48 protein-coding genes (2 of these 48 running past the window's edge) are annotated in these 56,567 nt (G+C 70.3%); 17 read left to right on the top strand and 31 right to left on the bottom strand.

Annotation, left to right across the window (positions count from 1 at the left end):
* The 10 genes from ACQY9S_RS11735 to ACQY9S_RS11690 all read right to left on the bottom strand — a co-directional run.
* Positions 1 to 624: the beginning of a lipopolysaccharide biosynthesis protein gene (locus tag ACQY9S_RS11735; protein WP_428419885.1), read on the bottom strand. Its footprint begins 732 nt before the window's first position; the window shows 624 of its 1,356 coding nt (coding positions 1-624); the start codon lies at positions 622 to 624; its stop codon lies off the left edge, out of view.
* On the bottom strand, positions 621 to 1,724 hold the full coding sequence (locus ACQY9S_RS11730) for a glycosyltransferase family 4 protein (RefSeq protein ID WP_428419884.1): 1,104 nt from the start codon (positions 1,722 to 1,724) through the stop codon (positions 621 to 623). Before ACQY9S_RS11730 ends, ACQY9S_RS11735 begins: the two co-directional genes overlap by 4 nt.
* A complete protein-coding gene (locus ACQY9S_RS11725) occupies positions 1,717 to 3,051 on the bottom strand; it encodes a hypothetical protein (RefSeq protein ID WP_428419883.1) in 1,335 nt (444 codons plus the stop codon). The genes ACQY9S_RS11730 and ACQY9S_RS11725 overlap by 8 nt, the downstream gene beginning before the upstream one ends.
* Before the next feature lie 73 nt (positions 3,052 to 3,124).
* Entirely contained in the window at positions 3,125 to 4,138 is a 1,014-nt protein-coding gene (locus ACQY9S_RS11720) for an acyltransferase family protein (protein ID WP_428419882.1), read from the bottom strand.
* A 10-nt stretch (positions 4,139 to 4,148) separates the two neighbouring features.
* Positions 4,149 to 5,540, bottom strand: a complete 1,392-nt coding sequence (locus ACQY9S_RS11715) for a hypothetical protein (RefSeq protein ID WP_428419881.1) — start codon at positions 5,538 to 5,540, stop codon at positions 4,149 to 4,151.
* A gap of 4 nt (positions 5,541 to 5,544) precedes the next feature.
* Positions 5,545 to 7,230 carry an exosortase B gene (xrtB, locus tag ACQY9S_RS11710; RefSeq protein ID WP_428419880.1) on the bottom strand — a complete coding sequence of 562 codons (1,686 nt, stop codon included), beginning with the start codon at positions 7,228 to 7,230 and terminating at the stop codon, positions 5,545 to 5,547.
* A gap of 275 nt (positions 7,231 to 7,505) precedes the next feature.
* The gene (locus ACQY9S_RS11705) at positions 7,506 to 8,378 is read right to left on the bottom strand and encodes an urease accessory protein UreD (RefSeq protein WP_428419879.1); all 873 of its coding nucleotides are present in this window, start codon (positions 8,376 to 8,378) and stop codon (positions 7,506 to 7,508) included.
* A gap of 78 nt (positions 8,379 to 8,456) precedes the next feature.
* Positions 8,457 to 10,253: a sensor histidine kinase gene (locus ACQY9S_RS11700; protein WP_428419878.1), complete on the bottom strand. Its 1,797-nt coding sequence runs from the start codon at positions 10,251 to 10,253 to the stop codon at positions 8,457 to 8,459.
* Between the two features lie 90 nt (positions 10,254 to 10,343).
* Entirely contained in the window at positions 10,344 to 12,092 is a 1,749-nt protein-coding gene (locus tag ACQY9S_RS11695) for a methyl-accepting chemotaxis protein (protein ID WP_428419877.1), read from the bottom strand.
* Between the two features lie 153 nt (positions 12,093 to 12,245).
* Positions 12,246 to 13,673 (bottom strand): PLP-dependent aminotransferase family protein, encoded by a 1,428-nt coding sequence (locus ACQY9S_RS11690; RefSeq protein WP_428419876.1) that lies wholly within the window; start codon positions 13,671 to 13,673, stop codon positions 12,246 to 12,248.
* Between the two features lie 157 nt (positions 13,674 to 13,830).
* Here ACQY9S_RS11690 and ACQY9S_RS11685 point away from each other — a divergent pair, with 157 nt between their 5' ends.
* Genes ACQY9S_RS11685 through ACQY9S_RS11675 form a run of 3 tightly spaced genes read left to right on the top strand, consistent with a single transcriptional unit; the run spans position 13,831 to position 16,166 of the window.
* Positions 13,831 to 14,019 carry a DUF2970 domain-containing protein gene (locus tag ACQY9S_RS11685; RefSeq protein WP_428419875.1) on the top strand — a complete coding sequence of 63 codons (189 nt, stop codon included), beginning with the start codon at positions 13,831 to 13,833 and terminating at the stop codon, positions 14,017 to 14,019.
* A 1-nt stretch (position 14,020) separates the two neighbouring features.
* A complete protein-coding gene (locus tag ACQY9S_RS11680) occupies positions 14,021 to 14,857 on the top strand; it encodes a c-type cytochrome (RefSeq protein ID WP_428419874.1) in 837 nt (278 codons plus the stop codon).
* A 10-nt stretch (positions 14,858 to 14,867) separates the two neighbouring features.
* On the top strand, positions 14,868 to 16,166 hold the full coding sequence (locus ACQY9S_RS11675; protein WP_428419873.1) for a c-type cytochrome: 1,299 nt from the start codon (positions 14,868 to 14,870) through the stop codon (positions 16,164 to 16,166).
* 185 nt (positions 16,167 to 16,351) lie between these two features.
* Here the strand turns inward: ACQY9S_RS11675 and ACQY9S_RS11670 are convergent, their stop codons facing one another.
* On the bottom strand, positions 16,352 to 17,236 hold the full coding sequence (locus ACQY9S_RS11670; protein ID WP_428419872.1) for a dioxygenase family protein: 885 nt from the start codon (positions 17,234 to 17,236) through the stop codon (positions 16,352 to 16,354).
* Positions 17,237 to 17,502: 266 nt separating this feature from the next.
* Here ACQY9S_RS11670 and ACQY9S_RS11665 point away from each other — a divergent pair, with 266 nt between their 5' ends.
* The 3 genes from ACQY9S_RS11665 (at position 17,503) to ACQY9S_RS11655 (ending at position 19,397) form a co-directional block, all read left to right on the top strand.
* Positions 17,503 to 17,874 (top strand): YciI family protein, encoded by a 372-nt coding sequence (locus ACQY9S_RS11665; protein ID WP_428419871.1) that lies wholly within the window; start codon positions 17,503 to 17,505, stop codon positions 17,872 to 17,874.
* 131 nt (positions 17,875 to 18,005) lie between these two features.
* Positions 18,006 to 18,839 carry a hypothetical protein gene (locus ACQY9S_RS11660; RefSeq protein WP_428419870.1) on the top strand — a complete coding sequence of 278 codons (834 nt, stop codon included), beginning with the start codon at positions 18,006 to 18,008 and terminating at the stop codon, positions 18,837 to 18,839.
* Between the two features lie 189 nt (positions 18,840 to 19,028).
* Positions 19,029 to 19,397, top strand: coding sequence for a DUF1428 domain-containing protein (locus tag ACQY9S_RS11655; protein ID WP_056325778.1), 369 nt, complete (start codon positions 19,029 to 19,031; stop codon positions 19,395 to 19,397).
* Between the two features lie 49 nt (positions 19,398 to 19,446).
* On the opposite strand, the gene ACQY9S_RS11650 is transcribed toward ACQY9S_RS11655, so the two are convergent.
* From ACQY9S_RS11650 to ACQY9S_RS11570, 17 genes are all read right to left on the bottom strand, one after another.
* A complete protein-coding gene (locus ACQY9S_RS11650) occupies positions 19,447 to 19,815 on the bottom strand; it encodes a hypothetical protein (RefSeq protein WP_428419869.1) in 369 nt (122 codons plus the stop codon).
* Positions 19,816 to 19,944: 129 nt separating this feature from the next.
* The gene (locus tag ACQY9S_RS11645; protein WP_428419868.1) at positions 19,945 to 20,637 is read right to left on the bottom strand and encodes a cysteine hydrolase family protein; all 693 of its coding nucleotides are present in this window, start codon (positions 20,635 to 20,637) and stop codon (positions 19,945 to 19,947) included.
* On the bottom strand, positions 20,634 to 22,235 hold the full coding sequence (locus ACQY9S_RS11640) for an ABC transporter ATP-binding protein (protein WP_428419867.1): 1,602 nt from the start codon (positions 22,233 to 22,235) through the stop codon (positions 20,634 to 20,636). The genes ACQY9S_RS11645 and ACQY9S_RS11640 overlap by 4 nt, the downstream gene beginning before the upstream one ends.
* Positions 22,232 to 22,927, bottom strand: coding sequence for a biuret amidohydrolase (biuH, locus tag ACQY9S_RS11635; protein WP_428419866.1), 696 nt, complete (start codon positions 22,925 to 22,927; stop codon positions 22,232 to 22,234). Before biuH ends, ACQY9S_RS11640 begins: the two co-directional genes overlap by 4 nt.
* A gap of 12 nt (positions 22,928 to 22,939) precedes the next feature.
* Positions 22,940 to 23,857, bottom strand: coding sequence for an ABC transporter permease (locus tag ACQY9S_RS11630; RefSeq protein ID WP_428419865.1), 918 nt, complete (start codon positions 23,855 to 23,857; stop codon positions 22,940 to 22,942).
* A 49-nt stretch (positions 23,858 to 23,906) separates the two neighbouring features.
* Entirely contained in the window at positions 23,907 to 25,004 is a 1,098-nt protein-coding gene (locus tag ACQY9S_RS11625; protein ID WP_428419864.1) for an ABC transporter permease, read from the bottom strand.
* A gap of 608 nt (positions 25,005 to 25,612) precedes the next feature.
* The gene (locus tag ACQY9S_RS11620) at positions 25,613 to 26,737 is read right to left on the bottom strand and encodes a BMP family ABC transporter substrate-binding protein (RefSeq protein WP_428419863.1); all 1,125 of its coding nucleotides are present in this window, start codon (positions 26,735 to 26,737) and stop codon (positions 25,613 to 25,615) included.
* Between the two features lie 220 nt (positions 26,738 to 26,957).
* A complete protein-coding gene (locus ACQY9S_RS11615) occupies positions 26,958 to 27,722 on the bottom strand; it encodes a GntR family transcriptional regulator (RefSeq protein WP_428419862.1) in 765 nt (254 codons plus the stop codon).
* Between the two features lie 395 nt (positions 27,723 to 28,117).
* On the bottom strand, positions 28,118 to 28,507 hold the full coding sequence (hpxZ, locus tag ACQY9S_RS11610) for an oxalurate catabolism protein HpxZ (protein ID WP_428419861.1): 390 nt from the start codon (positions 28,505 to 28,507) through the stop codon (positions 28,118 to 28,120).
* Positions 28,508 to 28,526: 19 nt separating this feature from the next.
* Positions 28,527 to 29,945, bottom strand: coding sequence for an AtzE family amidohydrolase (locus tag ACQY9S_RS11605; protein ID WP_428419860.1), 1,419 nt, complete (start codon positions 29,943 to 29,945; stop codon positions 28,527 to 28,529).
* Entirely contained in the window at positions 29,942 to 30,151 is a 210-nt protein-coding gene (locus tag ACQY9S_RS11600; RefSeq protein ID WP_428419859.1) for a DUF4089 domain-containing protein, read from the bottom strand. Before ACQY9S_RS11600 ends, ACQY9S_RS11605 begins: the two co-directional genes overlap by 4 nt.
* Before the next feature lie 46 nt (positions 30,152 to 30,197).
* Positions 30,198 to 32,069, bottom strand: a complete 1,872-nt coding sequence (gene atzF, locus ACQY9S_RS11595) for an allophanate hydrolase (protein WP_428419858.1) — start codon at positions 32,067 to 32,069, stop codon at positions 30,198 to 30,200.
* A 376-nt stretch (positions 32,070 to 32,445) separates the two neighbouring features.
* Positions 32,446 to 32,946, bottom strand: coding sequence for a nucleoside deaminase (locus tag ACQY9S_RS11590; RefSeq protein WP_428419857.1), 501 nt, complete (start codon positions 32,944 to 32,946; stop codon positions 32,446 to 32,448).
* A gap of 35 nt (positions 32,947 to 32,981) precedes the next feature.
* The gene (locus ACQY9S_RS11585; RefSeq protein WP_428419856.1) at positions 32,982 to 34,211 is read right to left on the bottom strand and encodes a M20 family metallopeptidase; all 1,230 of its coding nucleotides are present in this window, start codon (positions 34,209 to 34,211) and stop codon (positions 32,982 to 32,984) included.
* A complete protein-coding gene (gene uraD, locus ACQY9S_RS11580; protein ID WP_428419855.1) occupies positions 34,208 to 36,211 on the bottom strand; it encodes a 2-oxo-4-hydroxy-4-carboxy-5-ureidoimidazoline decarboxylase in 2,004 nt (667 codons plus the stop codon). The genes ACQY9S_RS11585 and uraD overlap by 4 nt, the downstream gene beginning before the upstream one ends.
* On the bottom strand, positions 36,208 to 37,143 hold the full coding sequence (gene puuE / locus ACQY9S_RS11575) for an allantoinase PuuE (RefSeq protein ID WP_428419854.1): 936 nt from the start codon (positions 37,141 to 37,143) through the stop codon (positions 36,208 to 36,210). Before puuE ends, uraD begins: the two co-directional genes overlap by 4 nt.
* Positions 37,144 to 37,178: 35 nt before the next feature.
* Entirely contained in the window at positions 37,179 to 37,931 is a 753-nt protein-coding gene (locus tag ACQY9S_RS11570) for a GntR family transcriptional regulator (RefSeq protein WP_428419853.1), read from the bottom strand.
* Positions 37,932 to 38,083: 152 nt separating this feature from the next.
* Here ACQY9S_RS11570 and uraH point away from each other — a divergent pair, with 152 nt between their 5' ends.
* The 5 genes from uraH to ACQY9S_RS11545 all read left to right on the top strand — a co-directional run bounded on the left by uraH (position 38,084) and on the right by ACQY9S_RS11545 (position 44,520).
* Complete coding sequence (gene uraH / locus ACQY9S_RS11565; protein ID WP_428419852.1) at positions 38,084 to 38,437, top strand: hydroxyisourate hydrolase; 354 nt, start codon at positions 38,084 to 38,086, stop codon at positions 38,435 to 38,437.
* Between the two features lie 63 nt (positions 38,438 to 38,500).
* A complete protein-coding gene (locus ACQY9S_RS11560; protein ID WP_428419851.1) occupies positions 38,501 to 39,706 on the top strand; it encodes a urate hydroxylase PuuD in 1,206 nt (401 codons plus the stop codon).
* Positions 39,707 to 39,763: 57 nt separating this feature from the next.
* Positions 39,764 to 41,362: a nucleobase:cation symporter-2 family protein gene (locus ACQY9S_RS11555; RefSeq protein WP_428419850.1), complete on the top strand. Its 1,599-nt coding sequence runs from the start codon at positions 39,764 to 39,766 to the stop codon at positions 41,360 to 41,362.
* Positions 41,363 to 41,732: 370 nt separating this feature from the next.
* Positions 41,733 to 43,109, top strand: coding sequence for an 8-oxoguanine deaminase (locus ACQY9S_RS11550; RefSeq protein WP_428419849.1), 1,377 nt, complete (start codon positions 41,733 to 41,735; stop codon positions 43,107 to 43,109).
* A 97-nt stretch (positions 43,110 to 43,206) separates the two neighbouring features.
* A complete protein-coding gene (locus tag ACQY9S_RS11545) occupies positions 43,207 to 44,520 on the top strand; it encodes a C4-dicarboxylate transporter DctA (protein ID WP_428419848.1) in 1,314 nt (437 codons plus the stop codon).
* Positions 44,521 to 44,873: 353 nt separating this feature from the next.
* On the opposite strand, the gene xdhC is transcribed toward ACQY9S_RS11545, so the two are convergent.
* The 3 genes from xdhC to xdhA form a co-directional block, all read right to left on the bottom strand.
* Positions 44,874 to 45,692 (bottom strand): xanthine dehydrogenase accessory protein XdhC, encoded by an 819-nt coding sequence (gene xdhC, locus ACQY9S_RS11540; RefSeq protein ID WP_428425698.1) that lies wholly within the window; start codon positions 45,690 to 45,692, stop codon positions 44,874 to 44,876.
* Positions 45,693 to 45,717: 25 nt separating this feature from the next.
* On the bottom strand, positions 45,718 to 48,096 hold the full coding sequence (gene xdhB, locus ACQY9S_RS11535) for a xanthine dehydrogenase molybdopterin binding subunit (protein WP_428425696.1): 2,379 nt from the start codon (positions 48,094 to 48,096) through the stop codon (positions 45,718 to 45,720).
* Positions 48,097 to 48,487: 391 nt separating this feature from the next.
* The gene (xdhA, locus tag ACQY9S_RS11530) at positions 48,488 to 50,029 is read right to left on the bottom strand and encodes a xanthine dehydrogenase small subunit (RefSeq protein WP_428419847.1); all 1,542 of its coding nucleotides are present in this window, start codon (positions 50,027 to 50,029) and stop codon (positions 48,488 to 48,490) included.
* Between the two features lie 117 nt (positions 50,030 to 50,146).
* Between xdhA and ACQY9S_RS11525 the strand changes: the two genes are divergently transcribed.
* The 6 genes from ACQY9S_RS11525 to ACQY9S_RS11500 form a co-directional block, all read left to right on the top strand.
* Complete coding sequence (locus ACQY9S_RS11525; RefSeq protein WP_428419846.1) at positions 50,147 to 51,136, top strand: LysR family transcriptional regulator; 990 nt, start codon at positions 50,147 to 50,149, stop codon at positions 51,134 to 51,136.
* Positions 51,137 to 51,160: 24 nt separating this feature from the next.
* Entirely contained in the window at positions 51,161 to 52,495 is a 1,335-nt protein-coding gene (gene guaD / locus ACQY9S_RS11520) for a guanine deaminase (RefSeq protein ID WP_428419845.1), read from the top strand.
* Positions 52,496 to 52,766: 271 nt separating this feature from the next.
* Complete coding sequence (locus tag ACQY9S_RS11515; RefSeq protein ID WP_428419844.1) at positions 52,767 to 53,627, top strand: outer envelope protein; 861 nt, start codon at positions 52,767 to 52,769, stop codon at positions 53,625 to 53,627.
* Positions 53,628 to 53,679: 52 nt separating this feature from the next.
* Positions 53,680 to 55,203, top strand: a complete 1,524-nt coding sequence (locus ACQY9S_RS11510) for an ABC transporter ATP-binding protein (RefSeq protein ID WP_428419843.1) — start codon at positions 53,680 to 53,682, stop codon at positions 55,201 to 55,203.
* Positions 55,196 to 56,317 (top strand): ABC transporter permease, encoded by a 1,122-nt coding sequence (locus ACQY9S_RS11505; RefSeq protein ID WP_428419842.1) that lies wholly within the window; start codon positions 55,196 to 55,198, stop codon positions 56,315 to 56,317. The genes ACQY9S_RS11510 and ACQY9S_RS11505 overlap by 8 nt, the downstream gene beginning before the upstream one ends.
* On the top strand, positions 56,314 to 56,567 hold the beginning of the coding sequence (locus ACQY9S_RS11500) for an ABC transporter permease (protein ID WP_428419841.1). It continues 667 nt past the right edge of the window; only the first 254 of its 921 coding nucleotides appear in the window; it begins with the start codon at positions 56,314 to 56,316; the stop codon falls past the right edge of the window. The genes ACQY9S_RS11505 and ACQY9S_RS11500 overlap by 4 nt, the downstream gene beginning before the upstream one ends.

The raw sequence follows: 56,567 nt of genomic DNA, 5'->3' as shown, positions 1-56,567 counted from the left end.
CAGAATGATCCAGGCATCGCCTGGCCCTGAAACAAACCACAGGATCACGGGCAAGTTGATGGCGAAGCCCACCACTTCCAGTGCGACCGAAGTGCGAAATCGCTGGATCCCCTGAAAGTACCAACCAAGGTTCAATGCGGCAGCCAGACCGTTCAGGGTTGCGAGTATGCCGAGCAGCGGTTCGTCATTGAACAATGGCGAGAGCAGCGTCCCGCCCAGTCCGATGGCGATGCCGGGTACGGCCATCCACAGCCGCCCGGCGATGTGCTGGCCATACAGCGAAGCCAGTCGGGAGCGGTCCGTGGTGGCAGCCACGTCCCGCGCACCGGCAATCGGGAAGCCGTACTCGCAGAGCAGCCAGACCACTTGGTAGAGCGACATCGCGGCCAGCAAGCGTCCATACTCTCCGGCGCCCAGAACGCGCCCGTAAAACGGGATCAGGACCAGCAGGTACAGGTAGCGCAGCAGGTAGCCGGCATAGACGAAGACCAGCGCCTTGCGCGTCGATACCGCTTCGCTTGGCAGGCTGCCGGGTGTGCTGTCCAGCTCCGATGGCAGCGTGGTGATCGGCAGTTCGCCTGGGGCTGATGGGCGAGCCAGGTCATCGGGGCGTTGGCCACTCATGTGTCGAGCACCTCTCGTACGGCCGACAGGTTGAGCTGGGCCCCCTGGCGCCATGAATAGGCCTTCGCGCGCTCCAGCCCGGCGGCGCGCAGCCGGGCTTGCAGCGGGGGCTGGTCGAACAGCTGGCGCAGCCTGTCGGCCAGCGCGGGCGCAGAGCTTGGGTCGAAGGACAGTGCCGCCTCGCCACACACTTCGCGCAGTGCCGGCGCGGTGGAGGCGATCACCGGACAGCCGCAGGCCATGGCCTCCAGCGCGGGGATGCCGAAGCCCTCGTAGAACGAAGGGAACACGAAGCAGGTGGCGTGCTGGTACAAGGCCTTGAGTTGACCGTCGGTCACATAGCCCACGCGCAGCAGCGCGTCGCCGCTGCCTGCAGATTGGAAGATGGCGGCGTCGGCGGCACCCACCACCACGCAGCGCGGCGCATCGGCTCCCAGTAAGTCCAGCGCCTTACTGATGGCGGCAAAGTTCTTGTTGGGTGTGGGGCTGCTGACGGCCAGGGCGAAAGGCTTGCCGCGCAGCCCGTGGCGGTCGAGGAGGCTGTCGTCGGGCACCACGCTGTCGAGGTGCTGCCAGCCTTCTGTCGTCACCCTCAACTGCTCGGGTGCGATGCCGAAGCAGGCGGCCGCCTCGTCGGCGCTGAACTTCGACACCGTGAGCACGCGCGGTGCGCGCGCGGCCACCCATCCCACCACCAGTCGGTACCAGGCACGGAAGCGCCAGCCGTAGACCTGGGGCATGCGCACCACCGCGGCGTCATGCACCGTGATGATCTGTCGCGCTTTGACCAGCGGGCCGGTGAAGCCGAAGCTGAACAGCAAGCCCTTGCGCGCAAACCACGGCAGTTCGATCTGCTCCCACAGGTGCCCCCGCAGGCGGCCCACTGTCCTCACCTCGATGTTCCGCTGTGGGGGGACATCGACGCCCGGAGGCACCAGCAGGGTCCAGCGGGCGAAGCGCTGCTCGGTCTGGCCCAGCAGATCGTCGAGGCAGCGGAGGGTTTCATGGGCGTAGCGCTGTACGCCCGTGACGCGCTGGCTGAGGAAACGGCCGTTGATGAACACCTGGGGCAGTGATGCACGGTCCAGTACGTCAGACATGAGCGCTTCTCGCTTCTTGCGGGCGTTGCGAAGCGAAGGCCGATGCGTTTCCCGCGGCGGCGGCGGCGGCAAAAGCGTAGAAGGCGATCCCAATGTCAAACACCGTGCCCGATACGGAAGCAGCAATCAGCGTGACCAACATTGCATGACCTGCTGCAAGCGCAATAGGTGCTGTTGGTTCGGGTGAAAAGCGGGATGCCCTGCGAAACGCTTGGACCACGAAGACGGTGAAGAACGTTGTCCCGATAACACCAAGATTCGACAACAAGACGATTAGAAAGCTTGACGCACGTGCGCTACCCAAGCCCACGCCGATACCGTAGGTGTCGATAAAGTTGCTCCACGATTGTGCGTTCCATGAGCTGCGCTCGACTCCTGAACTGCTCTCGAGCTTGCGCACGACGGTGATATCGAAGAAGTCTGTGATCCGCGTCACTAACTCCGGTTTGAGCAGCAGGACGCAACACACAGCGACAGCAACGCACCATATCAAGACGGCGGTCATGCCAACTGCCGGAGTAACGCGCAGCACCAACACACGCCACATTGCAGCGACGCCCAGCAATGAAAAGTAGATCAGCAGCGTTCCGTATGCCGTGGTCGACGTGGAGAACGCTAGCAGTGCCAAAGAAATCAACGCCAGCCAACCAGAATAGGGGCGACTCTGCTTACTGCGCCAAAGGCTGGCAAGGAACGCAAACAAGGGTGCGGTGAACGCCGAGAACGCCGAAGTCTCCGGAAATGTGCCGGAAATCCGAATGAGTCCCCCCACCTCACCACCATCCATCATGACGTAGCCGCCGTTGCGAACATATTCCATGACACTGGGCATGCCAAGGTGGTGTTCAGCCAAGTTAATGAGGGCAGCCAGGATGTTGAGCGCAGCCAAGAGGAGCAGAGCATTTCGAAGCCGTGACAACCCGTCGCCGAGCGTGAGCAAGGCACGCATCGACACGAACGCGCAGAAACCGCCAATGGCGTAGCAGGCTTGTGTCAAGTTGGTCGTGCTGGGCTTGAGAGGCGCGGCGGCTACCGCAGTCAACACGGCGGTTCGATCGGTCGACATGACCAGTAAATCCCCCGCGAAAAATCGCGGCATGAAATAGGCGCTCAGTACGCCCCAAATAATCGTTAGCAATAGCCAAAGACCGGCGCCTGGATCGGCTGCGTGCTCAACCAAAGCGTGTGGTCCGCAAGTTTGCACCGCGCGAAACATCAGGAAGGGTAGAGCAAAAACGGCTGGTGTGATGGGGGCTCCACCGAGTGCTGGTAAAGAGATGGCCGCAGATCCACCGAACAGGCAAGCAATGACGAACACTGAGATCATGCGTGTTCCAGGCGCACATAAGCTTGCAATCAGAATCAACAGCGAGAAATACGTTGGGATCACGCTTTGTGCCTCAACCCAGACCCAATTTCCTGACTATTCTTAGGCGGCTCGCAGCGGAGTAAATGACAAGCGGGCCGATCAGCCCAGCCAGAACTACTGCTGCGAGGATTGCCGCGGGTTCCGTGAGGCCCACCAGTTTGTCCAACACGATCCGTGTGCTGGCAACGAAGAGGACATGGAGTAGATAGATCACCATAGACCGTTGCCCTAGCATGCGCACCAGAGCGCTATTCGTTACGAGCGGAGTCGCAGACAGCCAGAGCCAAGCGACGCTCCCCGAAATCGCTGCTGGTAAAGCGGCGATGGTCCAGTAGCGCTCACCGCGATCAAGCAGAACTGAAACGATGGCAAGCCACGCGGTCGCTGAAGCAGCTATTCCGACCACGCTGCGCGTGCCTCTCGTTGCTAGTTGACCGGGCTCTTGGAACTGTCCACTCGCCACACCCAACGCGTACATCAGCCCAAAGTGACAGGCCAACTTGAGCGTTGCCGGCAACGTAGCGATCTCAGGAACCGCGAAGAGAGTCACGGCAAACACCACCAACGCCCTGACGCCAAAGTGCGGAACTATCAGGTAGCTGAAAATGCTCAGAAGCACGAGAACATGGAGAAACCAGAACTGCGAAGCGGGCTGCCAAACAATAGACAGATAGTTGAAGCTCCCCCACTCAACCGGTCGGTTCACCAACTGCCCCGATGCTTGTATCAGTGTGGTTTGTATGACACTCCATAGCAGGTAAGGCCAAAGAATTCTGAAAAATGTTGCCTTGAGAAATCCACTCCGATCTGCCGAAATTCGTCTTGCTACGAACAGCCCCGAAAGAAAGAAAAACATCGGCATGTGAAAGGTGTAGATGGCGAAGAAGACCTCATTTGCGAGGCCAGTGCGCGAAAGCAATCCTGCATCGATCATGCCGCCGATGGCGTGACCAACGACGACCAAGATTATTCCTACTCCTTTGGCGCTATCGACCCAGCCTTCACGCATAACTTGAGTCTGCGTGGTGATCAGGTCTGCGGCCATGTCGGACGCGTCACTTGATGTCGGTGATAGCGTTGTTGATCGATTCATCTGTCCAGCTTCCTGTGATGTACACCGGCATGGGGCCGATCGACATCTGCGATGTCTCTCCGGATTTGGCAGGGATTTCGTGGCCGAGTGCGTCTACTGCGGCGTCGGCACGGAGCGTGATGTGCCGCGGTTGACCGTCAGTGCTCCATAGCGCCAGTTTCTGATTCCTTTCGCCTTTGAAAAGATAGGCTTGAATGCCTGTTTGCGCGTTCGGCGTGCCGGGTACTTGGCGTACAAGGTGGTAGCTTCCAAGTTGCTCGCTCATGACCTTGAAGGCCTGATAGCTCTTGCGCCGATGGCCTTGGTTGTTGGTCAAGCCCATCGGACCATCTACCGTGTCCTGAGACGAGAACCAGCACACAACTTCAACACCTGCTGCGACGCCGACGATGAAAGAGCGGGGGAGGTAGCCGGCCAGAACCTCCTCGGATACGAACTTCGGGAATACGTCGGCAGCGACGGGCCAACCCCACTCAGTGACCCAGATTTCCGGCGATTTCCCCAGCTTCGCGTACCCGGCCTCCCGCAAACGCCGCACTGCGGAGGCGAACGAGCGATCCCGATCAACGACCACAAACGGCCGTGTCCAGTCGGTATCGTGAGCTACTGCGGCGCGTTCGGGTGTCTCTGCATAAGGATGTACAGCAAATCCGTCGAGTGTCGCTGGCAGTCCGGCCTGCAAGAACCAGTAATGAACGACCCACATGTCATCGTCGCTCAGCACCTTGACCGAAGGGTCTAGCGCCTTCACTTGTTGAACCGCTTCATTGACCATGCGGACGTAGTGATCGACCCATGGTGAAGGGGCCTTTCCGTTCCACGCACCACCCAGCAGCTTGGGCAGGGATGAGTTGTGGGGTTCGTTGCCTACCTCCAGCACGAACTTGACGCCTGCTTCCCTGAGCATGCTGGCCACCCTGGCGGCAAATCGACCAAAGCTCACCGGGTCGTAGCTGCGCGCTGGCTCCGCCGCGGTGGGTGGGTACGCTTTTTCGTTGGCGAACCAAAGGAGCGCAACCAGCCCGATGTCGTTTTTCCGATAGAACTCTAGGCGCTTCTTCAGGGCAGGCGAGAAGTCTGCAAACTTGCCAGGTTGCGGTTCGATCTCGGCCCAGCGCACGAGGTCCCGTACCCACCTGACCTTCAATTCCGTCAGTGAAGGTAAGTCGGACATCGGTTGCCCCTGTGCGAACTTGACCACCAGACCAATCGAGTCCCCGAACGGACGCGAACCGGGCTTAGGCGGGGAGGCATCCTGGGCAGTCGATGCTGTGGCTAAAGAGGCGAGCAGCACAAATGGAGCGAGCCAGCGGTACAGCAGGCGGCCTGGCGAGCGGTGGGTCATCGTCTTCATCGGTTCATCGCACCAGCAGGGCGCGCGCGGGCTCGGGGGTTGCGTCGACCAGCTCGCGCAGGAAGCCGCTGAGCTGGGCCTGGGCCGACTCGGCTTCCTCGCCGCTGCGAACGAGCATCGACGCCCGCACCAGCACGCCGTCGGTCACGCGCCCTTTCAGGCCTTCGGCGACGATGTGCCAGCGCGTCGCCCAGGCGCTGTCGCTGTACAGGTTGCCGATGCGGATCCAGTAGGCCACCGCCTCGTGCGCCCGGGCGCTTTCGGCATACAGCTGCCGGCCGGTGACCGGGGTCGAGCTGCCGCCGATGGCACTGAAGGACGCCGGCCGTTGCGCGGTGACCGCATAGCCCTGCGCCGCGTAGCAGAGCTCGGGCCGGTGGATCTTGACCTCCTGCCGCTGGTTGCGCCCGTAGGCCACCGCCAGCATCACCTGCTGGCCGGCGGCATTGGCGTAGGTGCGCATCACTGTCTGGTCGTAGGGTCGGTCGGTGCTGTTGTCGCCCGGCGTGGCCACCGCCAGGTTCACCTGCGGGTAGGGCGTGGGCACCAGCGTCCAGTCGCCGAACCGGGTGGGGATGGCGGCCGCGAGGTCCGGCAACGCGGCGGCGGCGGGCAGCCGCGGCGCGAGCTGCCATGCGCCGGTGGCCGCCAGCAGGCTCAGCACCAGCAGGGCGGCCGCGTGGCGCGTGGCACCGGCGGCGAGTGGTGCGGCCGGCGGTGCGGCCGGGCTTGGCCGCGCGCCCGCCGTGGCCGGCAGGTCGCGGCGTCCCGGGCCCCTGCGGGCCAGGGCCCGCGCGAGCGAATCGCCGGCCACGATGAGCAGCAGCGCTGCGACGAACAGCACCATGCCCGAGAACGAATGCAGGAACCCCTGGCCGGCCTCGTCGCCGAGGTGGAAGCTCACGAGCGCGAGCAGCACCACGCGCAGGGTGTTGGCGGTGAAGGAGATCGGCACGATCAGCGCGGCCAGCACCGCATTGCGCAGCACCGATTCATGGCGGACCACGTTCAGGTACAGCAGGCCGAAGGCCTCCAGCATGAACAGCGAGTTGAGGCCGGCGCAGGCGTCGGCCACCAGCAGCTGGTAAGGGCCGATGGTGATGACCACGCCATTGCGCGCGACCGGGTAGCCGGCCCAGTAGAGCAACTGCTCGGCCGCGTGCGAGACGGCGATCTTGAGCGGTTGCGTCACGGCATCGACCACCGAGCCCGGCAGGGGCACCAGGAAGAGCAGGAAGAAGAAGGCGAACCACAGCCGCCGTGCCGTCGCGCCGCCGCGCAGCAGCAGCACGCCGCCCAGCGTCAGCGGCACGGCCGAACCCACCTCCAGCGCCAGCAGCCCCTGCGAGCGGCCCAGCACGTAGGCGAGCACCGCGATGGCGAGGAGCAGGCCGCCGGTCCGGGGGCGGGGGCGGGGGGCGGCGGGTGCCGCGGCGTCTTGGCGAAGACCGCGCACGAACAGCCAGGCGGCGACCGCCAGCACGACCGGGCCGTGGCCCTGGGCATCGCTGCGCCACAGGCCGCCGGCCAGGTCGTGGACGGTCGGGCCGTAGAGCGCCAGCAAAGCCGCGCACACGAGCACCGCCACGACGCGCCGGGCACGGCGATCGGCATCGACCACCGTGGCAGCGCCACGCTGCGGCGGCAAGGCGGACGGGGCGCTCCGGCGGAGCGCCTCAGCTGAACTCATTCTTGGATTTCCCCATGGTCGTTGAGGCGCGAACCAGCGTGCAAGCCGATGGGTGCCGGGAACCGCTGAAGAAGCTTGTGCCGGGTTGACAGCCCGGACTTGCAGCACGAGCAGCAAGGTTAATGCCGATTGTGCGCTGCAAAAAAATCAGCTTGTTACGACACGATGCAGGCTTGCGAACCCTGTGTCTGCTTGCTACCGGGCACCGCAATGGTGCCTTTTTGGGGCTGCAGCGCCCGCCCGTCGGCCGCGATCCGGTCAGGCCGGGCGGCCGCTCACGTCCGCCACACCCGGGGCTCCGCTCCTTCGCAGCCCCAGGCCTGCCGCCGCCAGCCGCCGCGCACGGACCTGAGCAGCTGCATCAGCGGCTCCACGCGGGCGCCGAGCATGCGCAGCACGATCACGTGGTCGTGCGGCGCCGTGACGCCCAGTGGCTGCAGCGGGTCGGCGGTCATGTGGCTGCGGGCGGCGTCGAGCAGGGTGTCGCGGCGCGCGGCGGCCAGCGGGCTGCCGCTCGCGAACCACAGTGTGGCCAGCACCGTGTGGCCGGCCCAGCCCAGCGGGCTGGCGAGCAGGCGCCGGGTGCAGGGCGCGTGGCGCGGGTCGTCGAAGTCGAGCACGCCGCGTTCCAGCCACGACACCGGGGCGGCGCTGCTCACCTCGATGCCTTGCTCGAAGCGCCCGCGCGCATAGGTCTCGCCGGCCGCCGGCAGGCCCAGCGCCAGCAGGTCCCAGCCGATCATCTCGGCGCCGGGTGCGAGCTCGAAGCGCAGCGTGTTGCGGGCGCGCGCGCCGTCGTGCACCAGGGTCTCGAGCGGCAGCCATTCGAGGCGCGCGCCGCCGGCCACGCGGGCGTTCAGCGTCTGCACGGCGGTCTCGCCGCCGCTGCGGTAGAAGCGCGTGGCGCCGGGCGTGGTGAGCAAGGCGTGGGCGCCGGCGTCGACCTGCGCCTTCAGCGCGAGCTCGTCGCCGCCGACGATGCCGCCCGGCGGATGCACCAGCACGTGGTGGCAGATGCCCGGGCCTTCGGGGTAGAGGCTGCGCAGCACGCGCAGCGGGCCGCTGTGCACGCCGCGGCCGGTGGTGCGGGGCGCAGGGGAGTCGGTGTCGCAGCGGTAGTGCAGGTCGAGGCTGCCGTGCCAGGCCATGAGGGGCGGGTGCTTGAAAGCTCGGGTGGCGGCAACTCTAGTCGCTCGGGGCGCTGCGCGGCGGCGCCGGCTGCGGCATCAGCCGAGCGTCGCGAAGTACGAGTCCCTCGGCATTTCTTCGGGGGTCGGTGCGGTGGTTCGGCTCGACAGCGCGAAGTGGACGGTGGTACCGCGGCCGGGGGCCGAGGTCAGCCAGATGTGCCCGCCGTGGCGCCGCACGATGCGCTGGCAGGTGGCGAGCCCGACACCGGTGCCGGCGAAATCCGGCGACGCGTGGAGGCGCTGGAAGGGCTTGAAGAGCTTGTCGGCGTGCTGGATGTCGAAGCCGACGCCGTTGTCGCGGACGAAGAACTCGGGTCCGTCCGGCGAGTCGGTGCCGCCGAGCTCGATCACGGCCACGTTCTGCTTGCTGGAATACTTCCAGGCGTTGCCGATCAGGTTGGTCAGCAGCGAGCGCACGAGTCCCGGGTCGGCCTCGGCGCGCAGTCCGTCGGGCACGAGGGTCTCGACCCGGCGCGCGGGCTCGGCCGCGCGCAGCTCGGCGATGACCTGGCGGGCCAGCCCGCTCAGGTCGACCTGCATCAGCTGCAGTTCGTGCGTCGTCACGCGCGACAGGGCGAGCAGGTCGTTGATCAGCTCGCCCATGCCGCGCGCCGACTTCTCGACGTAGCCGGCCATCTGGTCGCCGTCGGGCCCGAGCGCCGCAGCGTGGCGCACGCGCAGCAGGCCGATGAAGCCGGTGATGGCGTTCAGCGGCGTCTTGAGGTCGTGCGCCGCCGTGCGGGTGAACGCGTCGAGTTCCTCGTTGACGAACTGCAGTTCCGCGGTGCGCACCCGGACCCGCTGCTCGAGCTGATCGTTCGACTGCTGCAGCGCCTGGGCGGCGGCCGTGAGCTCGGTGATGTCCTCGACGATGCCGCCGATCAGCCGCGCCTTGCCGTCGGCGTCGACGATGCGCCGCTTGCGATCGGACACCCGCCGCACGCTGCCGTCGGGCCGGCGGATCCGGTACTCGCACTGCGCGCTGCCGTGCGCCGCGAGCTCCCGCTGCGACGCTTCGGCGACATGGCGGTCCTGCGGGTGCACGACCGACATCCACAGCGACGGGTCGCGCATCATCGAGGCTGCGTCGTGGCCGTAGATCTTCTCGAAGGCCGGGCTCGCGTAGAGCATCTCGCGGCCGTCCGCCCTGGCAATCCACAAGGCCTCCTGCAGGCTGTCGTGCAGCTGGCGGAACTGGGCTTCCTGGCGCTCCAGCGCCTCGCGCGAGCGGACCTCCTCGGTCACGTCGTCGGCGATCACGAGCACGCTGTCGCGGTGCTTGATCCTGATCCGGTGCAGACTGACGTGCACCTGGCAGAGTTCACCGTTCTTCTTGCGATGGCGCACGACGCCCGCGTCGTGGTGCGGGGCGAGCGGCCGGCGGCGCAGCATCGTCATCATCTGCGCCACGTCCTGCGACGGGCGAATGTCGGTGGCGGGCATGCCCAGGAACTCGGCTTCGGTGTAGCCGTAGTGCGCGACCGCAGCCTGGTTCACCGCGACGATGCGCAGCGTTTCCTCATCGAAGGCCCACATCGGCTTCGGGTGGTGCTGGAACAGGTCCTGCACGCGCACTTCACCGGCTTGCAGGCGCTGCTGTGCCTTGAGCAGGGCGATGTTGCCGGTGCGCACCAGCGCGGCCACGAGCAGCCCGCTCAGCAGGACGAAGGCGATGCCTTTGTAGCGTTGCGCATGCATCAGCCAGGTGACGTCGCTGGAGATCTTCAGCACCAGCATGTCGGAGAGCAGGATCCAGGCGATGCCGGCCACGGCATACATCGCGGCGACACCCAGCGCGATCTGCGTTGCCCGACGTCGGATGATCGAGTCCATGCGGAGTGGGGTCCTCGGGAGTCGGGCCTCGCTGCAACGCCCGGGGGCGTGCCGGTTCAGCGATCCGGAGCGACCGTTATACCCCTGCGATCAGAAAGTTTCCCAGTCGTCGGTGCCGTTCTTGTCGGCGGCGGCCGGTGCCGGTGTCGCGGCGGGTTGGGCCTGGAACGCCGGGCGCACCACGTTCGTCGCGCGGTTCGGGCCGCGCCGCTCGAGCGGCGCGGCGGGCGCTGCGGCCGGGGCCGACAGCGCGAGCCGGGCCGGGCTCGGCAGGCTCTGCCCGCCGGTGTCGCCCTTCGCGAGCTTGAACACCGCCACCGCCCGGACCAACTGCTGGGCCTGGGCCTTGAGGCTTTCGGCCGCGACGGCACTTTCTTCCACCAGCGAGGCGTTCTGCTGCGTGGCCTGGTCCATCTGCGTCACCGCCTCGCCGACCTGTGCCACGCCGGCGCTCTGCTCCTTGCTGGCGGAGCTGATCTCGCCCATGAGGTCGGTCACGCGGCGGATCGAGGCGACGACCTCGCTCATCGAGGTGCCGGCCTGGTCGACCAGTGCGCTGCCTTGTTCGACGCGCTCGACGCTGGCGGTGATCAGTCCCTTGATCTCCTTGGCCGCGTCGGCGCTGCGCTGCGCGAGGCTGCGCACTTCGGAGGCCACGACCGCGAAGCCGCGGCCCTGCTCGCCGGCCCGCGCCGCTTCCACGGCGGCATTGAGCGCGAGGATGTTGGTCTGGAAGGCGATGCTGTCGATCACGCTGATGATGTCGACGATCTTCTTCGAGCTGTCGTTGATGCCCTTCATGGTGTCGACCACCTGGCCGACGACCTGACCGCCCTTGATGGCGACGGTCGATGCCCCCATCGCCAGCTGGTTGCCCTGCTGGGCGTTGTCGGCGTTCTGCTTCACGGTGCTCGACAGTTCTTCCATCGAGGCCGCGGTCTGCTCGAGCGCACTGGCCTGCTCTTCGGTGCGTGCGCTCAGTTCGTTGTTGCCCTGGGCGATCTGTGCCGAGGCGGTCGCCACGCTCTCGGCGTTGCGGCGCACGTCGGCCACGATCGCGGCGAGCCGGGTCTTCATGTCGTGCAGCGCGCCCAGCAGCACGCCGGTTTCGTTCTTGCCCTTGGCCTCGAACTCCATCGCCAGGTCGCCCGCCGCCACGGCGCGGGCGATGGCCGTGGCCTCGGCCAGCGGCCGGGTCGTCGAGCGGATGAGCCACAGCGCCAGCAGGCCCGCGATCACGAAGGCGCCGACGAGCAGCGCGGTGACGCTGTACACCGTGCTGGAGACGGCCTGGTTCACCTCGTCGGCCGCGGCCGTCATCTGGTTTTCCTGGGTCTGGATCAGTTCGTCGAGGTGGCTCATGTAGGCCATCTGCCTGGGCGTGACCTCGCGCACCAGGGCGAGCTTGGCTTCGTTGATCTTGCCGCTGCGCAGCAGGTCGATCACCCGGTCGCGCGGCTCGCGGTAGTCGGCACGCGCGGCCGTCAGCGTGGCCAGGGCGGCCTTGCCTTTGTCGCTGATGATGGTGCGCTGGAGGGTGTCCAAGTCCGCGTCGGTGCGCTTGCTGCTGTTGGCGATCGTGTCGTACTGGGCCTTCACGTCGGCCGGGTCGCTCACCACGAACAGGTTGCGGATCGCCAGCGAGACTTCGTTGTCCGCCAGGCGGATGTCGGTGGCCACCTGGATCTTCGGATAGTGGTCGTCCATCACGAAGACGAACAGATTCTGGATGCCGGTCACCTTGAAGAGGCTCAGTGCGCCGAGCAGGGCGATCAGCGCGGCCATCGCCGCAAAGCCCAGCGTGAGCCGGGTCGAGATCTTCATGTCGTTCAGGTTCATGGCGTTGGACCGGGAGGGGGCGATGGACAGGCGGCGGAGCAGGCAGGTGCGAGCCGAGCGGCCGTGTCGACCCGCTTTCGCTTCGCTACCCTTGTTCCGATGATGCCGGCGGTCCGCTCCCGGGATTCGGGCGAAAACGCGGGTGAAGACCGTTCAATTCGGCGTCGTGGCGGCCAGCGCGCGGGCCAGTTCCCCCACCGTCTGCACCGCGGACTCGAAGCGCGCATCGTCCGGGTGGCCATGGTTCAGGCGCACGAAGTGCCGAAAGCGCCGGTCGGTCGAGAACAGCTGTCCCGGTGCGAGGCTGATGCGCTGCGCGAGCGCCAGCCGGTGCAGCGCCAGCGCGTCCACGTTGGCTGGCAGTTCGATCCACAGGAAGTAGCCGCCCTCGGGCCGTGCGACCCGCGTGCCGGGCGGGAAGTGGCGCGCGATGCTGCGCAGCGCGAGCGCCTGCTGGCGCGCGAGCGCCTGGCGCAGCCGGCGCAGGTGGCGGTCGTAGCCGCCGCGCGCCAGGTACTCCGACAGTGCGAGCTGCGAGGGCACCGCGGCCGACAGCGTGGTCATCAGCTTGCGCCGCTCGATGGCCTGCGCATGGCGGCCGGCCGCGACCCAGCCGACGCGGTAGCCGGGCGCCAGGCACTTCGAGAACGAGGCGCAGTGCAGCACGCCGCCGGCCCGGTCCCAGGCCTTGGCCGGCGGCGGGCGGCGCGTGCCGTGGTGCAGCTCGCCGTAGACGTCGTCCTCGATCAGCGGCACGCTGCGCGCGGCGAGCAGCTCGACCAGCGCGCGCTTGTGCTCGTCGGGCATCAGGCTGCCGAGCGGGTTCTGGAAGTTGGGCATCAGCCAGCAGGCCTTGACCGTGTGGCGGTCCAGCGCCTGCGCCAGCGCCGCGAGGTCGATGCCGGTGCGCGGGTGGGTCGCGACCTCCAGCGCCTTCAGGTGCTGCTGCTCCAGCGCCTGCAGCGCGGCATAGAAGGTCGGCGACTCGACGACCACCGTGTCGCCCGGGCGGGTGAGCGCCTGCAGGCTGAGGTTGAGCGCTTCGAGCGCGCCGTTGGTGATGACGATTTCATCCGCGTCGATCTCCAGCCCGTCGAGCCGGTAGCGCAGTGCGATCTGCTGGCGCAGCCGCGCGCTGCCGGGTGTCAGGTCTTCCACCGTGCGCCACGGGTCCAGGCGCTTGAGGCCCGCGGCGAGCCCGCGGGCCAGCTGCCCCATCGGAAAGAGCTGCGGGCTCGGAAAGGCCGAGCCCAGCGGCACCACGTCGCGCTCCTTCACCGAGCCCAGCACCTCGAACACCAGCTCGCTGACCTCGACGCCGCTGGAGCGCTGGCGCGGCCGCGACAGCCGCGGCTCGGCCGGCGCCGGCACGGCGCGCGCCGCGACGTAGTAGCCCGAGCGCGGCCGTGCCTCGACCAGCCCGCGCGACTCCAGCAGGTAGTAGGCCTGGAACACCGTCGACGGGCTGATGCCTCGGTGCGCGCTGGCCTGGCGCACCGAGGGCAGGCGGTCGCCGGGCTGCAGCGCGCGGTCGGCGATCAGCCGGGCGATCTCGTCGGCGTAGCGTTCGTAGCGTTTCATGGGTCTGGGTGGCGGGCGTTGCCCAGGAACTGTACTGAGTCTGACTCCGGAAATTCGACCGGCTCCTTCAACTGATATGGTTTTTTGGCGTCGATCTGAGTCTTCTAATGCGCCCCGCCGCGGCGCACAGTGCGGCCATGTCCCGAGGAGTCCGACCGTGAACGTCCTGCACTGTGTCCAGATCGTGCTGTGGAGCTTCTTCGGCGTGCGCAAGGGCGCCGACCACGCGATCGACGTGCAGCGGGCCCGGCCGCTGCCGCTGCTGCTGGTGGCCATCGGGCTGGCGGCGCTGTTCGTGGCCGGCCTCGTCACGCTGGCCGGCCTGGCGGTGAGCGGCCTGAGCTGAGATGAACCCGCTGCAGTCCCTGGCCGGCGTGCTGCTCGCCAGCCTGTGCCTCGCGGCGGTGTCCGCGCAGGACGCCCCGGGCTCGCGTGCGGCGCCGCGGGACACGCCGGCGCAGCGCAGTCCTCCGCAAGACACGCTGGCTCAGCGTGGTCCCCCGCAAGACACGCTGGCTCAGCGTGGTCCCCCACAAGACACGCTGGCTCAGCGTGGTCCCCCACAAGACACGCTGGCTCAGCGTGTCGTGGCCTGCACCACCTGCCATGGCAAGGAAGGCCAGGCCACGAACCTCGGCTACTTCCCGCGCATCGCCGGCAAGCCGGCCGGCTACCTCTACCACCAGCTCGTCAACTTTCGCGACGGGCGCCGCCACTACCCGCTGATGAGCGCGCTGATCGAGCCGCTGTCCGACGACTACCTGCGCGAGATCGCCGAGTACTTCGCGAACCTCGACCTGCCCTACCCGCCGCCGCAGACGCGCGACGCGCCGCTGGCCATGCTGGAGCGCGGCCGCGTGCTGGTGCGGCAGGGCGATGCGGCGCGCAAGCTGCCGGCCTGCGTGCAGTGCCATGGCGAGGCGATGCTGGGCGTGAAGCCGGCGATCCCCGGCCTGCTGGGTCTGCCGCGCGACTACCTCAACAGCCAGCTCGGCCAGTGGCGCCAGGGCCAGCGCCACGCCGAGGCGCCCGACTGCATGGCCGAGGTGGCGCGGCGGCTCGCGCCGCAGGACATCGCGGCGCTGTCGACCTGGCTGTCGTCGCAGCCGGTCCCGGCCGGCGCGAAGCCCGCGGCCACGCTGCCCGCGAAGCTGCCGCTGACCTGCGGCGGCGTGCCGCAGTGAGGGCGCGCGCATGAAGCCGCCTCTCTTGAAGATCGGCACGTGGACGCTCGGCGTCGCGGTGGCGATCGCCGGCCTGTGCGCCGTCGTGTGGGCGCTCAATGTGCGCGGCGAGGCGCCGATCCCGGCCGAGGCGCCACCGTTCGCACCGACCGCGCAGCAGGTCGAGCATGGCGCCTACCTCGCGCGTGCCGGCAACTGCGTGGCCTGCCACACCGCGCGCGGCGGGGTGGCGTATGCGGGCGGCCGCGGCATCGAGACGCCGTTCGGCACCGTGTTCTCGTCCAACCTCACGCCTGACGACGCCACTGGCCTGGGCCGCTGGAGCGCCGCGCACTTTTGGCGGGCCATGCACCATGGCCGCTCGATGGACGGCCGTCTGCTCTACCCGGCCTTTCCGTACACCGACTACACGCTCGTCACGCGCGAGGACAGCGACGCCTTGTTCGCCTACCTGCGCAGCCTGCCGCCGGTGGTGCAGGCCCGGCCGCCGCACGTGCTGCGCTTCCCCTACGACACCCAGGCCGCACTGGCGGTGTGGCGCGCGCTGTACTTTGAGCCCGCCCGCTTCGAGGCCGACGCGGCGCAACCGGCCGAGTGGAACCGCGGCGCCTACCTGGTGCGCGGCCTCGGCCACTGCAGCGCCTGCCACACCAGCCGCAATGCATGGGGCGCCGGCGAGCTGAGCCTGGAGCTCGGCGGCGGCCTGATCCCGGTGCAGAACTGGTACGCGCCCTCGCTGCTGTCGGCCGACGAAGCCGGCGTGGCCGAGTGGGCCACGCAGGAGGTGGTGGACCTGCTGAAGACCGGCCGCTCGGCGCGCGGCTCCGTGATGGGGCCGATGGCCGAGGTGGTGCTGCGCAGCACCCAGCACCTGAGCGATGCCGATCTGCGGGCGATGGCGGTGTTCCTGCAGTCGCTGCCGCAGCGCCCGGCGCGGCCACGCGAGGCGAGTACGGCCTACGTGGCGGCCTCGCCCACGTCGCGCGGCGGCAAGCTCTACGAGCAGCACTGCGCGCAGTGCCATGGCGCCGCCGGCGAGGGAGCGCCGGGCCTCTACCCGCCGCTGGCCGGCAACCGCGCGGTGACCATGGACTCGGCCGCGAACCTGGTCCGCATCGTCCACGGCGGCGGCTACCTGCCGGCCACGGCCGGCAATCCGCGGCCCTTCGGCATGCCGCCGTTCGCGCATGTGCTGGACGAGGCCGACACGGCCGCGGTGGTCAGCTACGTGCGCGGCGCGTGGGGCAACGACGCGCCGCCGGTGACGCCGCTGGAGGTGCTGAGGCTGCGGCCGGGGGCGTTGCGCTGAGCTGAGTGGAGTTGAGGGTGGGCGCGGCCCTCACCCCAACCCTCTCCCGCCAGCGGGAGAGGGAGAAGGAGAGAAGAAAAACTCCCTCTCCCCCGGCCACGGGGGAGAGGGCCGGGGTGAGGGGGTTTTGTGAACTGCGCTCACCCCAACCCGCTCCCGCACAGCGGGAGCTGAACCACCTCACCTCAGCGCGTCGCCGCAGCTTCCTCGGCCAGCGCCTGCGTCAGCGGCTGCGCGCCAGCGCCGAAGGCGTAGGCGTCCATCGCCAGGCTGCCGTAGGTCACGGCCTCGTGCAGCCGCAGCCCCGGCGCGTCCAGCCCGCCGGCACCGGCGGCGATGTAGAAGGGCAACCAGTGTTCGTCGGTCGGGTGCATCAGCGCGGCGTGCGGCGCCTGCGCACGGTAGTCGAGCAGCGCGTCGCGGTCGCGCGCGGCGCTGCGGCCCAGCACCCAGTCGCGGAAGGCGCGGCTCTCGGCCATTTCGGGCAGGTCGCCGCCGCCGGGCGCATCAAGGCGGTGGCCCGAGAACACCAGCCGCAGGTTGTGCGTGAGGCTGCCGCTGCCGAGCACCAGCACGCCGTCGGCCAGCAGCGGCGCGAGCGCTGCACCGAGCGCCCATTGCGCCGCCGGCGTCTGCTGCGGCGCCAGCGCGATGGGCAGCACCGGCACGTCGGCCTCGGGCCAGGCGAAGCGCAGCACCGACCAGATGCCGTGGTCGAGGCCCGCCTCGTCGCTGGGCTGCGTGGCGATGCCTCGCGCGGCCAGCAGACCGCTCACGCGCTGGCCCAGTGCGGGCGCGCCGGGCGGGCTGTACTGCAGTTCGTAGAGCGCGGGCGGGAAGCCGCCGAAGTCGTGCACCGCGTGGTGCGCGGCGCTGCCCAGCACCAGCGGCATGCGCGCGGCGGTGTGCGGCGAGACCACGACGATGGCTTTGGGCCGGCCGAAGTGCGTGTCGATCGCTCGGCCCAGGCGCTGGAAGAACGGGCCGGTGGTGCCGGGCTCGAGGGCCAGCATCGGCGAGCCGTGGGAGACGTACAGGGCGGGCAGGGGGGTGGAGGTCGCGTTGCTCATGCCCACCATTGCATCACCGCCGCCGCGGCGTGGCGTTCAGCGGCTTTGCATGCAGCGTTCGGCGGCGGTGAGTGGGGCGTGCCGTGGGCGGGCTTGAGCCATATCAAGCCCCTCACGGCGACGGGCCCCATGCTGGGCCCTGCAGATCTTGGTGGTTCGCCTGAGCGGTCAGGCTGTCCGAGACTCGCTGAAAATTTTTCCTGGACAGTGTCGATTTCCGATCGTCAACTTCGTCGTGAGTGCATCACCCACCCTAAGGACGTCCCGTGAAATACCTCGGCCTTGCCTACTTCACTCCCGAAAAGTTCGCCGCGATGGCGCCAGACGACGTCAAGGAGCTGGTTCGCCAATGCCCGGCATTGGACGAGAAGATGCGCGCCACGGGGAAGGTTCTGGTCTCCGCGTCGCTTGGCGATCTGGACACTTGGCGGACGCTTCGCCCGCGCAGCGGCAAAACGCAGGTCAGTGATGGGCCCTACACCGAATCGAAGGAAGTGGTCGGCGGCCTGTTCATCATCGACGCGGACAGCCGTGACGAGGCGCTGCGCATCGCCGCCATGCACCCGGCCGCCACGCTGGGCGAAGAAGGCGGATGGGCCGTGGAGCTGATCCCCATGGATTTCTACCTGGCCCCATGAGAGTTCGAGCGCCCGGCTCAAGGAGCCTATGGCGTTCTCTTTTCCACAGACGCCCTGACGGCTTCGAGTGACGGGAATCCCGGCGCCAACATCCCCTCACAATACGCAATCTTCAAGACGTTGAGGTCAACGTGACCGGTAACGCGCCGCAGCGCTGGCAAATGGCCTTCTCCGTAGAGGTGCGTCACGCCTACTTTGATGACGTCGGGGCCTCCGCGCCTCTCGCGTGGCAACTGGTGGAGCCGTCTCCAGCACGGTTTTCAACGCTGGGTCTGATGTACCACGTCGACAACAGAGGGCTGTCCGCCTTCCGGTCCGATGGCCCGGGCGGCGACACCGCTGCCGACCTGCTGTTTCAACTCACGGCGACGGACCCCGCGTTCTTCGGGTACACCGACATCGACGTCGCGGACTTGGACTCCACGCTGTGGTTCGACAGCACCAGGGCCCCCGCCACCGACGGCGACTCCGCTCGCAGGCTGCACACGGGCGCGACCGTCTCCGCGGCCGATCGGGCCGCACGGGAGGCGCTGCCTCTACTGCGCTCGACCACGCAGCACGCCCCGCCTGCACTCGTTGGCTTCGTCCGCATCCGGTGGTCGTCGGCCGACCCGCCGGGGATGGCCTGGTTCATCGCCTTCGATGCCCGCGCGGTTGTCTGGAGGTATTCGGTGCGGGGCGCTTCCGGTCGCGCGCTCTTCATCCGCGACGCGGATGGCCAGGTCGATTTCGAGCCGGCCACCCCAGCGCTATCGCCGGGCAACACAGACACCCTGGTCCTGCGCTCCACGGCTGCAATTCCGTTCAGGCAACGTTCGCCGCGCCGCTTTCAGCTCATGGAGGCGACTCCTCACGGTGAGCGGGTCCTGATCAATCGACTGCCCGCCGCATCGCCGAGCGCCTTGGCAAAGGAAACGGTGAATGGTCGTGACCTCACGATTGCCGAGATCCATGTCGACCTCTGAGGAAAACCCCGGGTGCTGTCGCGCTTTGGCTGCGGTCAGGCTCGAAGTCAAACGAGCCATCGCCGCCACAGGACGAGCGCTCGCGCACCGAGCAATCATGTCGAATCAGCTTCTTTTCGTTCGTCGACAAGGTACGAGGCGCGCTCAGGCGGGTGTGCCGACCGGTCAACCCTCGCCAGGAGTTAAGGCATGTCCTATATCGACGGTTTCGTGATCGCGGTTCCCACGGCCAACAAGCAGAAGTTCATTGAGCACGCGCGTCATTTCGACGCGCTGTTCATCGAGCTGGGTGCGATCCGTGTGATCGAGAGTTGGGGCGACGACGTCCCCGACGGCAAAGTCACCGATTTCCGCCGCGCGGTCCAGGCTACGGCCGAGGAGACGGTGGCGTTTTCGTGGGTCGAATGGCCGGACAAGGCCACGCGCGACGCCGCCATGAAGAAGATGCTGGAAGACCCGCGCATGGACCCGTCCACACCCGGCAATCCGCCCATGCCCTTCGACGGCAAGCGAATGATCTTTGGTGGCTTCGAACAGGTGGTCGAAGTGAAGGCTTGAGCGGCGGTGCCGTGCTGGACCTGCACTGGTTGTTCGGCTCCACTCGTGCTCAAACCTCCACAAGCCCCGGCACCGGGGCGTGGTCCAGCGCCCTGCAGAGCTTCGCCCACGCCACGTCGTCCAGCAGCGCGCGAGACGTGTCCAGCACCGGCGCCTGGGCCGCGGGGGGCATGCCGGCGATCAGTTGCGCGCGCTCGGTGGGGTTGAGCGCCGGGATCAGCCAGCGCAGCCACAGGCTCATCTCCTGCGGGCCGACGCCGGCCAGGATGCGGCCCTCCATCGCCTGCAACTCGGCATCGCTGTAGGCCGCCCACAGCGCCTGGTTGTGGCGGGTCTCCTCCATGTCCAGGTGCTCGCGGTGCTCGGTGGGGCAGCGCCTGCCGCGATAAGCAGCCGTGGTGGCCTGCGTGGCGAACACCGGCGGTGGTTCATCAATGGCGCGCCCGGGCAGGCGGAGCGCCACCGCCTGCCCGGGCGCGCCTTTGCCGCACCGACCTGCAGGCACCCGCATCGCAGCCGGCGAACTTCAGCACACGACGACGACGACTCAAGGCTCGGGCAGCGCCGCCAGCACCGCCGCGCTCGGCGCATGCCAGCCGACGATCGCGCCCTGGGCCGCGATCATCTCCAGCACCGCGGCCTTGTAGGCCGGGAAGTAGCTCTCGGTGCCGTCTTCCACCAGCAGGCAGTCGTAGCCGCGGTCGTTGGCCTCGCGCATCGAGGTCTGCACGCAGACCTCAGTGGTCACGCCGGTGAACACCAGGTGGCTCACCCCCAGGGCCTGCAGCCGCTCGTGCAGGCCGGTGGCCCAGAACATGCCCTTGCCGGGCTTGTCGAGCACGATCTCGCCGGCCTGCGGCGCCAGCGCGGCGATGATCTCGGTGCCGGGCTCGCCGCTGATCAGCAGCCGGCCCATCGGGCCGGGGTCGCCGATGCGCAGCGTCGGTTCGCCGCGCAGCCGCTTGGCCGGCGGGCAGTCGCTCAGGTCGGCCTTGTGCGCCTCGCGGGTGTGCACCACCGGCCAGCCGCGCGCGCGCCAGGCGGCCAGCAGCGCGGCGATCGGCGCGATGGCCGGCACCAGCAGCGACACGTCGTTGCCGAGCGAGGCGCCGAAGCCGCCGGGCTCGATGAAGTCGCGCTGCATGTCGATCACGACGAGCGCGGTCGTGCCGGGGGCGAGCCGGTAGTCGAACGGCGTGGCCGGCACGCTCACGGTCTGCGGTGTCGTCGTGCTCGTCATGCGGCCTCCGGCAACGGCTGGGCGTGCCCGTGGTCGGCGCCGCCGCCCATGTGCGCGCCGATGGTGTGGCGGTCGACGTCGGCGGCCGGCGTCTCGAACACGATGCGGCCTTCGCTCATCACCGCGATGCGGTCGGCCAGCTCGATCAACTCGTCGAGGTCCTCGCTGATCAGCAGCACCGCGCCGCCGCGCTCGCGCACCAGCAGCAGCCGCGCGTGGATCTCGGCCACTGCCGCGAAATCGAGGCCGAACACCGGGTTGGCGGCGATCAGCACGTTCACGTCGCCGGCCAGCTCGCGTGCCAGCACCGCGCGCTGCACGTTGCCGCCCGACAGCGAACCGATCGGCGCGTTCTCGCCGCGCGTCTTGATGCCGTATTCGGTGATCCAGGCGCGGGCGCGTTCCTTCCACGCACCGAAGCGCAGCCAGCCGCGCTGCAGCGGCGGCTGGTCGAAGTCGCGCAGCGCCATGTTCTGCGCCACGCTGAGCTCGGCCACGCTGGCGCTGCGCAGCGGCTCCTCGGGCAGCGCGCGCAGCTTCAGCACGCGGTTCTCGTGGCGCTTGGCGCCGTAGGGCACGCCGCCCACGCGCACCGAGCCGGCCAGCCGCGGGCGCTGCCCGACCAGCGCCTCGACCAACTCGCGCTGGCCGTTGCCGGACACGCCGGCGATGCCGAGGATCTCGCCGGCCTTCACCGCCAGGCTCAGGCCCTGCACCGCGAGCGTGCCGCGGTCGCCCAGCGCGTCGAGGCCGTCGACCTGCAGCGCGATGGGTGCGTCGGCGGGCACCGGCGTGCGGGCCACCGGTTCGCCGGTCGCCGCCATGCGCGTCGCGCTGTCGGTCGATTCGCCGATCATGGCCTGCGCCAGTTGCGCCGGCGTGGTCTCGGGGACGCGCGCGCCATGCACCTTGCGGCCGCGGCGCAGCACCGTCACCGCGTCGGCATAGGCCATGACCTCGCGGAACTTGTGCGTGATCATCAGCACGGTGCACTCGCCGCGCCGCGCGACGGCGCGCACGAAGGCCAGCACCTCGTCGGCCTCCTGCGGCGTGAGCACCGAGGTGGGTTCGTCGAGGATCAGCAGCCGCGGCTTCAGGTAGAGCTGCTTCAGCAGCTCGAGCTTCTGCTTCTCGCCGGCGGCCAGCTGGGCCGGCGTGGCGTCGAGGTCGAGCGTGAAGGGCGTGGTGGTCAGGAACTCGGCCAGCGCCTTGCGCTCCTTGGCCCAGTCGATCAGTGCCGGTGTTCGGCCGCCGGCCAGCAGCAGGTTCTCGGCCACGGTCATGCCGGGCGCGAGCGTGAAGTGCTGGTAGACCATGCCGATGCCGAGCGTGCGCGCGACGATGGGCGAGGCGATGTCCTGCTCGCGCCCGTCGATCAGCACCGCGCCCTGCTCCGGCGGGTGGTAGCCGGCCACGCACTTGACCAGCGTGCTCTTGCCCGCGCCGTTCTCGCCGAGCAGCGCATGCACCGAGCCGGCGGCGACCTGCATCGACACGCCGTCGAGCGCGGTGAAGTTGCCGAAGCGCTTGGTGAGCTCGAAGGTGTCGAGCGCCAGTGCGCCGTCGAGGCGGGGCTTGGGGTCGAGGGGGGCGGTCATGTCAGCGTCTCCAGCACCGCGGTCGACGACGCCACCGCGCCGAACACGCCGCCCTGCATCTTCACCATGTGCAGCGCCGCGCGGTGGTTGCCGGGGTCGGTGGCCGCGGTGCAGTCCGACAGCAGCAGGCACTCGTAGCCGCGGTCGTTGGCGTCGCGCATCGTCGTGTGCACGCACACGTCGGTGGTGATGCCGGCCAGCAGCAGGTTGCGGATGCCGCGCACGCGCAGCAGCATGTCGAGGTCGGTCGCGTAGAACGAGCCCTTGCCGGGCTTGTCGATCACCGGCTCGCCCGGCAGCGGCGCGAGCTCGGGGATGATTTCCCAGCCCGGCTCGCCGCGCACCAGGATGCGCCCGCAGGGCCCCGCGTCGCCGATGCCCACGCCGTCGGTGCCGGCGCGGCGCGAGCGCCAGCGCTTGTTGGCCGGCAGGTCGGCGAGGTCGGGGCGGTGGCCCTCGCGGGTGTGGATGATGTGGAAGCCCAGCGTGCGCAGGCGGGTCATCAGCCGCTTGATCGGCTCGATCGGCGCGCGCGTCAACGCGAGGTCGTAGCCCATCTTGTCGACGTAGCCGCCGACGCCGCAGAAGTCGGTCTGCATGTCGATGACGATCAGCGCCGTGTTGTCGGGGCGCAGGTCGCCGTCGTAGGGCCAGGGGTAGGGCTCGGCATTGACGAAGGATTCGTTGGGCATCGCAGGCTCCTCTCAGCGCGCGGACGACAGTTCGCCCGGGCTGCCCTGGGCCACGCTGCCGGGCCGGCAGCTCAGCAGCAGGATCACCAGCGTCAGCACATAGGGCACGGCGCTGAACAGGTAGTAGCCCTGGCTGATGCCGATCGACTGCAGCGCCGGGCCGATGGCGCCCGCGCCGCCGAACAGCAGCGCCGCGCCCACGCAGCGCAGCGGGCTCCAGCGCGCGAAGATCACCAGCGCCACCGCGATCAGGCCCTGGCCCGAGGAGATGCCCTCGTTCCAGCTGCCCGGATAGAACAGCGTCAGCGACGCCCCGCCCAGCCCGGCGATCGCGCCGCCCGCGGCGGTGGCGGCGATGCGGATCGCGCCGACCGAGTAGCCCAGCGCGCGTGTCGCGTTGGCCGAGTCGCCGGCCAGCCGCACCAGCAGGCCCCAGCGGGTGCGCGCGAAGCCCAGCCACAGCACGACCGCGAGCACGATGCCCAGCGGCAGCAGCGGGTTGATCTGCAGCGCGGCCTGCACCACGCTCGACTCGCTCCAGCCGCCCAATGCGATCGGCGTGAGCTGCGGTGCCTGCGGCTGGATCAGCGGCTTGCCGAGGTAGAAGGCCAGCCCGGTGCCGAGCAGCATCAGCGCGATGCCGGTCGCCACGTCGTTGACGCGCGGCAGCGTGCACAGCAGGCCGTGCAGCAGCGCCAGCAAGGCACCGGCGCCGGCCGCCACCAGCACGCCGACCCAGACCGAACCGCTGAGGTAGGCGCCGCCGAACGCCGCCATCGCCGACAGCACCAGCACGCCCTCGAGGCCGAGGTTGATGCGGCCGGCCTTCTCGGTCAGGCACTCGCCGAGGCTCACGAACAGGAAGGGCACGCCGACGCGCAGCGCGCCGCCCAGGATGGCGGCGGAGAAGGCGATCAGGGTGTCGCTCATGACGTGGCTCCCGCGTGTTCGAGCACCCGCTGCTTCGTCGTCATCGTCATCACGTTCCCCCGCCCTCGACCTTCAACTGCACCGGCGCCACCGGACCGGCCGGTGGCCTGAGCTTCACCGCCGCGGCGCGCCAGTCGATGCCGCGCAGCGCCTCGCTGGCGAGGATCAGCACGAAGGCGATGCCCTGCAGCACCTGGACCGAGGCATCGGGCAGATCGAGCCGGCGCTGCAGCAGGCTGCCGGCCGCGCCGAAGCCGCCGAACAGGATGGCCACCGGGATCACGGCGATCGGGTTGTGCCGTGCGATGAAACTCACCAGGATGCCGGCGTAGCCATAGCCGGCGATGATGGATGCGTTGGCGTTGGTGTGCACCGCAGCCACCTCGATCGCGCCGGCCAGCCCGGCGCACGCGCCGCCGATCGCGCAGGCGATCAGGATCAGCCCGCTGGCCGGCAGGCCCACCAACTGGGCGGTGCGCGGGTTGCCGCCGACCACCCGCACCGCGAAGCCGTGCGCGGTGAGCGCCAGCCACAGCCCCAGCGCGACGCAGGCGAGCAGGCCCAGCACCAGGCCCCAGTGCACGTCGGAGCCGAACATGCCGCCGATGCGGATGCCTTCCTCCAGCGCGCGCGTCGAAGGCTTGTTCAGCGTGGTCGGGTCGCGCAGCGGGCCCTCGACGATCTGCTTGAACAGCGCGATCGCGATGTAGGCGAGCAGCAGGCTGCTGATGGTCTCGTTGACGCCGCGGTACTGGCGCAGCGCGCCGGCCAGCGCGATCCACGCCGCACCGGCCGCCATGCCGGCCGCGCAGACCAGCACGGTGCCGATCACGTTGGCGGGCAGCGGCACCGCATAGGGCAGCGCCGCGGCGGCCAGGCCGCCGAGCACCAGCGCGCCCTCGCCGCCGATGATCACCAGCCCGGCGCGTGCCGGCAGCGCGACGCACAGCGCGGTGAGCATCAGGGGCGCGGCGCGCTGCAGCGTGTTTTGCCACGAGAACCAGTCGCCGAAGGCACCCTTGAACAGCAGCACCCACACCTCGACCGGGTCGGTGCCGCCGAACCACACGAACACGCCGAACAGCAGCAGCGCGGCGGCCAGCGCGCCGATCGGCAGCAGGATGTCGGCGAGGGCGGTGCTGCGCATGGCGGTCGACTCCTGTGGCGGTCAGTGGTGCGCGCAGGCGCGGCAGGCGGTGGGCGCCGGGGCGGTGATGGGGTGCGGTCGGCGCGCTGCGCCGACTGCGCTGCGGTGCGCGTGCCGCAGGCGCGTCGCGCAACTCGCTTCGTTCGCTGCGCTCACTGCACTCGGACAAGCGCGCCGGATCGGATCACGAAGCGCGCTGCGCGCGCCGCCTGCGACCCTGTGCTCCTCGCCGCACCCCGACACCGCCCCGGCGCCCACCGCCTGCCGCGCAGCAACCGCAGAGGTGCACGACGGCAATACATCCGTAGCGTGATGGCCGGAGTGCGGGTGGCCGGGCCGGGGGGCGCGTGCGAGGCGCCGAGGCGCGCAGGGGGCGTGGCCGGCGCGCACGGCGCGCCTCGTGGACTGACTGGCCGCGGCTGTCCGAGCGCCGTGAGCGCAGCGAACAGAGCGAGTTCCGCGGCCCGGCCACGACACCGAGCACCGCAGGGCAGTCGGCGCGACGCGCCGGCCGCCGACCTCGCGCTCTCCGGCCCGGCCGCCCGCGCTCCGGCTGCTCGCCACGAGCAGGAACTTGAGCCGGTCAGCAACCATGATCCGCGCCCGCCTCAGATCGACCCGACCACACCCTCGACCAGGTAGTTCATCTTCTCGAGTTCGAGGTCGGTCTGCTTCAGCACCTTGCCGGCCGGGATGACCACCGCGCCCTTGTTGTCCTTCAGGCCGCCGGCGAAGATGTCGAACGAGCCCGCCACCATCTTGGCCTTGATGCCGTCGGCGGCCTTCTTCGCGGCCTCCGGCACCATCGGGCCGTAGGCGGACATCTTCACGTAGCCTTCCTTCAGGCCGCCGCGCAGGAAGTTCGGGTGCGGCTTGCCGGCCTGCGCCGCCTCGATGATGGTCTTGTAGGCGGTGAGCCAGTTCCACTCGGCGCCGGTCAGGTAGGCATTGGGTGCCAGCTTGGCCTGGCTCGCGTGGTAGCCGCAGACCATCTTGCCGCGCTTGGCGGCGGTCTCGACGATGACCTTCGGCCCGTCGACGTGCATCGTGAACACGTCGGCGCCCTGGTCGGCCAGGCTGTTGGTGGCCTCGGCCTCCTTGACGGCCATCGACCACTCGCCGGTGAAGATGACCGTGCAGGTGATCTTGGGGTCGACCGAGCGCGCGCCCATCGTGAAGGCGTTGATGTTGCGCAGCACCTGCGGGATCGGCTTGGCGGCCACGAAGCCGAGCTTCTTGCTCTTGCTCATGTGGCCGGCGATCACGCCGTTGAGGTACTGGCACTCGTCGATGTAGCCGAAGAAGCTGCCGGTGTTCTTGGGGTGCTTGCCCTCGGTCCACATGCCGCCGCAGTGCGAGAAGCGCACGTCGGGGTACTTGGCGGCGAGCGCCAGCATGTGCGGGTCGAAGTAGCCGAACGAGGTGGGGAACAGCAGCTTGGCGCCGTCCTGCACGATCATGCCGGTCATGGTCTTCTGCACCGCGGTGGTCTCGGGGACGTTCTCCTCCTCGACGACCTTGAGGCCCGGCAGCTTCTTGACCTCGGCCGCGGCGGCGGCCTGCGCCTGGTTGTAGCCGAAGTCGTCCTTCGGGCCGACGTAGATCACGCCGATGGTCATCTTGGTCTGGGCCTGCGCGGCGCGCAGCGCCCACGGCGAGGCGGTGGCCAGGCCGGCGGCCGACAGTTGCGCGAGCGCGCGGCGGCGCGAGGCCCGGAAATCGTGTTGCGTCATGGTCTTCTTCCTCTACGTGGATGGCATAGCGGCAGCGAGGGCGGGGCACTGGCGACCGGCAGCGGCCAGTCTTGGTGCACGCATTGGTATACAAGTTGGAATACGCAAATGCCGTGCCTGCGGCGGCCTGGGCGGCGCCTCGCTGCGACGGGGCACGGCGCGCCCGCGCACGAACCCCCCGCGGCCCCGCGGGGGGCCGCCGGCCGCGGGGCGGGCGGCCTCAGCGCGCGAGTTGCGCGCGCGCCTGCTGCAGCATCGCGAGCGTGATCTTGCGCACCTCGGCCTTGCTCTGCTCGATGTGGCTCTTGAGCAGCAGCTGGGCCTGGTCGGGCTTGCGCTGCATCACCGCGCGCAGGATCTTGGCGTGCTCGGTGTAGGTGGCGTCGATGCGGTCGCCGCGCGTGAAGTCCAGCCGCCGGATGATGCGGATGCGCTCGGTCACGTCCCAGTGCACGCGGGCGATCTCGGCATTGCCGGCGGCGCGCACCAGCGTGGCGTGGAACTGCTCGTCGAGCGCACCGACTTCGAGCCCGTCGGCGAGCCGCTCTGCGACCGGCAGCAGCCAGGCCGTCTTCAGCGCGTCGAGCTCGGGGGCGTCGTCGGCGCGTGCGCACAGCTTGGCGACGCTGGCCAGCTCCAGCAGCACGCGCAGGTCGTAGAGCTGCTCGAGCTTGTCGAAGTCGATCGGCCGCACGTACCAGCCCGACTTCGACTCGACCTCGAGGAAGCCCTCGTTGCGCAGGCGGAACAGCGCTTCGCGCACCGGCGTGCGGCTCACGCCGAGGCGCGCGCCGATCTCGGCCTCGGAGAAGCGGTCGCCGGGTACGAGACGGAAGTCGTGGATCTCGGTCTTGAGCTGGGTGTAGGCCTGCTCGGCGAGGTTGCTGCGCACGGCAATGGCCGGCAGGCTCGCGACGGTGGCGGAGGGCAGCAGCTCGGCGCGCGCACGGGCGGCGGCAGGGCGGCGGGTGGGGCGCGTACTCATCGTGGAAGTCTAGGGCCAGTCAATGCGACGGAAGGGCATGCGCCCGAACTGGGCAGGCTGCTTGCGGTGTTCGTGTCTTTGTCCGGAACGCTGAGCGCCCACTGTGAGCGCGGGCGCTGCGCCGGGTCGCTGTGTTGCGTTCATGTCCCCCGGCGTCGGCCTCACGGCCGCCCCCTCCTCCTTTACTTCACTCCACACAGCGACCCGTCCCAGCGCTGCCACCACCGCGGCCCGCCTGGGCTTGAATACTTTCGCAGGCGGCCTCGCCAGCACCGCGCGGTACGGGCCGGTGGCCGACCAGTGAACGCGTCGAACGCCGGCATCCCACGCATACGAACGGCTGCAACGAGGCGAAAGACGCAGGGTGATTTGACATGTTCGATTGCGAGTTGGTATCAGGCATCGATCAGGCTCACATGCGCGGCGACCACGCGCCAGCCGGTGGCAAAGCGCACCCAGGTCTGGCTCTGGCGGCCGATGCGGGCGTCGCCGATGCGGTGGAACTCGGTCATCGCGGTCGCGAAGTCGCGGCCGTAGGTCGTGATCACGGTGTTGGAGAGCCGGCGCGCGAGTCCCTGCGACGGACGGGCCAGCCGGAACGCGCGGATCGCGTCGATGCCGACGAGGTTCTCGGCAGCGCCATAGCGCACGGTGTGCGCGCTCGGCCAGAACAGCGCGTCGAGCACGTCGATGCGGTTGTGGACCAGCGCGTCCTCGTAGCGGGCGAACACCGCCTCCATCTCGGCCAGCACCTCGGGGCGGTTGATCTCGGAGTCGTCGGTCATCGGCGGGCTTCCTTCGGGTTCAGTCGAGCGCGGCGACCGGCGAGCGCACCACGCCGGCGGCCTCCAGCGCGGCACCGACGCGCAGCGCATGGTCCTCGCGCCAGGGCGCGGCGATCAGCTGCACGCCGATCGGCAAGCCCGGCAGCGCCGGGTTCGTGCCCCACACCGGCACCGCGCAGACCGGCAGGCCGATGCAGGAGATCGGCTGCGTCAGCAGGCCCAGGCTGGGCCGGGCCGGCAGCCGCTGGCCATTCAGCTCCAGCCACTCGGTGCCGAGCAGCGGCGCGACGCAGGGGGTGGCCGGCGCCAGCAGCACGTCGACCTCGCCGAACAGCTCGGCCGCGCGTTGCGCGAACCAGCGCCGCACCCGCTGCGCCTGCAGCACCCAGGCGGCCGGCAGCAGCGCGCCGGCGAGGAAGCGGTCGCGCGACAGCGGCTCGAAGTCGTGGGCGCGCGTGCGCAGGTCGCCCAGGTGCAGCGTGGCGCCCTCGGCGTTGCTGATCAGGAAGGCGGCGGCGCGGGCGCGCGCCACCTCCGGCAGCTCGACGCGGCGCGTGACGCCGAGCGCCGCCGCGACGCGCTCGACCGCGGCGCGTGCCTCGGGCAGCGCGTGCTCGTGGAAGTAGCCGCCGAGCACCGCGATACGCAGGCCGTCCGCGCCCTGTGCCAGCGTGGCGTGCGTCGGCTCGATGGGGCGCTGCACGCAGCCCGGGTCGGCGGCGTCCCAGCCCTGCAGCAGGTCGTAGCTCAGCGCCAGGTCGGGCACCGAGCGCGCGAACGGCCCGAGGTGGTCGAGGCTGGCGACGAAGGGGTAGGAGCCGTGGCGTGGCAGCCGGCCGTAGGTGGGCTTGAGGCCGAACACGCCGCACAGCGAACTGGGCACGCGGATCGAGCCGTTGGTGTCGGAGCCCAGCGTCAGCGGCACCTGGCCGGCGGCGATGGCGGCGCCCGAGCCGCCCGACGAGCCGCCCGCGCTGCGCGCCAGGTCGTGCGGGTTGTGGGTGGCGCCGGCGTGGCTGTTCTCGGTGGTGAAGCCGTAGGCGTATTCGTCCATGTTCAGCGCGCCCACCAGCACTGCGCCGGCCGCCTCGAGGCGCTCGACCAGCGGTGCGTCGCGCAGCGCCGGCGCGTGCTCGCGCTCGATCTTCGAGCCGGCCAGCGTGGTCAGGCCCTGCACGTCGAACAGGTTCTTCACCGCGAAGGGCACGCCCAGCAGCGGTAGCGCCGCGGTGTCGCCCGCCGCGTGGCGCGCGTCGAGCGCGGCGGCGCGCGCCAGGGCACGCTGCGCGGTGAGGTCGGTGAAGGCGTTGACGCGCGCGTCGGTGGCGGCGATGCGCGCCAGGCTGGCCTGCACCATCGCGCTGGCGCTGACCTCGCCGCGCTGCACCGCCGCGGCGATGCCGGTTGCGGTGCCGGCGAGCAGCGTGTCGGCGCTCACGATGCGGCGTCCTGCGGCGACAGCGGCACGAACTGCGGCGCCGGTTCGTCCTCGACCGCCAGCGGCAGGCCGTTCACCAGTGCGGCCATCTGCGATGCGAGCCCGAAGTAGCGCAGCACGCCGGGGCGGTGTTCGGGCGCGAGCGGCAGGGCCAACGCGGCGGCGGCGGCGTCGACATAGGCCTCGATCGTGTCGGCGGGTAGCATGGCGGTCTCCTGGAAATCCGGGCAGGTGAGGGCGGGTGGGGCCAGCCTAGGACGCGGCCGGGGCGCCCCGGAGCGACGCCAGGTAGGCACGCCAGCCGCCGAAGGCGCTGACATCGGGCGCGCCGGCCAGCGCGTGCGACTCGCACAGGAAGCCGTGCACCCAGCGGCCGTCGGCCAGCTCGATCGAGCCCAGGCCCAGCGGCGGCGGGATCAGCGCGAGGAAGGAACCGACGGCGTGCTGCGGCAGATCCCAGACCTCGACCGCGATCGCGTGGCCGTCGTCGGTGCCGGCGGCACGCACCAGGCCCGGCTTGGGCGGCGTGGTGCCGGGCAGCGCATGCAGGCGGTAGCGCGGGGCCGTTGCCGTGGCCTCGCTCAGGCGGGCGCCGCGCTCGGTGAGCTGGCCGTTCAGCGGCAGGCCCGACAGGTGGGCGCCGACGACGGCCAGTGGCAGCACCGGTTCGCTGGCCGGTGTGGGCAGCGATGCCGTGGCCGGCAGATCCTCCAGGTGCAGCCGGGCGGTGCCGAGCGGCAGGTCCATCGCGCGCTGCCATTGCGCGCCGAAGCGGGCCAGCGCTGCGTCGGCGTTCGCCGGGGCGATGAAGGTCACGCCGAACGGCAGCCCGGCGGCGATCCCCTGCGCGACCGCTGTCGTCGTGAAGCCGGCCGGCAGCGCAAGCGCGCACCAGCCCAGCAGGTTGACGAAGTTGGTGTAAGTGCCCAGCCCCGCGTTCACGCCCAGCGGGTCCGCGTCGATCTCGTCGAAGCGCGGATGCCCCGGCGCCGTCGGCACCATCAGCACGTCGACCTGCTGCCACAGCGCGGCGGCGTCGCGCTGCGCCTCGCGCAGCCGGTACTGCCCGCGGAAGGCGTCGGTGGCGCTGAAGGCCGTGGCCGACTCGACGATCTGGCGCACGCTCGGGTCCAGCGCCTGCGGGTCGCGCGCGAGCAGCGCCTGCACCACGGCATGGCGCTCGGCGACCCAGGGGCCGGCGTACAGCAGGTCGGCGACCCGGTGCAGCGGTGCGAAGTCGATCGGTACCGCGCTGTGGCCGAGCCGGCGCAGCTCGCCGAGGGCCTGCCCGAAGGCCGCGGCATAGCCGGCGTCGCCGCTGAACACCGGATCGCGCGGCACGCCGACGCGCAGCGGGCCGGGCCAGCCGGCCGGTCCGGGCGCGAAGGCGCTGTAGGCGTCGGCCGCGTCCGGCCCTTCGATCAGCGCGAGCGCGGTGGCCGCGGCCGGCACGGTGTGCGCGAACACCGACACGCAGTCCAGCGAGCGGCAGGCCGGCAGCACGCCGGCGGTGGACACGCGGCCCGGCGTCGGCTTGAGCCCGACGATGTTGTTGAAGCCGGCCGGCACGCGGCCCGAGCCGGCGGTGTCGGTGCCCAGCGCGAGCGGCACGTCGCCGCGCGCGACGACCACCGCCGAGCCGGAGCTGGAGCCGCCGCTCACGCGGTCGGCGGCGAACACGCTCGCCGGCCGGCCATAGGGCGAGCGGGTGCCGACCAGGCCGGTGGCGAACTGGTCGAGGTTGGTCTTGCCCAGCCACACGGCGCCGGCCGCGACCAGGCGCTCGACCGCGTGTGCCGAGCGTTCGGCGACGCGGGAGAACGCGGGGCAGGCGGCGGTGGTCGGCAGCCCGGCGATGTCGATGTTGTCCTTCACGGCGAACGGTATGCCGTACAGCGGCAGGGCCCGCGCCCGGGCGGCGGCGTCCGCGCAGCCGGCGGCGCGTGCCGCCAGCGCGTCGAGCTGGACGTAGAGCTGTGCTTCGCTGGCGCGCAGTATCCACGCCGGGTCGTCGCCGGCCGCCGCCAGCTGCCGCAAGCGCTCGCGCAGCAGGGCGTCGGGTGTGGCGCCGTCGCGGTAGGCCTGTTGCCACTCCTCCAGCGTGAACGGGTTCGGTGCGTGCATGGTGCGTGCATGGTGCACTGTCTTGTGTACCAGATGGGATGCAGCAGGAACCGTGCCGGATGGGTGGACGTGGCAGACCGCGCATCCGGCACTGCATTCGAACGCATCGGATTGAGCTTGGGTCAGGGCGCCGGCCGGCCGCCTGCGAGGACCGCGCGGTGCTGACGAGGCCGCCGGGCGAGCGGCTCCGTTCATGTCCCCCGGCGGCGGCCCGAGGGCCGCCCCCTCCTCCTTTACTTCACTGCGCCGCTCACCCGACGCCCTCGCCAGCACTAACGTGCCAACGTTTGACAGTCGGTGTTCCACACCAGGCACCGATGACCGCAACGAACCGAAGGTCGGCGGCCGATCCGATACGGATGAACGCGACCTGGTATCAGTGGTCCGACCAGAAGCCGCGGTGCGGGGCGAGCAGCTCGGTTTCGAGCTCGGGGCAGGGCCCGAACACGCGCACCGGCTTCTGGCCGCGCGCGAACACCTCGCGGCAGGGCAGCGCCAGCGTCGGGTTCTCGGCGTGGCTGCCGGTCAGCGCCAGCAGTGCTTCTTCGCTGGCGCCATAGACGATGCGGCCGATGTTGGCCCAGTAGGCGGTGCCGGCGCACATCGCGCAGGGCTCGAAGGTGGTGACGAGCGTGCAGTCCCACAGGAAGCCCGGCGCGTAGTGGCTCGCCGCGTTGCGCGCCAGCGTGGCCTCGGCGTGCTGCACCGTGTCGATGTTGCCCTGCTCGGCCAGCACGGTCTCGTGGTCGGGCGCGAGCAGCAGCGCGCCGAAGGGGTGGCGACCGAGCGCCAGGGCGTGCCGCGCGACCGCGTTCGCACGGCGCAGTGCGGCGACGATCTGCGCCGCGCTCGGGTCGTCGCAGGGGTGGAAGTCCATCGGCCCGCTCGCGAACGTCGCCGCCCGTGCGGGGGTCAGGACAGCAGATCGAACAGCGTGCGCGCCACGACCTGGGTCGCGCGCCGCAGGTCGTCGAGCACGATGTGCTCGTCGGCGCGCTTGGCGTTGCTCTCCAGCACGGTGCGCGGCCCGGCGCCGTAGATCACCGCCGGGATGCCGCGCTCGCAGTACAGCCGCACGTCGGTGTAGAGCGGCGTGCCGGTGGTGCGGATCGGTTCGCCGAACACCGCCGAGGCCTGCTTCTCCAGCGCGGCGACCAGCGGCGCGTTGCCGGGCAGCGGCGTGAGCGCACGGCACATCAGCATGCGGCGGATGTCGACGGTGATGCCGTCGGTCTGCGCGGCCGCGTCGGCGATCACGCGGCGGATGTCGGCCTCCACCTGTTCGGGGTTCTCCTCGGGGATCATGCGGCGGTCGAGCTTGAACACCACCTTGCCGGGCACGACGTTGGTGTTGGTGCCGCCCTCGATCAGGCCGACGTTCAGGTAGGGGTGGGTGATGCCCGGTACTTGCGACGAGATGCCCTTGTAGAGGGTGTTCTGCGCGTACAGCGCGTTCAGGATCTTCACCGCACCCTGCAGCGCGTCGACGCCGGTGTGGGGGATGGCGGCGTGCGCCATCCTGCCGTGCACCGTGACCTCCATCTGCAGGCAGCCGTTGTGCGCGGTGACGATCTGGTAGCTGAAGCCGGCGGCCATCATCAGGTCGGGCTTCGTCAGGCCCTGGGCCAGCAACCAGCCAGGGCCGAGCTCGCCGCCGAACTCCTCGTCGTAGGTGAAGTGCAGCTCGACGCCGCCTTTCAGCGGTGCGCCCAGCGACTCGAGCGCGCGCACCGCGAAGCTGTAGGTCGTGAAGTCGCACTTGCTGACCGCGGCGGCGCGGCCGTAGAGCTTGCCGTCGGCGATCTCGCCGCCGTAGGGATCATGGGTCCAGCCTTCGCCGGGCGGCACCACATCGCCGTGCGCGTTCAGCGCGATGGTCGGGCCGCCGGGCCCATAGCGCCGCCGCACGATCAGGTTGGTGAGCGACTGCAGCCCGTAGGCGCGCACCTCGTCGGCCGGCACCGGATGCTGCTCGGCCTCGAAGCCGAAGGCCGCCAGCAGCTCGGCGGTGCGTTCGGCATGCGGCGCGTTGTTGCCGGGCGGGGAGTCGGTGGGAACCTTCACCAGTTCCTGAAGCAGCTTCACCTGCTCGTCGAAGTGGGCGTCGATCCAGGCGTCGAGTCGGTCGTAGGGGGTGCTCATGTCGAGTGGCTCGGTGGACCCCCTCTCCCGTGTGCGGGAGAGGGCAGGGGTGAGGGTGGGGACGAGGCAAGCGCGAGTTGTTCCAGCAGGTGGGCGAAGGCCTCGACCGCGAGCTGCATGTCGTCGACGGTGCTCGATTCGAGCGGGTTGTGGCTGATGCCGGCGTTCTCGCCGCGCACGAACAGCATGGCCTGCGGCATCACCTCGTGCAGCTTCATCGCGTCGTGGCCGGCGCCGCTGGGCAGGTGGTGCACCGGGAGGCCGGTGGCGGCGACGGCGGCTTCCCAACGGCGCTGCCAGGCCGCGTCGCTGGGAGCGGCCGCGGCGCGCACGGTTTCCTCGAGGCGGTAGGCGAGGCCGCGGCGCTCGCAGATTGCGGCCAGCCGGTCCCGCACGTCGGCCGCCATCGCATCGCGCACCTCGTTGGTGGTCGCGCGGATGTCGAGGCTGAAGCGGCAGCGGCCCGGCACGACATTGATCGAACCGTTGGGCACCTCCAGCATGCCGACGGTGCCGACCAGGTGCGGCGCGGCGGCGGCACGCTGCTCGACGTAGAGCGCCAGCTCGGCGACGGCGGTCGCGGCGTCGCGCCGGCGGTCCATCGGCGTGGTGCCGGCGTGGCTGGCGACGCCGGTGACTTCGCCGAGATAGCGCACGCTGCCGTTGATCGAGGTCACCACGCCCAGCGGCAGGTCCAGCTCGCTCAGCACCGGGCCCTGCTCGATGTGCACCTCGACGAAGCCGAGGTAGCGCGCCGCGTCGCGCGCCTCGGCCGCGATGGCCTCCAGCGTCGCCGGCAGGCCGGCGGCCTGCATCGCGGCGCGCATCGTCACGCCGTCGGCGTCCTGCTGGTCGAGCCAGGTGGGGTCGAAGTGGCCGATCACCGCGCCGGAGCCGAGGAAGGTGGCCTTGTAGCGCTGGCCTTCCTCTTCGGCGAAGCCGATCACCTCCAGGCCGAAGGGCAGGCGCCGGCCGGCGCGGTGCAGCTCGCGCACGCAGGCCATCGGCACCAGGATGCCGAGCCGGCCGTCGTACTTGCCGCCGTTGCGCACGGTGTCGTAGTGGCTGCCGGTGAGCAGGCGGCGAGGCGTCCCCCTCACCCCGGCCCTCTCCCCCGGGGCGGGGGAGAGGGGGTCAGGCTCCGAACCTGTCGATGCAGGCACGCGGTTGACTCCCTCTCCCTCCGGGAGAGGGCCGGGGTGAGGGCTGCCCGTCGCTGCTGCTCCGTGGTACACGGCCACCACGTTGCCCACCGCATCGATGCGCACCTCGTCGAAGCCGCAGTCTTCGCGCATCCAGGCCTGCAGCTGTGCCGCGCAGGCGCGGTGCGCGTCGGTCAGGTAGGTGACGGTGAGTTCGCCGCGTTCGCCGTAGCCCGGGTCGGTGTGCACCGCCAGTTGCTCGGCCCAGTCCCACACCTGCTCTCCCAGTACCGGCGTGACGCCGAACTTGTCGTTCAGGCGGATCTCGGCGATGCGGTCGATCTGCCGCAGGCACTCGGCCAGCTCGACCTCCGGATGGCCCTGCAGCCGGCGCTCGAGCGTGGCGATGATCTGGCGGCGGTGCAGGCCGAGTCCGCGCGCACCGCGCACCGCCATCACGAAGGGCCAGCCGAAGCGCGCGGTGTAGGTGGCGTTGAGCTGCTGCACCTGCGCGAACTCCTCGGGCGTGCAGTGGTTCAGGCCGGCCGCGGCCTGCTCGTGGGTCGATTCGGCCGTCAGCGCGCCGGCGACGGCGGCTTTGCCAGCCAGCTCCGGGTGGGCGCGCACCAGCGCGAACTGCGCGTCGCGGCCGCTGGCCCGCACGACGCCGACCAGCGCGTACTTGAGTTGCGCGAGGCTCGCGAACGGGCGCTGCTGCAAGGCCGCCGCGGCGATCCAGGGCGAGTGCTCGTAGAGGCCGTCGAGCGAGGCCAGCGCCGGGCCGGGCGCCGCGGCATTGAGCCAGTCCAGCGTCAGCGGCTGCGGAAACAGGCCGTCCATGCCGGTCGTCATCGTCATGCCGCCTGCCAGGGGTGTGCGGCTTTCCAGTGCCGCGCGATGTCGATGCGCCGGCACACCCAGACGCGGTCGTGCGCCTCGATGTGGTCGAGGAAGCGCTGCAGCGAGGCGATGCGGCCGGGCTTGCCGAGCAGGCGGCAGTGCATGCCGATCGACATCATCTTCGGCGCGTCCTCGCCCTCGGCGTAGAGCGCGTCGAAGCTGTCGCGCAGGTAGGTGAAGAAGTGCTCGCCGGTGTTGAAGCCCTGCGCCTGCACGAAGCGCATGTCGTTGGTGTCGAGCGAGTAGGGCAGCACCAGGTGCGGCTGCGTCGTGCCGTCGGTCTTCGTGACCGGCATCCAGAACGGCAGGTCGTCGCCGTAGTAGTCGCTGTCGTACTCGTAGCCGCCCTGGTCGACGACGAGCCGGCGGGTGTTGGGGCTGTCGCGCCCGGTGTACCAGCCCAGCGGCCACTCGCCGCCGGTCAGCTCGCGCAGCAGCTGGGTGCCGATGCCGATGTGGCGCCGCTCGGTGGCCTCGGGCAGGTTCTGGTAGTGGATCCAGCGCAGGCCGTGGTTGGCGATCTCGTAGCCGCTCTCCACGAAGGCGGCCAGCAGCTCCGGATAGCGCTCCAGCGCCATACCGACGCCGAACACCGTGAGCGGCAGGCGGCGCTTCTCGAACTCGCGCAGGATGCGCCACACGCCGACGCGCGAGCCGTACTCGTACATCGACTCCATCGTCATGTGGCGGTTCTCGTAGGCCTGGGCAGTGATCAGCTCGGACAGGAAGGTTTCCGAGGTCGGGTCGCCGTGCAGCGGGCTGTTCTCGCCGCCTTCCTCGTAGTTCAGCACGAACTGCACCGCGATCCTCGCACCGCCGGGCCAGCGCGCGTGCGGGACGTCGCGGCCGTAGCCGCGCAGATCGCGGGGGTAGGGAAGGGTCGGATCCATGGCGGCGGGCCTTGCAAGAAACGAGCGCAGTCCGCTCACCCCGCCGGCCGCAGCGCGGCGTCGAGGTCGTGGACGCGCGGATTGAGGCGCAGGTTGCGCTCGACGTTCTGGAGGTGGGACTCGAGCAGCTTCACGGCGGCGCGGGCGTCGCGCCGTTCCAGCGCGTCGACGAGGGCCACGTGCTCGGCCTGCGAGTGCTCGGCCGAGTGCGAGGACTGGTACATCAGCGAGATCAGCGACGAGCGCGACAGCAGGTCGGTCAGCAGCTGAGCCAGCACCTCGTTGCCGACCATGCGCGCGAGGATCATGTGGAAGTCGGCCAGCAGCCGGGTGCGACCGGGGACGTCGGTGCGCAGCACGGCCTCGCGCTCGGCGCGCAGGTGGGCGCGCAGTTCGGCGATCTGCACGTCGCTGATCACCGCGCACAGCTTGCGCACCATCGCGGCCTCCAGCATCTGACGCACCTCGAACACCTGGCGCGCCTCCTGCACGCCGGGCCGAGCGACGAAGGCGCCGCGTGCCGGCTCCAGCGTGACCAGGCGGTCGCGGCTGAGCTGGTTCAGCGCCTGGCGCACGAGGGTGCGCGAGACCTTGAAGATGTCGGCGATCTTCTGCTCGGCGAGCTTGGTGCCCGGCATCAGCCGGCGCTCGACGATGGCCGCGGTGATGGCATCGACGATGCGCTGCGTGGCGCTCGGGTCGGCCTGTGGCGCGGTGGCCGCGGCAGGGCGGCGCCGCGCCGGTGCGGGCTTCAGGACGTGGAGCTTGGCGGTGGCGGCACGAGGCATCGTTTCGGTGCGGGTTCGTGGCAGCGAGCGGTGGGCGCCCGGTGGCATGGAGCTTGCGATGTATTCCAAAGTGTATACACTTTCAATGGCCCGGCAAGCCGGCCAGCCTGCCCTCTTTGTCCAGTGCGAATCACCGGAGCGCCGCGCCGCCCATGGGACGACTTACCACCCACGTGCTCGACACGATGAACGGCTGTCCGGCCGCCGGCATGGCGGTGTCGCTGTGGCGGCTCGCGCCGGGTGCTGCCGAGCGCATCGCCGAGCTGAAACTCAACGACGACGGCCGGGCCGACTCGCCGCTGCTGGAAGGCGAGGCTTTGCTGGCCGGCTGCTACCGGCTGGTGTTCTCGGTGGCGGCCTACTTCAAGGCGCGCGGTGTCGCGCTGCCGGAGCCGCCCTTCCTGGACGAGGTGCCGCTGGACTTCGGCCTCGCCGACCCGTCGCTGCACTACCACGTGCCCTTGCTCGTGAGCCCGTGGGCCTACTCGACCTACCGGGGCAGTTGAGCGGGGCGCCCACCCTTCCTGCGCGGCTGCCGTCGCGGGCCTGACCGTTCGGGAACCCTGACGATGGACGCCTACCTGCTGGACTGGGCCAACCTGCTGCTGCGCTGGCTGCACGTGGTCACCGCGGTCGCGTGGATCGGCGCCTCGCTGCACTTCGTGCTGCTCGACGACAGCCTCTACAAGCCCGAGGACCCGGAGCTGAGGAAGAAGGGCGTCGACGGCGAAGCCTGGGCGGTGCACGGCGGCGGTTTCTACCACTCCAGCAAGTACCTGGTCGCGCCGCCGAATCTGCCCGAGAAGCTGCACTGGTCGTACTGGGAGAGCTACGCGACCTGGCTGTCGGGCTTTGCGCTGCTGTGCGTGCTGTACTTTGTCAACGCCTCGTCCTTCCTGGTCGACAAGGCGGTGTTCGACTGGTCACCGGCTGCCGCAGTGGCCGGCGCGCTGGCCTACCTGGTGCTGGGCTGGGTGGTCTACGACGGCATCTGCCGCGTGTTCGGCCGCAAGGCCGACGGCTCGGTGGGCGGCGACCTGAAGGTCGGCCTCGGCGTCTTCCTCTACACCTGCGTCGCGGCCTGGATCGCCTGCCACCTGTTCGCCGGGCGCGCCGCCTTCCTGCTGACCGGCGCGATGCTGGCCACGGTGATGAGCGCGAACGTGCTGATGGTCATCATCCCCGGCCAGCGCAAGGTGGTGGCGGCGCTGCGCGCGAAGCAGCCGGTCGACCCGAACCTCGGCAAGCGCGGCAAGCAGCGCAGCGTGCACAACACCTACTTCACGATGCCGGTGCTGATCGCGATGCTGTCCAACCACTACGGCATGGTCACCCAGCACCGCCTCAACTGGCTGGTGCTGGTGCTGCTGATGCTGGCCGGTGCGCTGATCCGGCTGTTCTTCGTGCTCCGGCACAAGGCGCCGCCGCGCTGGGAGATCGCCGGCGCGTCGATTGCCATCCTGGCCGGCGTGGCGCTGCTGGTCGCGCCGCCGAAGGGCGACCCCGTGGTGGGGCAGGCGGCCGCGGCGGTCCCGGTGAGCTTTGCGCAGGTGCAGGCGGTGGTCGGCGAGCGCTGCGCGATGTGCCACAACGCCCAGGTCGTCAGCAAGAACGTCCAGCTCCACACGCCCGAGCTGATCGCCAGCCACGCGCAGCAGATCTACCAGCAGGCGGTGGTGCTGAAGACCATGCCGATGAACAACGCGACCCAGATCACCGATGCCGAGCGCGCGCTGCTGGGCCGCTGGTACGAGGCCGGTGCATCGCCCAGGTAGCGGGCACGGCCTGGGTACGGGCCTTGCAAGCGCCCGAGGGCATTCGAGGAGAACGCCATGACTTCGGGCACCACCACCGTCCATCCGGTCGACGAGAAACTGCCTGCAGGCCGGCTGACGGCGCTGGGCCTGCAGCATGTGCTGGTGATGTACGCCGGAGCGGTGGCCGTGCCGCTGATCGTCGGCCGCGCGCTCAAGCTCAGTCCCGAGCAGGTGGCGCTGCTGATCTCGGCCGACCTGTTCTGCTGCGGCATCGCCACGCTGATCCAGTCGCTGGGCGCGACGCGCTGGTTCGGCATCAAGCTGCCGGTGATGATGGGCGTGACCTTCGCCGCGGTGGGGCCGATGATCGCGATGGCCGGGCCGGGCGGCACCGAGGCCGCGCGGGCCATCTTCGGCGCGATCATCGGTGCCGGCATCCTGTCGATCTTCATCGCGCCGGTGATGGGGCGGCTGCTGCGTTTCTTTCCGCCGGTGGTGACCGGCACCATCATCGCGGTGATCGGCATCAGCCTGATGCGCGTGGGCATCGGCTGGGCGATGGGCGGGCCGGCCCACCTCGCGCAGTTCACCGACGTGCCCCGGCTCGTGGCGATGGTCGACCAGGCCAAGGCCGAGGCGCTGGCCGGCAATGCAGCGGTGGCCGCGCTGTCGGCCGGCTCGGCCCCGGCGGCGGGTGTCGCGACGCAGGCCGCCGCTGCGGCCACGGCATCGGCCAACGCCGGTGCGGCCGCCGGCGTATCGGTGGCGCCCCTCGTGACCAAGCTGCCCGGGCCGGTGCCGGAGAAGGACAACCCGGCCTACGGCGCGCTCGACAACATGGCGATCGCGGCCTTCGTGCTGGTGGTGATCCTGCTGATCTCCAAGTACGGCAAGGGCTTCGTCGCCAACATCTCGGTGCTGCTGGGCATTGTGGTGGGCTGCGTGGTGGCCGCCGCGTTGGGCAAGATGGGCTTCGACAAGGTGGCCAAGGCGCATTGGTTCGACGTCGTCACGCCGTTCGCCTTCGGCGTGCCGGTGTTCGACCCGGTGCTGATCGCGACGATGACGCTGGTGATGGTGGTCGTGATGATCGAGTCGACCGGCATGTTCCTCGCGCTGTCCGATATCACCGGCAAGCCCATCGACCAGAAGGCGCTGACGGCCGGGCTGCGCACCGACGGCCTGGGCACGCTGATCGGCGGCATCTTCAACACCTTCCCGTACACCAGCTTCTCGCAGAACGTGGGGCTGGTGGGCGTGACCGGCGTGCGCAGCCGCTACGTGTGCGTGGCGGCCGGGCTGATCATGATCGTGCTGGGCCTGCTGCCGAAGATGGCGGCGCTGGTCGAGTCGGTGCCGACCTTCGTGTTGGGCGGGGCCGGGCTGGTGATGTTCGGCATGGTCGCGGCGACCGGCATCCGCATCCTCGCCGCGGTCGACTACAAGACCAACCGCCACAACCTCTACATCGTCGCGATCTCGATCGGCTTCGGCATGCTGCCGCTGGTGGCGCCGCGCTGGACGCAGCAGATGCACCACAGCCTGCATCCGCTGCTGGAGTCCGGCATCCTGCTGGCGGCCTTGAGCGCGGTGCTGCTGAACCTGTTCTTCAATGGCGCGAAGGGCGGGGCGGCGCAGGCGGTCGAGGCGGCGAAGTTGGCGGAGGCGCATTGACTTCGTTGCGTCGTCGATGTGGCAGTTGGTGCCGTGGCGCAGCCACGCTCGTGGTGTTCGATCGCGGCATTGCCATGCCGCCTCTGCCCACGGAGGGCCGGACAGGGTGGGGCGCGCATGCGAGGCGCCGAGGCGCGCAGGGTGCGTGGCCCGCGCGCGCAGCGCGCTTCGTGGGCTGACTCGTCGCGGTTGTCCGAACGGAGCGAACGCAGTGAGCACAGTGAGTTCCGTGACGGGGCCATGGACCCGAGCACCGCAGGGTAGCCGCAGCGCAGCGGAGGCCGCCGAACCTGCGTGCCCCACCCTGTCCGGCCCTCCGTGGGCCGCTCGCCGCAACGCATGAACAACACCCGATAAGCAAAAGGCACTCATGCCCACCCTCCTGATCCACAACGCCCGCCTCGTCGTCACGATGGACGACCGGCGCAGCGAGATCGCCGACGGCAGCGTCTTCATCCGCGACCACGTGATCGAGGCCGTCGGTCCGGCCGCCGAGCTGCCGGCCACCGCCGACGAGGTGATCGACGCCCGCGACCACATCGTCGTGCCCGGGCTGGTCAACACCCACCACCATATGTTCCAGTCGCTGACGCGCGTGATCGCCCAGGACTGCGAGCTGTTCGACTGGCTCGGCACGCTCTACCCGATCTGGGCCGGCCTGACGCCGGAGATGGTGCGGGTGTCGACCCAGACCGCGATGGCCGAACTGCTGCTGTCGGGCTGCACGACCAGCAGCGACCACCTCTACCTCTATCCCAACGGGGTGACGCTCGACGACAGCATCGAGGCCGCCGCGGAGATTGGCATGCGCTTCCATGCCGCGCGCGGCTCGATGAGCGTCGGGCAGAGCCAGGGCGGCCTGCCGCCCGACCGCGTGGTGGAGGCCGAGCCGGCGATCCTGAAGGAGACGCAGCGGCTGATCGAACGCTGGCACGACCCGGCGCGCCACGCGATGCTGCGCATCGTCGTGGCGCCTTGCTCGCCGTTCTCGGTCAGCCGCGAGCTGATGCGCGAGTCGGCGGCGCTGGCGCGCAGCTTCGGCGCCGGCCACGGCGTGTCGCTGCACACCCACCTGGCCGAGAACGACAAGGACATCGCCTATTCGCGCGAGAAGTTCGGCATGACGCCGGCCGAGTACGCCGAGGACCTGGGCTGGGTCGGCCGCGACGTCTGGCATGCGCACTGCGTCAAGCTCGACGCGCCGGGCATCGGCCTGTTCGCCCGCACCCGTACCGGCGTTGCCCACTGCCCGTGCTCGAACATGCGGCTGGCCTCGGGCATCGCGCCGGTGCGGGCCCTGCGCGATGCCGGCGTGCCGGTGGGCCTGGGCGTCGACGGCTCGGCCTCGAACGACGGCGGCCACTTGCTCGCCGAGGCGCGCATGGCGATGCTGCTGCAGCGCGTCGCGCACGGCCCGGTCCTCGGGCCGTCGGCGATGGGGGCGCGCGAGGCGCTCGAGATCGCGACCCGCGGCGGCGCCGAGGTGCTCGACCGCGACGACATCGGCACGCTCGCGCCGGGCAGGGCCGCCGACCTGGCGATCTTCGCGCTCGACGACGTCGGCCTGGCCGGCGCGCAGCACGACCCGCTCGCGGCGCTGCTGTTCTGCCAGCCGCCGCGCACGCGGCACACCGTGGTGCACGGGCGGGTGGTGGTGCGTGACGGTCGGCTCACCACCGTCGAGCTGCCGCGCCTGGTCGAGCGGCACAACCGGCTGTCGCGGCAACTGGTCGAGGCGGCGCGCTAACCGGCCTGCTTCGCCTGCACGATTCTTGCGAACGGGCTTGCTGCACGCCGGCGCACGACAGCGTGCCGAGCCGCCGCGTCACACCAGGAGGATTGCCATGCCCAAATTTTTGCGGTCCCTGTTCGGACAAGTCCTGCTCGCGCTCGCGCTGGGGGTCCTGATCGGCCTGTTCTGGCCCGACTTCGCGGTCAAGCTCAAGCCGCTCGGCGACGGCTTCATCAAGCTCATCAAGATGATCATTCCGGTGCTGGTGTTCTGCGTCGTGGTGCATGGCATCGCCGGCGCGGGGGACCTGAAGCGCGTCGGGCGGGTCGGCGTCAAGGCGCTGGTCTATTTCGAGGCCGTCACCTGCATCGCGCTCGCGCTGGGCTTGCTGCTGGCCTACTTGTTCCAGCCCGGCGCCGGCATGAACGTCGACCCGAGCACGCTGGACGCCAAGGCGATGAGCGCCTACGCCGAGAACGCCAGCAAGCTCACCGGCGGCGGCACCGTCGAGTTCCTGCTCAAGCTCATTCCGACCACGGTGGTCAACGCCTTCGCCACCGGCGACGTGCTGCAGGTGCTGCTGTTCGCGGTGCTGTTCGGCTGCGCGCTGTCGCTGGTCGGCGAGAAGGGGCGGGCCGTGACCGGACTGATCGACGAGCTGTCGCTGGTGCTGTTCAAGATCATGGGCCTGATCATCAAGCTGGCGCCGCTGGGCGTGCTGGGCGCGATCGCCTTCACCGTCGGCAAGTACGGCATCGGTTCGCTCAAGCAGCTGGGCCTGCTGGTGCTGCTGTTCTATGCGGCCGTGTTCCTGTTCGTGGCCGGCGTGCTCGGCGCGATCATGCGGCTCTCGGGCTTCAGCCTGTGGAAGCTGCTGAAGTACCTGCGCGAGGAACTGGCGATCGTGTTCGCGACCACCTCGTCCGACAGCGTGCTGCCGCAGATCATGGCCAAGCTGCGGCACATGGGCATCCGCGATTCGACGGTCGGCCTGGTGATCCCCACCGGCTACTCGTTCAACCTCGACGCCTTCTCGATCTACATCACGCTGGCGGCGGTGTTCATCGCCCAGGCCACCAACACGCCGGTCACGATGACCGACCTGCTGACCATCCTGGCGATCTCGCTGGTCACCAGCAAGGGCGCGCACGGCGTGCCGGGCTCGGCCATCGTGGTGCTGGCCGCCACGCTGCAGGCCATTCCGGCGATCCCGGCGATCGGGCTGGTGCTGGTGCTGTCGGTCGACTGGTTCATGGGCATCGCGCGCGCGCTCGGCAACCTGATCGGCAACTGCGTGGCGACCGTCGCGGTGGCGGCCTGGGAGGGTGACATCGACCGCGAGCGGGCGCACAAGGTGCTGGACGGTGAGGCGGTGCCGGCGCAGGACGTGGGGGGCGCGCCGGGCGGGGTGGTTGCGGCGTCCTGAGTCGGTACTTGGCGCAGACGGTCCAGCGTCGACGCGGGCGCCGCGCCGGTCCGCTGTGTTGCGTTCATGTCCCCCGGTCCAGGCTTGCGCCCGGCCCTCCTCCTCTACTTCACTCCACACAGCGGCCCATCACGGCGCTTCGACACACCGCGGCGTGCCGGGGTTTGAAGACCTTCGTGTGTCCCGATGATGAGTGCTGATCAGGGCGTCGGGTGAATGGCGAAGTGAGGTAGAGGAGGAGGGGTCGGCCGCGAGGCCGGCGCCGGGGGACACGAACGGAGCCGTTCGCCCGGCGGCCTGGTCAGCAGCGCTCAGCCATAGGGCAGGCAGCAGCCGAACGGTCCGATCCGGTCTCAGCCGACATCAGCGTCCGTGGCTTGCAGCAGCTGCGCCACCGCGGCCACCGCCAGCACCGCGGGCTCCTTGCCGGTGATGCCGGGCAGGCCGATCGGGCAGGTCAGGCGTGCGAGCGTGTCCGCCGGCAGGCCGCGCTCCTCGTAGCGGTGCAGGAAGCGCGCGCGCTTGGTCTGCGAGCCGATCAGGCCGCAGTAGGCGAAGTCGCCGCGCCGCAGGATGGCTTCGGTGATGCGCAGGTCGAGGTCGTGCTCGTGGGTCAGCACCAGGTAGCAGGCGCCGGGTGGTGCGTGGGCGACCTCGGCCTCGACGGCGTCGACGCACAGCGGCTCGATGTGCGGGGGCAGCGCGGCGACGCCGGCGAACTCGGCCTCGCGCTCGTCGATCCACTGCACGCGGCAGTCGATGCCGCCGAGCAGCGCCACGATCGCGCGCCCGACGTGGCCGGCGCCATAGAGCTGCAAATGAAAGCGCGGGGCCGGTGCGGGCCAGGCGGCGAGCGCGGTGGCATCGAGCGGTGCGTAGCGCAGCGTCACCTCGCCACCGCAGCACTGGCCGAGCGAGGGGCCGAGCGCCAGCGTCTGCTCCTGCGGCGCCTCGTCGCTGCGGGTCGTGCGCCGCCCCAGCCGCGCGCGCGCCTGCGCGATGGCCTGCCATTCGAGGTGCCCGCCGCCGATCGTGCCGCACACCGCGTCCGCGGCGACCAGCATCCGCGTGCCGGCCTCGCGGGGCACCGAGCCGCGCGAGGCCGCGACCTCGACGACGACCGCCGGGCGCGCGTCGGCGAGCCAGTGGAGGGCGTGGTCGCGCAGGGTCATCTGACTCATCTCGATGCGCCGGCCCTCACCCCGGCCCTCTCCCGGAGGGAGCGGGGGCAGGAGAAGGAGAAGATGTCGATGCGCGCACCGCGTCGATCGCGTCGAGCACCGCCTCCGGCGTGGCCGGCGCGCGCAGCGGCGGGTCGACACGGTGGCCGCCGACGGCCGAGACCGCGTCGCGGATCGCGAGCAGGACCGAGAAGGGCAGCAGCAGCGGCGGCTCGCCGACCGCCTTGCTGCGGTGGATGCTGTCCTCGACGTTGTCGTTCTCGAACAGCGCGGTGCGGAACACCGGCGGGCAGTCGTTCGCGGTCGGGATCTTGTAGGTGCTGGGCGCGTGCGTCATCAGCAGGCCGGTCTTGGGGTGCCAGACCAGCTCCTCCATCGTCAGCCAGCCCATGCCCTGGATGAAGGCGCCCTCGACCTGGCCGATGTCGACTGCCGGGTTCAGCGAGCGGCCCACGTCGTGCAGCAGGTCGGCGCGCAGCAGGCGGTGTTCGCCGCTCAGCGTGTCGACGATCACTTCGGCCACCGCCGCGCCGTAGGCGAAATAGTAGAACGGCCGGCCCTGCAGCGTCTCGCGGTTCCAGTGCAGGCCGGGCGTGGCGTAGAAGCCGTCGCTCCACAGCTGCACCCGCGCGGCATAGGCCTGCGCCACCAGTTCGTCGAACGGCAGGCTGCGGCCATCGACCTGCACGCGGTCGTCGGCGAAGCGCACGTCCGGCGGCGTGCCGCCGAGCGTCGCCGCGGCCAGCGCGGCGAGGCGGTCGCGCAGCTGGCGCGCGGCGTCCTGCGCGGCCTTGCCGTTCAGGTCGCTGCCGGTCGACGCCGCCGTGGCCGAGGTGTTGGCGACCTTGTGCGTGTCGGTCGCGGTCACGCGCACGCGCTCGAAGGCAATGCCCAGCTCGTGCGCCACCACCTGCGCGACCTTGGTGTTCAGGCCCTGGCCCATCTCGGTGCCGCCGTGGTTCACCAGCACCGAGCCGTCGGTGTAGATGTGAACCAGCGCGCCGGCCTGGTTGAAGTGGGCCACGTTGAAGGAGATGCCGAACTTGACGGGCGTCAGCGCCAGGCCCTTCTTCAGCACTGGGCTGGCAGCGTTGTAGGCGGCGACGGCCTCGCGGCGCGCCACGTAGTCGCTGCTGCGCACCAGCTCGTCGACCAGCGGCGCGATCACGTTGTCGTCGACCCGCTGGCCGTAGGGCGTGACGTTGTTCGAGGTCGTGCCGTAGAAGTTGGCGCGCCGCACCGCCAGCGCGTCCTTGCCCAGCCGGCGCGCGACCGAGTCGAGGATGACCTCGATCGCGATCGCGCCCTGCGGCCCGCCGAAGCCGCGGAAGGCGGTGTTGCTCTGGGTGTTGGTGCGTGCGCTGTGGCCGTGCATCGCCACTTCGGGCAGCCAGTAGGTGTTGTCGAAGTGGCACAGCGCGCGCGTCATCACCGGGCCCGACAGGTCGGCGCTCCAGCCGGCGTTCGAGACCATCGTGACCTCGGCCGCCAGCACGCGGCCCGCGTCGTCGCAGCCGACGTCCCAGGCGTACTCGAAACCGTGGCGCCGGCCGGTGACGAGGAAGTCGTCGTCGCGGTCGACGCGCAGTTTCACCGGGCGCTGCAGCTTCGCCGCGGCGACCGAGGCGACGCAGGCGAACACCGCCGACTGCGACTCCTTGCCGCCGAAGCCGCCGCCCATGCGCCGGCACTCGACCTGCACCTGGTTGGAGCGCCAGCCCAGCGCATGCGCGATCAGGTGCTGCATCTCGCTCGGGTGCTGGGTCGAGCAGTGCACCTTGAGCCCGGCGTTCTCGGTCGGGCAGGCGTAGGAGATCTGGCCTTCGAGGTAGAACTGCTCCTGCCCGCCGACGCTCTGTGTGCCCTGCAGCCGGTGCGGTGCCGCTGCAAGCGCGGCCCGTAGCGCGCCGGGCGCCGATTCGCGCACCAAGTGCATGTCGGGCAGCACGTACTGCCGCTTCGCGTGCGCCTCCAGCGCGGTCAGCACCGGCGGCAGCGGCTCGATGTCGAGCACGGCCTTGGCTTGCGCGGCGGCGCGGCGCGCCAGTTCGCGGTCGGTGGCGATCACCGCGAACACCGGCTGGCCGAGGTAGTGCACCCGGCCGGCGGCGAGGATGGGCTCGTCATGCACGATCGGGCCGCAGTCGTTCGGCCCGGGGACGTCGGCCGCGGTCAGCACCGCCACGATGCCGGGCAGGGCCTTCAGCCGCTCGACGTCGATCGCCCTCAGCACGCCGTGCGCCACCGGCGACAGGCCGAGCGCCGCGTGCAGCGTGCCGGCCAGTTCGGGCAGGTCGTCGATGTAGGGCGCGGCGCCGGCCACGTGCAAATGCGCCGACTCGTGCGGGCGCGCGCGGCCGGCCTCGGCGCTGGTCTCGGCCGCGGGGGGGCGGATGTCGCTGTCGACGAGGAAGGCGTCGGCCTGCTTGTTCACCGGAGTCTCCTGTTCACGGGCAAGGCTTCTGTGTCCGCGCTGCGACGAGGCGGCGGATGGGGCCGGCTCCGCTTAGCGGGGGTACCCGATGCGCTACGCCGACCCCACCCGCCACCTCGCCGCGGACGCAGCGGTGCGATGGTCGAGATGAGCAGCCCGTTCGGCAGGGTCGTGGGCGGGTGAGTGGCAGCGCGCATCTGGTACTCCAGTTAAGCGATGACGCTCACCCGCCCGCGACCCCGCACGCGCCGCCCTCGCACGCCGGAGGCCGCATCGACAGGATGAGACGTCGCGAAGGGGCTCATCACCGAAGACCGTTGCTGTTGTCTCGATCGAAGCGGTGCCGACGGACTCAGGCCGCGGCCCAGACGCTGATCTGCGCGATCGGCAGCGGCGCGACCGGTCGCGTCTCCAGCCACAGCCGCAGCAGCAGGTTCTGCGACGCGCGCAGCCGGTAGGCGGCGGAGGCTCGCATGTCGGTCAGCGGCGCGTAGTCGGTGGCCAGCGCGGCCATCGCCGCCCGCGCAGTCGCCTCGGTCCAGGGCTGTCCGACGACGGCCGCCTCCGTTGCCGCGGCCCGCTTCACGACCGCCGCCATGCCGCCGAACGCGAAGCGCGCCTGCGTCACCGTCTCGCCATCGAGCGTGAGAGCAAGTCCGGCGCACACCGCCGAGATGTCGCAGTCGAAGCGCTTGCTGAGCTTGTAGGCGCGCACCTGCGTCGCCGCCGCCGGGCGGGGCAGCTCGATCGCTTCGATGAACTCGCCGGGCTCCAGGCGGTTCTTCATGTAGTCGACGTAGAAGTCGGTCAGCGGCAGGCGGCGCTGGCGCGCGCCGCGGCGCAGCAGCAGGCTCGCGTCCAGCGCCAGCAGCACCGGCGCGCTGTCGCCGATCGGCGAGCCGTTCGCGACGTTGCCGCCCATCGTGCCGGCATTGCGCACCGGCAGCGACGCGAAGCGGCGCCACACGTCGCTGAGGGCCGGCGCCAGCTCGACCAACGCGCGCCAGGCGTCCTCGAGCGGGGCGCCGGCGCCGAGGCGCAGCGTGTCGCCCTGCCACTCGATGCGCTTGAGCTCGTCCACATCGCCGAGGTAGACGATCTCGCCGAGCTCATGGAACTGCTTGTTGACCCACAGCCCGACGTCGGTGGAGCCCGCCAGCAGCCGCGCCTGCGGCCGGCCTTCGACCAGCGCGGCCAGGGCCTCCAGCGTGCGGGGCGCATGGAAGCCGGCGGCCGGCTCGGGGCTGTCGCCGGCTTCCAGCTGCAGCGAGCGCAGCGCCGCGACGATGGGCGCGGTGTCCAGCCGCTTCGGCGGCAGCGTGAACATGTGCTCGCCGGCGTCGAGGATGGGGCGGTAGCCGGTGCAGCGGCACAGGTTGCCCGACAGCTCGTCGGCCAGCGCGGCGCGCGTCGGCTGCGTGCCGGCCTCGCAGTGCCGCTCGTAGCAGGCCGCGAGCGACATCGTGAAGCCCGGCGTGCAGAAGCCGCACTGCGAGCCGTGGCAGTCGACCAGCGCCTGCTGGACCGGATGCAGCGTGGCGTCGCCGGGCATCGCGACGGCCGCACCCTGCGCGATCGCCTGCAGGTCCTCGACCGTCAGCAGCGCCTTGCCGTGCAGCGTGGGCAGGAACTGGATGCAGCTGTTCACCGTGCGCAGGCTCAGGCCGCCGACCACGGTGGCGCGAGCCGAGGCCGTGCCCACCGCCTCGGCATGCTCGGCCAGCTCGGCGACGACCACGGTGCAGGCACCGCAGTCGCCCTCGTTGCAGCCCTCCTTGGTGCCGGTGCAGCGGGCGTCCTCGCGCAGCCAGTTCAGCACGCTGCGGGTCGGCGCCGCGTCGTCGACACTGACGGTACGGCCACGGTGGAAGAAGCGAACGGCTGGCAGGCTCATTGCGAGGCAGTGGAGCAGGCGAAAGGGGCGGGCGAGCGGACCGGGGACCACCGAAGGTACTCCAAGCCACCGCCATGCGAATACGATGCCAGCGATAACCGGTATGCAAAAGGCGATATGACCCAGACCTCGCTTTTCGACAAGATCGAGCTCCATCTTGTCCGTGTCCTGCACACCGTGATCACCGAACGCAGCGTGTCGCGTGCCGCCCTCAGGCTGCGCACCACCCAACCGGCCGTCAGCGCTCAGTTGAAGCGCCTGCGTGCGCTGGTCGGCGACCCGCTGTTGGTGCGTTCGGGCACCGGGATGGCGCCGACCGCGGTGGCGCTGCAGCTGCTGGAGCCGGCCGCCGAGCTGCTGCGCAGCGCCGAGCGGCTGTTCGGCTCGCGCGCCGAGGCGCTGGCCTTCGACCCGGCGCACACCGAGACGACCTTCCGCGTCGCCGCGAGCGACTACCTCGACCCGCAGTTCCTGCCCGAACTGGTGACGCGGCTGCGCGGCGAGGCGCCGGCCGCGCGGGTGGAGGTGCTGCCGCTGTCGGCCGAGTTCGACTACCGCAAGGGCCTGGCGCGCGGCGAGGTCGACCTGGTGGTCGGCAACTGGCTGCGCCCGCCCGCCGAGCTGCACCTGGGGCGGCTGCTGTCCGACGAGATCGTCTGCCTGGTCGCCGAGGACCACCCGGCGGTGAAGAGCCCGCGCGGCTGGACCGCCGAGCGCTACCTGGCCAGCGAGCACATCGCGCCGACGCCGCTGCATCCCGGCGCGCGCGGTGTGATCGACGAGCACCTCGACGCGCTGGGCCTGGCGCGCGACATCGTGGTGCGCAGCCCCTACTTCGGCCTGGGGCCGCAGATGGTGGCGCGCTCGCGCCTGGTGCTGACGACCGGGCGGCTGTTCTGCAGCCGCTATGTCGAGGCGGTGCCCGGCCTGCGCATCGTGCGTTGCCCGGTGTCCTTCCCGGCGCTGGTGTACTACCAGCTGTGGCACGAGCTGAGCCACCAGTCGGCCGCCGGGCGCTGGCTGCGCGGCGTGATGCGCGACGTGGCGCGCGGCCTGCCGAAGACCGGCGCGGCCGGGGAGCCGCCATCACGTGCCGGCGCCCACTGAGACACCCGAGAGACGAGACCCCAAATGACGCGACTGGCCCTGTTCGGCGACCTGCTCGACATCGAGGCCGACCCCGGCTTCGCGGCGCCCGGCGACGCCACCGGCGTGCGCTTTCGCCCCGACCACTGGTTGCTCGTCGAGGACGGCCGCATCGTCGGCGCCGAGTCCGGCCGCGCCGGTGGTGGCCCCGATGCGAGCTGGCAGCGTGTCGACCACGCCGGCCGGCTGATCACGCCGGGCTTCATCGACACCCATGTGCACTGCCCGCAGCTCGACGTCATCGCCAGCTACGGCACCGCGCTGCTGGAGTGGCTCGACACCTACACCTTTCCGGCCGAGCAGCGCTATGCCGACCCGCTGGTGGCCGCCACCGGCGCGGAGCGCTTCCTCGACGCGTTGCTGGCGCATGGCACCACGTCGGCGGTGGTGTTCCCGACCGTGCACAAGGTCTCGGTGCAGGCCCTGTTCGCGTCGGCGCAGTCGCGCGGCATGCGGCTCGTCGCCGGCAAGGTGCTGATGGACCGCCATGCGCCGGACGGCCTGCGCGACGACGTGGTGCTGGCCGAGCGCGACTGCACCGAGCTGATCGCGCGCTGGCACGGCACGGGACGGCTGGCCTACGCGGTGACGGTGCGCTTCGCCGCCACCAGCACGCACGAGCAGCTCGCGATGGCCGGGCGGCTGTGCCGCGAGCACCCGGGCGTCTACATGCAGACCCACGTGGCCGAGAACACCGACGAGGTGCGCTGGATCGCCGAGCTGTTCCCCGAGGCGCGCAGCTACCTCGATGTCTACCACCGCCACGGCCTGCTGCACGAGCGCGCGGTGCTGGCGCATGGCATCTGGCTCGACGACACCGACCGCGCGCTGCTGCGCGACACCGGTGCGCAGATCGCCTTCTGCCCGTCGAGCAACCTCTTCCTCGGCAGCGGGCTGTTCGACTGGCAGGCCGCGGTCGACACCGGCTACCGGGTGTCGATGGCGAGCGACGTGGGCGGCGGCACCAGCCTGTCGATGCTGCGCACGCTGGCCGATGCCTACAAGGTGCAGGCCTTGCGCGGCGTGAAGCTCAGCGCCTGGAAGGCGCTGCACGCGGCCACGCGCGGCGCCGCCGAGGCGCTGGGCCTGGCGCACGAGATCGGCAGCCTCGAAGCCGGCACGCTGGCCGACGTGGCGGTGTGGGACTGGGCCGTCGGTCCGGTCGCGACGCACCGCGACGCGATCGCGTGCCGCCGTCGCGGCAACCTGGCGCCGCTGGCTGCGCTGCACGAGCGGGTGTTCGCGTGGATGACGCTGGGCGACGAGCGCAACCTCGTCGCGACCTACGTCGCCGGCCGCTGCCGTTTCGAGCGCGCCTGAGGGCCCTGGGGCCAAGGCCTGCGTCGTTGGTGGGCGAGTGCATCGTTAACGGGATTCAAGATGGTGCACAAAACGGTATACAAATTCGGGGATGCCTCTTTTGGTGGCATCCCGGCCCGCTGCGAGGCCTTTCCTTCTGGTACGGAAGTTGCGCAAAGCCGGGGCGAGTCCGGAAGTCGCGCCGCGTTGGGCGGTGAGCGACCAAGGCAGCTCAGGCGCGGGCGGTGTTGCACCGTCCGCCGACGCCCAACCACTCCTCCGAAGGACCATGATGAATCCGACCTGCAAGACCGCCCTTGCGCTCGCGCTTGCCGCGTTGAGCTGCGCCAGCCCCGCTGCCGACTGGAGCGACACCTCGATCGGCTTTCGCACCGGCAACAAGTTCGCCGAGCCCTTCGGCAGCAACGACATCCACAAGAACATCTTCAACCTGACCCACGTCAGCGGCTACAAGTACGGCACGAACTTCTTCAACGTCGACTATCTGATGTCCGACAACAAGGACCCCGCCTTCGCCGGCGCCAACTCGGGCGCGCGCGAGGTCTACATCGTCTACCGTCACACGCTCGACGCCGAGAAGGTGCTGGGCACGCCCTTCAAGTTCGGGCCGATACGCGGCTGGGGTCTGACCGCCGGCTTCGACATCAACACCAAGGACGATGCCGGCTACAACTCGAAGAAGCAGATGCTCGTGCTCGGTCCGACGCTGTTCGTCGATGTGCCGGGCTTCCTGAGCGTGAGCCTGCTGGCGCTGAACGAGAGCAATGCGCCCTACAACACCTTCAGCAACACCGGCGTGTCGCGCTACACCTACAAGACGCACCCGATGCTGACGGCCGCCTGGGGCATCCCGATCGGCGCCACCGGCCTGTCGTTCGAGGGCTTCGCCAACTTCATCGCCTCCAAGGGCAAGGACGAATTCGGGGGCGACACCGCGGCCGAGACCAACATCGACATGCAGATCATGTACGACGTGGGCGCGCTGTACGGCAACAAGGGCCAGTTCAAGGTCGGCCTCGAGTACCAGTACTGGCGCAACAAGTTCGGCAACCCGACCACGGCCACCGGTGCCGGTGCGGGCCCGGGGGCGACGGCCAAAACGCCGATGATTCGCGCGGAGTACCACTTCTGACGCGGTTCGGACAGGCTGCTCCGGCGGCCCGCACTTGAATTCCGGGTCGACCATGCTCCGTCTCGAACTCCTCGGCATCAGCAAGCAGTACCCCGCCGTCAAGGCCAACGACGGCGTGAGCCTGCGCGTCGCGCCGGGCCAGATCCATGCCGTGCTGGGCGAGAACGGGGCGGGCAAGTCGACGCTGATGAAGATCATCTACGGCGCGGTGCGGCCCGACGCCGGCGAGATGATCTGGGACGGGCGGCAGGTGCAGATCGCGAGCCCGGCGCAGGCGCGCCAGCTCGGCATCAGCATGGTCTACCAGCACTTCAGCCTGTTCGACACGCTGACGGCGGCCGAGAACGTCTGGCTCGGCCTCGACAAGAGCCTGTCGCTGGCCGAGGTGGCGGCGCGCATCGTGCAGGTCTCCAAGGTCTACGGGCTCGAGGTCGACCCGCAGCGGCCGGTGCATTCGCTGTCGGTCGGCGAGCGCCAGCGCGTCGAGATCGTGCGCGCGCTGCTCACCGACCCCAAGCTGCTGATCCTCGACGAGCCGACCTCGGTGCTGACGCCGCAGGCCGTCGAGACGCTGTTCGTCACGCTGCGCCAGCTGGCCGAGCGCGGCTGCTCCATCCTCTACATCAGCCACAAGCTCGACGAGATCCGCGCGCTGTGCCACCACTGCACGGTGCTGCGCGGCGGCAAGGTCACCGGCGAGGTCGATCCGCGCACGGTCGGCAATGCCGAGCTGTCGCGCCTGATGATCGGCGCCGAGCCGCCGAGGCTGCAGCACATCCAGGCCCGCCTCGGCGACGTGGCGCTGCAGGTGAGCGGCCTGACGCTCGCGAAGCAGTCGCCGTTCGGCACCGACCTGAAGGACATTGGCTTCGAGGTGAAGGCCGGCGAGGTCGTCGGCGTGGCCGGCGTCTCGGGCAATGGCCAGCAGGAACTGATGGCCGCGCTGTCGGGCGAGGACCCGCGCGCGCCGCTCGGTGCGGTGAAGCTGTTCGGGCAGGACATCGGCCGGCAGCCGCCGCGCGCCCGCCGCGCGCTGGGGCTGCACTTCGTGCCCGAGGAGCGGCTGGGGCGCGGCGCGGTGCCGACGCTGTCGCTCGCCGCGAACACGCTGCTGACGCGCACCGAGGCGGTGGGCCGCGGTGGCTGGCTGCGCATGGCCCAGGTGCAGCGGCTTGCCACGGCGCTGATCGCGGCCTTCAATGTCAAGGCCGGCGGGCCGAAGGCGGCCGCGAAGAGCCTGTCGGGCGGCAACCTGCAGAAGTTCATCGTCGGCCGCGAGATCGACGCGCGGCCGAAGCTGCTGATCGTCTCGCAGCCGACCTGGGGCGTCGACGTCGGTGCGGCTGCGCAGATCCGCGGCGCGCTGCTGAAGCTGCGCGACGAAGGCTGCGCGGTGCTGGTGGTCAGCGAGGAGCTCGACGAGCTGTTCGAGATCAGCGACCGCCTGCTGGTCATCGCGCAGGGCCGCCTGAGCCCGAGCGTCGCGACGATGCGGACCACGGTCGAGCTGATCGGCGAGTGGATGAGCGGCCTGTGGCCGAAGGCCGAGGCCGGCGAGGCACTGCGCCATGCTTAAGCTCGAGGCCCGGGCCCAGCCCTCGCAGGCGATGTCGCTGGCGTCGCCGCTGATCGCGCTGGCGCTCACGGTGCTGCTGGCCAGCCTGCTGTTCGCGGCGCTCGGCAAGGATCCGCTGAAGGGCCTGGGCATCTTCTTCCTCGAGCCGCTGAACGGCCTGCGCGGGGTCTCCGAGGTGCTGCTGAAGGCCACGCCGCTGATCCTGTGCGCGCTCGGGCTCGCGGTCTGCTACCGCTCGAACGTCTGGAACATCGGCGCTGAAGGGCAGTTTTTGCTCGGCGCCATCGCCGGCGGCGGCGTCGCGCTGTGGCTCACCAACCTGGGCGTGAGCGGCGTGCGGGGCCTGTACTCGCCGCTGGTGCTGCTGGCCGGCGTGGTGGGCGGCATGGCCTGGGCCGCCCTCACCGCGCTGCTGCGCGACCGCTTCAACGCCAGCGAGATCCTGGTCAGCCTGATGCTGGTCTACGTGGCCCAGCAGCTGCTGAACTACCTGGTGTTCGTGCCCTGGAAGGACCCGGGCGGCTTCAACTTCCCGCAGACCAAGACCTTCGACGCGTCGACCTGGCTGCCGACGCTGCTGCCGGGCTCGCGGCTGCACTGGGGCTTCGTGCTGGCGCTGGTGATGGTGCTGCTGTTCTGGGTCTTCCTGTTCCGCTCCTGGCGCGGCTACCAGCTGCAGGTCGGCGGGCTGGCGCCGGCGGCGGCGCGCTATGCCGGCTTCTCGGCGCGCGCCTCGCTGTGGACCGCGCTGCTGATGTCGGGCGGCATGGCCGGCCTCGCGGGCGCGATGGAGGCGGCCGGGCCGCTGCGCCAGCTGACGCCCCATGTGTCCACCGGCTATGGCTTCACCGCGATCATCGTCTGCTTCGTCGGCCGGCTGCACCCGCTGGGCATCGTGTTCTCCGGCGTGCTGCTGTCGATGCTGCTGATCGGCGGCGAGCTCGGCCAGTCGCGCCTGGGCCTGCCCAATGCGCTGACCGGCGTGTTCCAGGGCCTGCTGCTGTTCCTGCTGCTGGCCTGCGACACGCTGATCCATTACCGCTTGCGGCGGCGCAAGCCGGCCGCCGCGCCCAGTGCAGCGCCTGTCGCGGTGACGGCGAAGGAGGCGCCATGAACGAGCTGGCGCTGCTGATCGCCGCGACGCTGGCCTCGGGCACGCCGCTGGCCATCGCCGGGTTGGGGCTGCTGCTGAACGAGAAGGCCGGGGTCCTGAACCTCGGCGCCGAAGGGATGATGCTGGTCGCCGCGATCGCCGGCTTCGCCGCCGCGCTGTACACCGGCAGCGACACGCTGGCTTTCGTGGCCGGCGCGCTGGCCGGCATGGCGATGGCGGCGCTGTTCGCGCTGCTGGTGATCGGCCTCAA

It is taken from the genome of Methylibium sp. (assembly GCF_965279545.1).
Taxonomy (GTDB): domain Bacteria; phylum Pseudomonadota; class Gammaproteobacteria; order Burkholderiales; family Burkholderiaceae_C; genus Methylibium.
This window is presented reverse-complemented; position numbering and strand designations above follow the sequence as displayed.

What these genes read in the sequence shown, in the direction of transcription:
- ACQY9S_RS11545 (WP_428419848.1), top strand. Translation starts at nt 43,207, where the DNA reads ATGCCCAAATTTTTGCGGTCCCTGTTCGGACAAGTCCTGCTCGCGCTC.
- ACQY9S_RS11585 (WP_428419856.1), bottom strand. Translation starts at nt 34,211, where the DNA reads ATGAGCACCCCCTACGACCGACTCGACGCCTGGATCGACGCCCACTTC.
- ACQY9S_RS11570 (WP_428419853.1), bottom strand. Translation starts at nt 37,931, where the DNA reads ATGCCTCGTGCCGCCACCGCCAAGCTCCACGTCCTGAAGCCCGCACCG.
- ACQY9S_RS11705 (WP_428419879.1), bottom strand. Translation starts at nt 8,378, where the DNA reads ATGGCCTGGCACGGCAGCCTCGACCTGCACTACCGCTGCGACACCGAC.
- ACQY9S_RS11510 (WP_428419843.1), top strand. Translation starts at nt 53,680, where the DNA reads ATGCTCCGTCTCGAACTCCTCGGCATCAGCAAGCAGTACCCCGCCGTC.
- ACQY9S_RS11695 (WP_428419877.1), bottom strand. Translation starts at nt 12,092, where the DNA reads ATGAACCTGAACGACATGAAGATCTCGACCCGGCTCACGCTGGGCTTT.
- ACQY9S_RS11670 (WP_428419872.1), bottom strand. Translation starts at nt 17,236, where the DNA reads ATGAGCAACGCGACCTCCACCCCCCTGCCCGCCCTGTACGTCTCCCAC.
- biuH (WP_428419866.1), bottom strand. Translation starts at nt 22,927, where the DNA reads ATGCCCAACGAATCCTTCGTCAATGCCGAGCCCTACCCCTGGCCCTAC.
- ACQY9S_RS11590 (WP_428419857.1), bottom strand. Translation starts at nt 32,946, where the DNA reads ATGGACTTCCACCCCTGCGACGACCCGAGCGCGGCGCAGATCGTCGCC.
- ACQY9S_RS11675 (WP_428419873.1), top strand. Translation starts at nt 14,868, where the DNA reads ATGAAGCCGCCTCTCTTGAAGATCGGCACGTGGACGCTCGGCGTCGCG.
- ACQY9S_RS11725 (WP_428419883.1), bottom strand. Translation starts at nt 3,051, where the DNA reads ATGATCTCAGTGTTCGTCATTGCTTGCCTGTTCGGTGGATCTGCGGCC.
- ACQY9S_RS11515 (WP_428419844.1), top strand. Translation starts at nt 52,767, where the DNA reads ATGAATCCGACCTGCAAGACCGCCCTTGCGCTCGCGCTTGCCGCGTTG.
- ACQY9S_RS11505 (WP_428419842.1), top strand. Translation starts at nt 55,196, where the DNA reads ATGCTTAAGCTCGAGGCCCGGGCCCAGCCCTCGCAGGCGATGTCGCTG.
- ACQY9S_RS11645 (WP_428419868.1), bottom strand. Translation starts at nt 20,637, where the DNA reads ATGACGAGCACGACGACACCGCAGACCGTGAGCGTGCCGGCCACGCCG.
- xrtB (WP_428419880.1), bottom strand. Translation starts at nt 7,230, where the DNA reads ATGAGTTCAGCTGAGGCGCTCCGCCGGAGCGCCCCGTCCGCCTTGCCG.
- ACQY9S_RS11720 (WP_428419882.1), bottom strand. Translation starts at nt 4,138, where the DNA reads ATGGCCGCAGACCTGATCACCACGCAGACTCAAGTTATGCGTGAAGGC.
- puuE (WP_428419854.1), bottom strand. Translation starts at nt 37,143, where the DNA reads ATGGATCCGACCCTTCCCTACCCCCGCGATCTGCGCGGCTACGGCCGC.
- ACQY9S_RS11600 (WP_428419859.1), bottom strand. Translation starts at nt 30,151, where the DNA reads ATGCTACCCGCCGACACGATCGAGGCCTATGTCGACGCCGCCGCCGCC.
- ACQY9S_RS11630 (WP_428419865.1), bottom strand. Translation starts at nt 23,857, where the DNA reads ATGAGCGACACCCTGATCGCCTTCTCCGCCGCCATCCTGGGCGGCGCG.
- uraH (WP_428419852.1), top strand. Translation starts at nt 38,084, where the DNA reads ATGGGACGACTTACCACCCACGTGCTCGACACGATGAACGGCTGTCCG.
- uraD (WP_428419855.1), bottom strand. Translation starts at nt 36,211, where the DNA reads ATGACGATGACGACCGGCATGGACGGCCTGTTTCCGCAGCCGCTGACG.
- ACQY9S_RS11680 (WP_428419874.1), top strand. Translation starts at nt 14,021, where the DNA reads ATGAACCCGCTGCAGTCCCTGGCCGGCGTGCTGCTCGCCAGCCTGTGC.
- ACQY9S_RS11560 (WP_428419851.1), top strand. Translation starts at nt 38,501, where the DNA reads ATGGACGCCTACCTGCTGGACTGGGCCAACCTGCTGCTGCGCTGGCTG.
- ACQY9S_RS11690 (WP_428419876.1), bottom strand. Translation starts at nt 13,673, where the DNA reads ATGAAACGCTACGAACGCTACGCCGACGAGATCGCCCGGCTGATCGCC.
- ACQY9S_RS11700 (WP_428419878.1), bottom strand. Translation starts at nt 10,253, where the DNA reads ATGGACTCGATCATCCGACGTCGGGCAACGCAGATCGCGCTGGGTGTC.
- ACQY9S_RS11655 (WP_056325778.1), top strand. Translation starts at nt 19,029, where the DNA reads ATGTCCTATATCGACGGTTTCGTGATCGCGGTTCCCACGGCCAACAAG.
- ACQY9S_RS11640 (WP_428419867.1), bottom strand. Translation starts at nt 22,235, where the DNA reads ATGACCGCCCCCCTCGACCCCAAGCCCCGCCTCGACGGCGCACTGGCG.
- ACQY9S_RS11615 (WP_428419862.1), bottom strand. Translation starts at nt 27,722, where the DNA reads ATGAGTACGCGCCCCACCCGCCGCCCTGCCGCCGCCCGTGCGCGCGCC.
- hpxZ (WP_428419861.1), bottom strand. Translation starts at nt 28,507, where the DNA reads ATGACCGACGACTCCGAGATCAACCGCCCCGAGGTGCTGGCCGAGATG.
- ACQY9S_RS11620 (WP_428419863.1), bottom strand. Translation starts at nt 26,737, where the DNA reads ATGACGCAACACGATTTCCGGGCCTCGCGCCGCCGCGCGCTCGCGCAA.
- ACQY9S_RS11555 (WP_428419850.1), top strand. Translation starts at nt 39,764, where the DNA reads ATGACTTCGGGCACCACCACCGTCCATCCGGTCGACGAGAAACTGCCT.
- ACQY9S_RS11715 (WP_428419881.1), bottom strand. Translation starts at nt 5,540, where the DNA reads ATGAAGACGATGACCCACCGCTCGCCAGGCCGCCTGCTGTACCGCTGG.
- ACQY9S_RS11525 (WP_428419846.1), top strand. Translation starts at nt 50,147, where the DNA reads ATGACCCAGACCTCGCTTTTCGACAAGATCGAGCTCCATCTTGTCCGT.
- guaD (WP_428419845.1), top strand. Translation starts at nt 51,161, where the DNA reads ATGACGCGACTGGCCCTGTTCGGCGACCTGCTCGACATCGAGGCCGAC.
- ACQY9S_RS11730 (WP_428419884.1), bottom strand. Translation starts at nt 1,724, where the DNA reads ATGTCTGACGTACTGGACCGTGCATCACTGCCCCAGGTGTTCATCAAC.
- ACQY9S_RS11625 (WP_428419864.1), bottom strand. Translation starts at nt 25,004, where the DNA reads ATGCGCAGCACCGCCCTCGCCGACATCCTGCTGCCGATCGGCGCGCTG.
- ACQY9S_RS11550 (WP_428419849.1), top strand. Translation starts at nt 41,733, where the DNA reads ATGCCCACCCTCCTGATCCACAACGCCCGCCTCGTCGTCACGATGGAC.
- xdhA (WP_428419847.1), bottom strand. Translation starts at nt 50,029, where the DNA reads ATGAGCCTGCCAGCCGTTCGCTTCTTCCACCGTGGCCGTACCGTCAGT.
- xdhC (WP_428425698.1), bottom strand. Translation starts at nt 45,692, where the DNA reads ATGACCCTGCGCGACCACGCCCTCCACTGGCTCGCCGACGCGCGCCCG.
- atzF (WP_428419858.1), bottom strand. Translation starts at nt 32,069, where the DNA reads ATGCACGCACCGAACCCGTTCACGCTGGAGGAGTGGCAACAGGCCTAC.